The sequence below is a fragment of the Shewanella sp. GutDb-MelDb genome (assembly GCF_002836075.1).
Classification (GTDB): Bacteria; Pseudomonadota; Gammaproteobacteria; order Enterobacterales; family Shewanellaceae; genus Shewanella.
The window spans coordinates 1-57,671 of the sequence record NZ_PJBM01000231.1 but is presented as its reverse complement, the minus strand read 5'-3'; the positions used below and the strand labels follow the sequence as shown (position 1 = coordinate 57,671).

Below are 57,671 nucleotides of genomic sequence, written 5' to 3'. Positions count from 1 at the left end.
GAGCATCATTAGTTTTAAACAAAAAATCTATGTCTCTTGGGACATCAAAGTTATCGCCTTTATTATCGTTACTAATTAATAAGTTTGTATCCTGCTCTGATGATTCCAATAATGCTTCAACTACACTCATAACTTTCCCTGAATACCTAACATTTTAATATACGGCTTGCGCGTTTTGCCAAGCCATGTTGAGAAAGCGGGCACAGTAAAAAAGCTAGAAAGTTAATTAATAACAGATAATTAAACATTTACGCTTAAAATTATATCCAATACATCTAGGGATAAAAGTGAGTCGCACACTTTGCTTTCTGGTTATCTGAACTTTTCATGAACGCATACTTACATCTTACTGAATTTATACAAGTTACTAACACTGCACAATAGTAAAGCGTGAATTGAATCTAAGAAAGTGCTCTGTTTCCACAAATAAACCAATAATACTGTATATCCAACCACCCTTTCTTACTTAATCCAATGCGGCTTGCGTCTATGCCATTTGAGCTCTTTTCTAACTAGTTTCGGGGCAGAAGTGAGTTACCTTCAGACAAAGGCGGTTCCAATGACCTGCGGTGGTGCTGCACAAGGATGTGCCAATGTCGTGATCACATGGATGTGAATGAACGACCGCATGTGCAGACGCTACTGAGGCACGCTTTTCGCCATCCATCGCCGCTCTGCGGTTTCATCCCTGAAACCGAAGGCCTCAGCCGCATCTACACTGGGTTATAAAAGCGTAAACTCTCAGCATTTGAGTTCTTAATTTAAAAACGTAAAAACCAACGTGGCACAAAACTAACAGAAAACACTCATTCCCCATCGAAGTTGCCGAAGTACGTTGAAGAAAGAGCCGTAATGCCCACACGGATGTGGGCATAGCTTTCGCGGGACAGGATGTCCCATCGGAAGCGTTAGGCTATTTCGAATAAGTATGAGGTCTGTACTCAACGCATGTAACTTCGTCGGGGCGCTGCGGGTTTGTTAAGGGGGACAAGCGCTTTCCCCCTTGACTCCGGTGTGGGCGAAGCGCCACGACTTTGGTCAAGCGTAGCTTGATAAAACTAATAGATAACAAAAACGTTTTGGGGCACAAAAGATTTAACTTCTGGCGATAGTGGTTCCAATGACCTGCGGTCGGCGCATGTGCAGACTATCCAAAGGGGTATTCAGGGTCCTCCCTAAAAAAACAAACCAATTGGTGCGTTTACCATGCTAAGCTTTTATCTTAATCACAACCTCAACAATACTCTGCGCGTATATTCGACCCTATGAACAAACTAAGCCGAAATGAAAGACTGACTGTTATCTTAAAACTGCTCAGTGAACATAAAACCTTATCAAATGCACAACTCGCCAAGTTACTTCAGGTGACGCCAAAGACCATTCGTTGTGATCTGGTGCAGCTCGAAAATGAACAGCAAGTGATAAGGACGCATGGTGGTGTTCAAATTTCTGCTAATTTCGATGCCGATAAATATTGTCTGGATAGATTACTGTCTCAGTTAACTGCCAGCAAAACGTTATCAGGTCTTATGACTCAGAACCTCATGGAAAATAGGGTCAACAACATGAAAAATAATATTTTTATACTCGGTTCCTTTAATGTCGACATCGTCGCCACGTTGGAGCGTTTTCCACAACCGGGTGAAACCCTGCATGCGCTAAGCAACAATATTGGCGCTGGCGGCAAGGGAGCCAATCAAGCCTATGCTGCGGCTAAAGCTGGAGCCAATGTCACCTTCATGACCAAAATAGGCAAAGATCAATTCAGCCACTTTGCCAAAGAGCATCTCGCCGCAACAGGAATAGATAAGACAATCATTGTCGAATCTGAAAAATCCCCAACAGGCAATGCGCTTATTTATGTCTGTGAAACAAGCGGCGAAAATATGATTGCGGTGCATTCAGGTGCTAACACCGAAATAACACCAGCAGAGATCTTACAGGCTGAACAACATATCGTTAGCGCTAATCTGTTTTTGACTCAACTCGAAAATAATATCGACGCCATCAGACAATCGATGCAGATAGCGCATACCCATGGCGTTAGAGTGGTACTCAACCCGGCGCCTTACCATGAGGACACGCCTTCATTATTAAAGTATGTCGATGTGATTACCCCCAATGAGACCGAAGCCTCTTTAATGACGGGGATCGAGGTTACCGATCTCAGCAGTGCGAAACTGGCGGCAGAAAAAATTAATCAGATGGGGGTTAATACTGTGGTGATCACCCGTGGCTCTCAAGGTGTTCTTGTGTATGAAAACGAGCGGTTCAAAGAGGTGGCAGCCATTAAATGTGTTGTAACTGATACCACAGGTGCTGGAGATGCCTTTAACGGCGCTCTCGTTGCTCAAATTGTAAAAGGCGAAACTCTGTTCAATGCCGCAAAATACGCCAACGCGTACGCATCCTTGGCTGTTGAGCGTGAAGGTGCTGCCAATATGCCAGATGCTAGCTTAGTGGCTGCGCGGCTATAGCGACCGTTAGCAAACAGTAAACGGCTTGCAAGAAAAAAGCGTAGTATTTAGCACTACGCTTTTTTGTTCTTTGGCTTTATTAGAGGCTTAAATAAAAGTCCTCTTAATAAAAGCCATTTCAATTCAACCGCCTATATTCAGGCGCCTTAGATTGAACCCATTACGCCTTTTTTGTGGCCGTAATCGATAATACTCTGGCGATAAATTTCAAGCAGTTCGACATCGTTAACCGCAACACCCACACGCTGAGACGGTTGCTTTTCCCATTCGTCATGCAGGTATATTCGACCATCAAATTTTTGTACCGTCATGCCTTCGGCTGGGCCATCGGTTATTACTCGCACTGGCCCTTCTCTAAGCGTAAACAACTCAGGTTTAATCACATAGGCAATCGCTGAAGGGTCGTGGACATGACAAGCATCCAAACCGACCTTCTCTTTATAAAATTTAAGGTAGAAGCGACTGACATCCCAGATAAACTGTCCCACTTCGCCAGCATCATCACGCAGTTTATCGAGATAATCTGCGGTGAAGAAGCTTTGCTCGGTAACATCCAGCCCAATAATAACCACCGGCCATGAAGCACCGAACACGATATCGGCCGCATGAGGATCGTCATGAATATTGGCCTCCGCAAAGGGAGTCACATTGCCACGGTGATCGTTAACGCCGAATGCGCCGCCCATGATGACCACTTCTTTGACCAAATTAACAATATTAGGCTCAGCTTGCAGCGCTAAGGCCAAATTCGTTAACGGGCCAATTGCTACAATAGTGATCTCATTGGGCTCTGCCGTTACCGCATCGATAATGTATTGATAGGCTGGTCGAGCGTCAGCCTCACCTTCAACCTCGGCTGGCACTTGAACATCACCGAAACCGCTTTCGCCATGTACGGCAACAGTAGGGCCAACAGGAGGCCTAACCAACGGCTTACCAGTACCTTCGGCCACATCAGCTGCAAAGCCATATTTCTGCTTTAGATAAAGCGCATTATGCGTCGCGCCTTTGATGGTCACATTGCCATATATTGTGGTGATGGCTTTGAGCTCAATCTCCGGATGCGCCTCAGCGAACAGGATCGCCATAACATCATCAATACCCGGATCTGTGTCTAGAATTATTTTTTTTACCATTGAATCTATCATCCTGTTAGTCGCTACGTTTCATTCTTTAGCTCCCTGTTTAGGGTTAAAAGAAGATAAAGAATGCATTAATGAAAAGTTTAGCAGCTTAAGCGTGCTACTTAAGCATCGACCTAACCACTATCGGTTAGTGTTGACTCATCCTGCTACCAATATGCAGAGTTTACTCAATATAACTAATATACGAATAGAACTAAAAAATTATACGAGTAGAACCCCACCTTGAGTGTGATAGAGCCGCTAACTTCCGCAAAAAAGAGAACAACTCAGTTCGTTTACGGCGGATATCGCCTGCAAAGTCCCAATCTAGGACAAAGCAAGCGTGAACTCCGTCACGTAACTCGGGCTAAATATGCCAATGCAGATGCCCGAAATCACAATGGTGTTATCGCGGGCTAATAACGGCGGTCGAATAGTAAGTTTGCGCCCGTTAATGACCACTTAGCTACAATAGCGATAAATGACTAACAAGCATTTAAAGCGAAAGATTACGGTTGAAACTAATTTTTGCTCAAACTTTATTTTCTGCTGATTTATCTGTTTTGGATAATTATCAGACTCTCATTTTGTTTGTTATTAAACAATCACTTGCAACAATCAGCCTCCAAGCATAAATCATCAAATTAAATCTGTGATGCAAGTCCCAAACTTTAATAAAGGTTGATAGTTACAGCTCTAACCATTAGAGTTGTTATTAATTGAACGTTCAATTAACAATTGAACTACCAAAATGACTCACAATAATCGTCTTCAGGATCTTGTTTTTTATGCCGCGCCCACCAATGAAAACTGTTCGACAGCAACAGCTCATAGACGCCACATTGGTCTCTGTTGAGCATCATGGTTTGCACCATACCACCATCAATACCATCAGTGGTTTGGCAGGATTATCATCAGGGCTTATTAGTCACTACTTCGGCGGTAAACAAGGTTTAATAGAAGCGACGCAAAAATATCTACTCGATCAGCTTAAACAAGCTTTATTGAGTCGAACAGCAGGTAATCAACTGTCGCCTCTTGAAAGACTGCAGGCGATTGTAGAAACCAACTTTACCGAACTACAACGCTCACGACCGGTAACAAAAACCTGGTTGAGCTTTTGGTCACAAGCCATGCACGAGCAAGGGCTTGCTAGATTGCAACATATCAACAGCCAACGTTTATACAGCAACCTTTTGTTCTCTTTCAAAAAACTACTCCCCAAGGATAAGGCAATCACTGCAGCCAAACAAACCGCAGCAATGATTGATGGTTTTTGGTTACGTAGTGCAATGAGTCACTCACCAGAGAAAGAGTTCGAACAGGCCCAAATTTTATGTAAAGCCTTTATCGAGGCCGTTATCATGCAGTACGGAGCAAATCGATGTCATTAGTTGTTTACCCAAATTACGTCCACGGGCAGGCGCTCTCCAATGAAACGGGCGAAACCTTTGAAGTCATTAATCCAGCCAATGGAGAAGTGAGCTACTTAGTTGAAGTCGCCGATGAGAAGATCCAACAAGCCGTCATTAAAAGCGCACAAGCCGGTTTTAACACTTGGTCAAAGATGACCGCGATAGAGCGCAGTCGCATTTTGTTAAAAGCAGTTGCCCTGCTTCGAGAACGAAATGACGAGCTTGCTGCTATTGAAGTACAAGATACAGGTAAGCCATGGCAAGAAGCCTCTGTGGTTGATGTTGTGACTGGTGCAGACTCTATTGAGTTCTTTGCCGGACTAGCCCCTAGTATCGAAGGCAATCAACAGACCGTTGGCGATGATTTTTATTACACTCGCCGCGAGCCTCTCGGCATTTGCGCCGGTATTGGCGCATGGAACTACCCACTACAGATAGCTTGCTGGAAAGCGGCGCCAGCGTTAGCTTGCGGTAATGTGATGATCTTTAAACCATCAGAAGAAACCCCACGTGGCGCACTAAAACTTGCCGAAATATTGACTGAAGCGGGCTTACCCGATGGCGTATTTAACGTCGTTCAAGGCGATGGCCGTGTCGGTGCTTGGCTAACGAATAATGACCAGATTGCTAAAGTCTCATTCACTGGTGAAGTCGGTACCGGTAAAAAAGTAATGGCTGCCGCGGCAAGCTCACTTAAACAAGTCACCATGGAGCTCGGTGGTAAATCACCGCTGATTATCTTCAATGACGCAGACATCGACAATGCGGTTTCTGCTGCCATGCTAGGTAACTTTTACACTCAAGGTGAAATCTGTACGAATGGCACTCGAGTATTTGTGCAGCAAGAGATCTACCCTCGCTTTATCGAAAAACTGTTGCAACGTACCAAAGACAACATCATTTGTGGCGACCCAATGGATTCTGAGACCAACTTTGGCGCGCTGATCTCAAAAGCCCATCAAGAAAAGGTGCTTGGCTATATTGAGATAGGTAAGAGTGAAGGTGCTGAGCTACTCATCGGCGGCCACGCACTTACCCCAGAAAACAGCCCTAACGGTTACTTTGTTGCTCCGACTATTTTTGGTCAGTGCACCGATGAAATGACATTAAGTAAAGAAGAGATCTTTGGCCCAGTGATGTCAGTGCTGCCTTTTACCGATGAAGATGAAGTGATTCGTCGCGCAAATGGCACTCGCTTAGGCTTAGCCGCTGGCGTATTTACCCAAGACATTACCCGCGCTCATCGTGTCATTCATCAAATGCAGGCCGGTATTTGCTGGATCAATGCTTATGGTGCATCCCCAGCAGAAATGCCTGTGGGCGGTTATAAAATGTCAGGTGTTGGCCGTGAAAATGGCAGTGAAACACTGAAAGCTTATACCCAAATCAAAGCCGTATACGTTGGTATGCAGCCTCTTGAAAGTCCATTTTAAGGCGCTGATATGACTCAATCTATGAACGAAACATACGACTATATTATCGTTGGTGCTGGCAGTGCAGGCTGCGTGCTGGCCAACCGTTTATCGGCCGACGCCAGTAACAAGGTGTTGTTGCTTGAAACCGGCGGCAGCGATAAGAGCATCTTTATCCAGATGCCAACGGCGCTGTCTATCCCGATGAATACCGCTAAATATGCGTGGCAGTTTGAAACGGAAGCTGAGCCACATCTTGATAATCGCCGTATGCATTGCCCACGCGGTAAAGTGTTGGGCGGTTCATCATCAATCAACGGCATGGTTTATGTGCGCGGTCATGCACGAGATTTCGATGAATGGCAGCAAACAGGTGCCAAAGATTGGGATTACGCCCATTGCCTGCCTTACTTCAAAAAAGCTGAAAGCTGGTCTTTTGGTGAGGATGATTACCGTGGCGTTGATGGCCCATTAGCCGTTAATAACGGCAACAATATGAAAAACCCACTTTATCAAGCTTTTGTGGATGCAGGGGTCGATGCAGGATATTTAGCCACCGCAGACTACAACGGCGCGCAGCAAGAGGGCTTTGGCCCGATGCATATGACCATTAAAAATGGTGTGCGTTGGTCAACATCTAATGCTTACCTAAGACCCGCAATGAAGCGTAACAACCTCACCGTTATCACTCATGCGCTAGTACACAAAGTGTTGTTTGAAACCAAAGCGGGTGAAGCTAAAAAAGCGGTCGGTGTGCATTTTGAGCGCAAAGGCAAGCATCTTGAAGTTAAAGCCAATAAAGAAGTAGTGTTATCAGCCGGTTCGATTGGCTCACCACATATTCTGCAACTGTCTGGTGTTGGCGCCGCGAGTACGCTTGCTAAAGCGGGTATCGAGCAAGTACACGAACTGCCGGGTGTAGGTGAGAACTTGCAAGATCATCTTGAGTTTTACTTCCAATTTAAGTGCCTAAAGCCAATATCACTTAACGGCAAGATTGATCCACTGAACAAGTTGTTTATTGGTACTCGCTGGATATTGAATAAGTCAGGCCTTGGCGCAACCAATCACTTTGAGTCTTGCGGCTTTATTCGCTCTAAAGCGGGACTTGAATGGCCAGATCTTCAGTATCACTTCTTACCAGCAGCAATGCGTTATGACGGTAAAGAAGCCTTTGCTGGTCATGGTTTCCAAGTGCATATTGGCCATAACAAACCTAAGAGTCGCGGCAGCGTTAAAGTGGTATCAAGCGATGCTCATGTCGCGCCGAGCATTCAGTTTAACTATCTATCGCATCAAGATGATATTGAAGGATTCCGTGCTTGTGTACGCCTCACTCGCGAGATCATCAATCAACCTGCGTTAGATGAATATCGCGGCGAAGAGATCCAGCCTGGCACTGCAGTAGAAACAGATGAACAGATAGACAGCTTTGTAAGAAGTTCAGTTGAGAGCGCCTACCATCCATCATGTTCATGCAAAATGGGCGAAGACCCGATGGCAGTCGTAGACTCGCAAACGAGAGTGCACGGACTACAAAGCCTTAGAGTGGTTGATTCTTCAATATTTCCTACCATTCCAAACGGCAACTTAAACTCACCCACCATTATGTTAGCGGAACGCGCAGCCGATCTAATTTTGGGTAAAGCACCACTTGCACCAAGTCGTGCTGCTGTTATTACCGCTAATGACTGGCAACAGCAACAGCGGAATAAGGCACCAACAAGATAGCGCGTTTGATTTGCCTGTTTGTGCAATGGGCAAATCAAATGATGTCACCAGCGACCTGAAGGTGCTCGGCAATCGATATGCTGCATCTTCAAATAGTTGGGTATAGGCAACTGACCAGCCTAAGCCAAGTAGGGCTAAATGGTCTTAATCGCCACGTTTAATTTATCAAACCTTAACTTTCGTTAAAGCGACAGTTAAGGCTTGAGGGATTTTTGCAGCCTAAATTTGCTGCAAGTTGGTAAATATAAAATAAGAAAAGGATTTAAACCTATGTTTTATCTTAACAATAAGTTGGGAGCCCAATAATGACTACTTGGCTTACTATCGGGATATTATTTACTTTTACCGCCATCGCCTTTGTCATTTATCGCTGGGGGAATGTGAAATGTGTTGGTGTTACACCAGTGCGTACCTTTACCTTCATCGCGATTTTGTTTACCTCTGGCTTAGATGTGGGACTGATCATGTTCCCACTGACCGAATTTGCCGGCTACGCTGATTTAGGCGCCAGTCCAGAATATGGCTTTACCAATCCATTGGCCATTGAATTTGGCTTCTGGGCATTTCTCATCTGGGCATTTTACTTTTTAACTTGTTTCTATTTTTGCGTGATAGAACCAAGAGTGAAGTACTTTGAGATCCCTGTGATCAAGTTTATTAACAACATTGTGATTATTGGTACCTGTGCTTTTACCGCATACCTGTTATTAACCAACTTACCTTGGTATCTGCCGGAGATGGGCGATGGCGAAACCATTGTCAGTAGCTTCTATCTCATCGTATTTGTGATTATTGCAGTCGCCGTTTACTCAAGCACCAGTATTCGTTATGTACGCATTCTTAGCTTAGCCAGTACTTGGTTATTTCTAGGTTTGATCGCACTAATGTGGGCCGGTGCTTTCATGTCGGACGGCAGCGGAATTGGTGAGTTTGTTACAACCTTCGCATTAATTGGCGACTACTTTGGCAATATTCATCACTTTGTATTGCCACTGAATGATTACCATGAATTTTATCTTTTCTGGTGGTTTGCTTGGAGCATCATGATTGGCCAGTTCACCTCACGCTTTGTTGGCGGTATGCGAACTTACCAAGTCCTGATCGCGATGATGGTGTTCCCATCACTGCCAATCGCAGTGTGGTTTACCGTGTTGTATTACTACAGCGCCAATGAGATAGCCACCACAGGGTTCTATAACCTCGCCATGGTCTTTGTGGGCATCACTTTTGTAGTGAACTCACTCGACTCCTTGATCCGCCTTTACACCGACAACCTTAACCTAACCGTTGAGCGCTTTGGCAAGACCAAATACATCATAGGTAATGTTGCTCTAATGAGTAGCCTCACCTTGTTATTCCAACTGAATTTCTTAGAAATCCAGTGGGTTGGCGCCTTAGCGATTGGTCTGATATTGACGTGCTTCGGCTATATCATGACAACTAAATATAAGAAAGTTGCCGCGATTGAACATTCACCAATAGAAAACAAAATTGATTTTAGCAAAATTGAATTAGCTAACTAAAAATAAAAAAGGGAAATGATGAAAACTACAATTAAAAATCTTGCACTAGTAGGGCTATTAGCCTTGCCAACAACCGCATTTGCAGGCGTTAGTTCAACAATTAATGCAACATCTGATTACACCTTTAACGGTGTAAGCCAAACAGATAATGGCCCTGCTTTACAAGCAAGTCTTGATTACGCTGCTGATGCGGGTTGGTATGTAGGAACTTGGGCATCAAACGTTGATTACGGCTCAGGCGATGACACATGGTTAGAGCTAGATTTTTACGGCGGCATGTTCTATCAGCTAAGTGAAAGCGTGTCTCTTGATGCTGGTATTGCTTACTATACTTACCATGGCGACTCTTTCTCAGACGAGTACCAGTATCCAGAGGTTTATACTAAGTTCGGTTACGGCTCTTCATTGGGTCAGTCAGAATTAAACTTCTGGTATACATGGGATTACTTTGGTGTTGATGTCGGTAGCTATGTAATGATGGCTGCGCACACATTTACTGTAGCGGAAGGTCATGACATTCGTGTTAGCTTCGATCGCACGACTTCTACGGATGAAAACAAGTGGGCATGGGATGGTGATGAGGCTTATAACCACTACCGTGCTGAATACATGACGAGCTGGAAAGGTTTCGACTTTAACCTAGCCGTAGAAGACACCAGCATGAACATCGATACCGCCGATACACGTGCTGTGCTATCTGTCGCAAGAACGTTCGCATTTTAGTCTCTGACTCGATATAACCTTGCACCATAGAATAAAAATGCGGTATAACGCTCCGTCGTTATTCCGCATTTTTATAAATTTTAGCTATATTGGCTATGCAGTTGGATATCAGTAGGGAAGATTATGGAAAAATATGAACAGTTATTGATTTCACTGCGCCAAGTGATCCGTGCGATTGATATACATTCACGCCAATTAAATAAGCAGTCAGGTCTTACCGGGCCGCAGTTAATGGTGATGCAAAATATTGAACAACTTGAGGCACCACTAGCAAAAGAGATAGCAAAAGAAGTGTCTCTAAGCCCTGCCACGGTGACCACTATAGTCGATAGATTAGAAAGCCGTGAGTTGGTCATTAGAACCCGCAGTGAAACCGATAAGCGTAAAGTTCACTTATCATTAAGTGAGTCCGGAAAAACACTATTAAGTCGCTCGCCAAAGCCACTGCAAGAACACTTTATTACTCGCTATCAAAACCTTGAACAGTGGGAACAAAGCCAACTGCTATCGTCAGTAGAACGTATTGCCTCGATGATGAATGCTGATGAACTCGATGCAGCGCCGGTACTATTGGTAGGGCAAATTCAAGCGGATGAAGTGTCAAAGAGTTAATTGCTACAACGGGTTATTCTTGGGATCTCGAGATTAACCCAACACTAAAACCACCTTACTCTTAAGCTGTGACGCTTTAACAGGGCCGATATCATCGATACCGACACTGTTGTTATTCTCACCTTTAAACCAAAAATCAGATAACGCGTCGTTAGACGACATCTGCCGTACTTTTTCGTGGGCATTCTTTAAGAAGTGCAATGCCATCTCACTTTGTTGTTGACGCTCGTGTAGATGGGCTAAGTTATGCATACCCGCAATCCAGGCGAATAGCAGTTGGCGATCCCCCTCCTCTGTCGAGCATTGCGTCTCAATCATCGAGACCGCGAGTTGATAGCAATATTGAGCATCTATCCAAGCAGACTCTTTTTAGTGTTGATTTCCCGACGGCATAACATCTTGCCAATTTTCCATCTCACCACAAACCCCATACTAATGATATTAATTATCATTTAAATTCAGCATGGTTAAACAGGGATCTCAAATGCCGCTTACATAATTTACTTGTTTAGCATGTGCGCAATTTAATTCTCTGGAGGAAATGGTAATAAACAGTTTATTGGGCAGAACTGCTTATTCCTGAACCTAAAACCAGAAATTTAAACCAGGGCAAGTCGAGACCGACTGGGAGTTGTTTAGGAATGAGGTTAGAGTGCGTTAAGAATGAGTTCAGAGAAAAATGAAGAGTGAGCAGATAAGAATGATGTGGTATTGAGCATATTGAAAGCTTCAGAGTGAGTGACTTATTCCCTTACTCTGATGCTCTATAACATGAACATTATAGTTCAAGTGGCTTCATCATTGATTTAGACATGAAGTCGCTATAAGGATCCTCTTGGTAATCACTAAACGGCTTACATTGCTCAAAGCCAAACTGTTGATATAACCTTTTAGCAGGCTCAAAGGCGGCCATTGAGCCGGTTTCAAGGCTTAAGCGTTGATAACCACGTAGCCTAGCCTCGGTAATAATATGTGCCAAAATTTTATGCGCCACGCCTTGTCTTAAGAAGTCAGCTGAGGTGCGCATCGATTTGATCTCGCCATGTTGCATATCAAGCTCTTTTAGTGCCCCAATACCAGCTAGCAACTCACCCTGCCACAGTCCAAAAAAAGTGACGTTATCAGCTTCTAGGCCGCTAATATCCAGCGCATGCACACTCTCCGCAGGAGAGTGCGACAACATATCTTGATGATGCTGTTGTAACAGCACCAGCACTTGTTCGCTCTCTAACTGGCCAACTCGGATCTGCATATTAGTCATCAGTAACCTGCTCTTATTATTGGCTATTTTCTACCAAGTATTCTAAGGATGCGTAAAAATAGATTAATAATATCCATATACAAGGCTGCAGCACTATCCACCGCATTGTCATATGTTTTAGGAATCGCATTGGCTCTTGCCCAGTCATAACCAATATAACCACAAAAAATAATCGCAACGATCCAATCTAAAATCCCGTGATGCGTATTGAATATGAATATTTCAATGAGCTCAACGACGATCACACACAGCAAGGCTATTGTAAGGCCACCCGCTATCTTATTAAAAAACGCAGGATACATTGAACCTAAAAGCATCATCACAAAAGTGACCATGCCAGTAACCCTAATCGCTTCTAGTACAATATCTGGATCATACTGGCTGACCACTAGATTAATAATGAGTCCGAAAGGAACAACGACAAAGTTATAGCCAATGAAACTCACGATCGGACTGTCAGATTTACTAAAAAGATAAATACCCAGAAAACATGAAGCAAAATATCCGACAAAGAAGACAATGGGATTGATACTGCTAATTGATTCAACGGGAATATTTAGAACCATTAACCAGTTTATGGCAAAGCCCCAGATTAGCGTTAAGCCGATAACCAAATTGTAAACAGAAGCACTTATTATCTTGTCATTGGTTTCTGTCCGGCTAAATACATTTACTTCCATTTTATTTCCCTATAATTTGAAATTTTCGCCACATGCATATGGCACATACTGCCTATCTACAAAAGCCTGTTATTATTTTTGGCTCCATTCCATTATTAATACCGCGAAAATATCACCATTAAGCCTTTGTTGTAAATTGAATAATCTATAATACGCTGACGAGTATCGCCGAAGTGGCACTTAATATCTCGGCCGCAAGGCCGCAGCTTTAATCCTAATGAGAACTCATAGGTACTTATATCTCGAGTTGTTCCATTGACCTGAGTTCAGCACATATGCAAAGCGATACTTTGCACAACCTCCCACCTTACCCATAAGGCTTTTTCACTAAAGCCTATCACCATGGTATATTAGCGCCCATATTCATTCAGGTAGTTAAAAGGTCATTTCATGAAAATCGGTATTATTGGCGCTATGGAGCCAGAAGTTGCGCATCTCATTGAATCGATGCAAAACTCGACTTCGACCACTATTGCGGGTATCGAGTTTATCGCGGGTCAGTTAGCAGGCAAAGAGGTGATTGTTACTCGTTCTGGTATTGGTAAAGTGACAGCAAGTATTGCCACGACATTGCTTATCGAAAAGTATGCACCTGACGCGATAATTAACACTGGTTCAGCGGGCGGTTTCGCTAACGACTTAGCCATTGGTGATATCGTAATTTCATCAGAAGTACGTCATCACGATGTTGATGTTACCGCTTTTGGTTATGAAATTGGCCAAATGGCGCAGCAACCAGCAGCGTTTATTCCTGATGCCGCGCTAGTCGCTGCAGCCCAAAAAGCAGTTGCAAGCCTTGGCGAAGTAAAAGCCATTGAAGGCCTTATCTGTACAGGTGATAGCTTTATTTGCGATCCCGTCCGCACAAAAACCATGTTGGAAAACTTCCCAACAATGGCAGCATGTGAAATGGAAGGTGCCGCAATTGCACAAGTGTGTCACCAATTTGACGTGCCATTTGTGGTTATCCGTTCGCTATCAGATAACGCTAATAATGATTCACCCGTTGATTTTGACGAGTATATTGTTAAAGCGGGCCATCATTCAGCATTAATGGTCATCGCACTGCTCAAGCAATTAAATTGCTAACGAGTGAGCCAATCTTTTTAAGGATATAACAGACACTATGGTTCCGGAGTTTACAAAATTCTTCTCGCAAGATGGTCAACTTTATATCGGTGCTATAGTGCTGTTAATGTCGATTCTTATCGCAAGAATGGCACCCTTACCGCGACAGCTACAGCCACTAGAATGGTTAACCAATCTCGCCAAAAGCTTAAGCCTTAAAGTAAACCATACTCACCGAGCCGCATCACAGCAGTTTATTGCTGGCATGCTAGCAACACTGCTGTTGATCCTACCTTTTTGGTTCATCATTAGCTTTTTTGCTGAACTGGCCGAATTCCCATGGTTTGTTGAAGCACTGATTATTTATGTTTGCTTGCAAGATGATCACTTCAGATACATTGCCAATGAAGTTTCCATGTCGATTCGGCGTGACAATAAAGCCCGAGCGCGCACATTACTATTGCCTTGGCTCAATCGCAGCACCCAATCTCTATCAAGCGTGGGGCTAAGTAAAGTCACCATAGAACGTCTTGCAACCACCCCCACTTATGGGGTTGCAGCCACAGTGCTGTTTTACTGTGTTGGCGGTGTACCACTGTTGCTCATGGCGAGAATGGTAAAGCAGTTAGATAATGCATGGCCGGTTTATAATCCGCAATATCGCTACTTTGGCACGCCAGTGTATGCGCTCAGTGCTGTCATTCACTTTATCCCCGCCAAGCTGTGGAGCTTTACCCTTGCTATTCAAGGGGGGCCAAGAAGCTTAGCGACGCTGTTCAACCCTAGCATTAATGCAACTCCAATTATTGAGTATCAAACTCATGCTGTTATCGCCAGTGCGTTAAATATTGAGTTAGGAGGCCCGGCTAAATTCCCTGCGGGGAAAAATGCAGAAACTAAGGTCAGCATGCCAAAATTGAAATATGGGCCATTGCCAACAGACGGAGATATTCAACGCGCCCTCAAACTGAATTCTATTGCATTTGGTTTATGGACGGTGTCGATTATTTTGCTACCCGTTATCTGGGGGACACTGAGAATATGGCAAGGTTAAGCACTGCTGTTATCTTGGTGAGTTATAATGACTTAAATAGACGCTAATTCATCCAGAATAATATCATCATCTTGTATAAATTATTGACCTAGGTATTATTATTGTTCTGGTCAATATCTTCATTAAAGGCTTATCAGTTTGTTAGATAACATTCATGTTTCACTCACCACGCCAGCATTGCTATTCCCAGCAATTTCGTTGCTGTTACTCGCCTATACCAACCGTTTTTTTGCATTAGCTGCACTTATTCGTAACTTGAGTTCCAATGGCCAACCGATTCACGATAGCCAGCTAAAAAACTTACGTCGGCGAATAACCCTCATTAAGAGAATGCAGGAATCCGGAGTGTTGAGTTTTGCACTGTGTGTATTGTGCATGATTTTTATCTATATTGGTTTTAACAAAATTGGTTCTCTCATTTTTGGCTGCAGCTTGTTATTGCTGCTTTATTCACTACTGCTTTCCGTCATCGAGATCCGTATCTCTGTTGATGCATTAAACATCCATCTAAAAGAGCTGGACAGATGATTGATTGGATCTATTTCTTTGATTTATGTGGTACCTCGGTTTTTGCGCTATCCGGCGCATTAGCTGCAGGCCGGCATAAGATGGATCCGTTTGGCGTTATTGTGCTCGCATCCGTTACCGCGATTGGTGGCGGGAGTATCCGCGATGCCATATTAGGCACTACGCCTGCTTTTTGGATCCAAGATCCCAACTACATTATTGTCATATTAGCGACTGTGCTTCTCACCTTTATTTTTGTCCGTAAACCTAAAAGAGTCCCACGGTATATTTTCCCGGTAGCGGATGCGTTCGGGCTGGTACTCTTTACCATTATTGGTGCAGAGAAAGCCTTAAGCCTAGAACTCGGTGGCATGATAGCGGTGGTCATGGGGCTAATAACTGGTGTCGGTGGCGGGATTATTCGCGACCTTCTTTGCCAACAAGTCCCTATGGTATTGCGTACCGAGATTTATGCGACCGCATCAATCATCGGTGGTATCTGTTATACCGTTAGTCTACATTGGGGAGCGCACGATATGTTTGCGCTGCTATTTGCGATGACGACCGCCTTGATCATTAGATTAGCCGCAATACGATGGCATCTGTCCTTACCTGCATTTGACTTAAAGACGCAACCATAATGAAATTACGCTTATTCAGTTTGATACTGGTTTTTTTCAGCCTACCTTGCTTGGCTAACAACGGCGACATGCCTAAAGAGCAACAGTTAGCAGTCAAGTATATCCAAGCCTTTACCAGACAAGACTATGCCAAACTGACCTCGTTTTATAGTCGTGATAGCGTCTTTAATGACAGAACCGCGAAACTTAAATATACTGGTAAACGCCATATATTACAGTTCTTAAAACGCGCCCATCTCGGCGTACTTGAATACAGTTTCAATGTTGAGCATATGTTTAATTCTGGCTCTCTGGTGGTGATGATAGGGAACTATCATTACAAAGGGCCTGGTGAGCAGTTTGGTAAGCCAGGACGCATTATTGATATCGCCATTCCAGGCGTAACCACCTTAAGTCTCGACATGACCAACAACCGAATTAAAGAGCATCAAGATCTAATGGATTATCAAACCATGTCAGATCAATTATCAACACAATAAACATTAACGAACCTGAGTTCGAGCTCGCCGCACACAGGGCTTAACGGCATATCCGCTAAAACTGATTGGGCGTTAGATCGCATTTTAGTGTTTTTTAAGGAAACTTTTTCGATTTAGCCTGTCAAAACAATAGAGACATTTTTGCTGTTAGGTCGTTATGAATATCCGTCGTACTATTTTTGCTTTATCAGTCCTCTTTTGTGGCGCAGCTTCTGCCTATGAGCAACCCATCGTCGTATCTTATGCTGTGCAGCCTGTTAAGCACTTTAACCAACAGCTTAACCAAGCCCAAATAGATTCTGAGCATTGGGCTCAGGCGCCTGAGTCTATTTCAGCACAATACTCCGGAGATAACTTTTCGTTAGCCAGAGTTAAGAATTTTCAGGGAAAGGTGGTCACCTATAACGTCAGTCAACAAAATGATAAGCATCCAAAAATGCTGTTGATTTTGTCAATGGAAAAACAGAAAGGCTTGTGGGTATTAGATGATGCCAAGCTCACTTGGCAGTGTAAAAACGGCCTGCACTTTGGCACAGACCGCTGTTAAAATACTAAGCAGTTAGTTTAGTATCGGTATAGCAACAGGTATAACGCGCTCAGCAAATGAATTCGCCAAGCACAATAAAGCTCCGCTTTTTAAAACAAAGTGCTTTATACCAAGGTGATTTTAGCGAACTTACGCTTACCCACTTGGAATACCCCTGTCGTGCCAGCCGTTAGCTGCATACGAGTATCTTCAATCTTGTCGCCGTCTATTTTTGCTGCGCCTTGCTTTATCATGCGCATCGCATCAGACGTTGAATTAACAAGACCCGCTTCTTTGAGTAAGTTAGCAATCGCTATCCCTTCACCAGCAGCAATCTCTAACTCTTCAATATCTTCAGGAATCGCGCCTTTTTGGAAGCGATTGATAAACTCTTGGTGCGCAGCATCAGCAGCGGCTTCGTCATGGAAGCGGGCAATGATCTCTTTCGCCAAAGCAATCTTAATATCACGCGGGTTAGCGCCGGCTTCAACGTCAGTCTTAAACTGCTCAACTTCTGTTAACGGACGGAACGACAGCAGTTCAAAATAACGCCACATCAACTCATCAGAGATAGACATGATTTTACCGAACATCTCTCCAGCAGGCTCACTAACACCAATGTAGTTATGCGCCGACTTAGACATCTTCTTAACGCCATCTAACCCTTCAAGCAGTGGCATCATGATAACGGTCTGTGGTTTTTGTCCCGCTGACTTTTGCAGCTCACGTCCCATCAATAAGTTGAACTTTTGATCTGTTCCGCCCAATTCAACATCAGCCTCAAGTGCAACTGAATCGTAACCCTGCAGTAGTGGGTACATGAACTCATGGATAGCGATTGACTGACCAGAACCGTAACGCTTTTTAAAGTCATCACGTTCCATCATACGGGCAACAGTTTGTTGCGACGCTAGACGGATCATACCTGCAGCGCCTAATGGCTCTAACCAGCTAGAGTTAAACTCAATACGGGTTTTGGCTGGGTCTAAAATCTTATAAACCTGTTGCTTATAAGTTTCCGCATTAGCCATTACTTGCTCACGTGTTAACGGAGGACGAGTACTGTTTTTGCCACTGGGGTCGCCAACCATACCGGTGAAGTCACCAATCAAGAAAATCACTTCATGACCGAGTTCTTGGAAGGTACGCATTTTGTTCAAAATCACCGTATGACCTAGGTGAATATCGGGTGCGGTTGGATCGGCGCCTAATTTGATTCTCAGCGGACGACCTTCCTTTAACTTCTCCAGCAGATCCGCTTCAAGTAAAATTTCGTCGGTACCACGTTTAATTTCTGCTAATGCTTGCTCTAAATCAGCCATGTCGGCGGTTACTCCTGGGAGCCTAATCATAAAATCTGGGGACTAATGTTACTTGTTAGCCAGCACAAATGAAAGTGTGTACACTAAGGGGATCACTAAGAAAGCGCGAATTTGGTACCAGGGTCAATGGGAAAGGTCATAACTTTATTTAAATTACTGCCAAAATTACATCAAGTACTCTTATGTATCTTAGTTTTTGTCACAGTAATTATTGTCTTAATGCCATCTGAAGATGTTCAAGCATCTAAGCAAACAGTCTCATCAAACGGTGAATACGGCGTAAATACTCGCTATGAAGTGCCGCTGGCTTTTCGTGCCCCCACGCCGCCTGCTGGATCTGAAGCACATAACTTAGAAAATAGTTTAAAACATGCCGAGACTCGAAAACAGCCATTAGTGCAGCCATCGATACACAGACAAGCTGAAACCGCTAAATCCATCGCAGAGCAGGTCGACGTTGCGCCATTACTCAACGAGAAATACTTCCAAGTTAAAAGTGGTGACACACTAGCAGCGCTATTTAGCCGCGCTGGCCTGACGGCAAAAGATGTTTATGATGTCACCCAACTGCCAAAAGCAAAGAAGAACCTGCTTAAGATCATGCCAGGCGACGAGCTAGTCATCGCTAAGAATGATGACGGCAAGCTGGTACAACTTCGCTATCATATCGATAAAATATCAACGTTAGTCGTTAACCGTGTCGGTAACGATTATAAAGAAAGCATCACCACAAAGACGGTTGAAACCCGCAATAAATTTGCCAACGCCACTATCGAGAGTAATTTCTGGAATGCGGGTGTTGTGGCAGGCTTAACCCCCAACCAAATCATGCAGCTGGCAACCATCTTTGGTTGGGATATCGATTTTGCATTAGATCTAAGAAAAAATGATCACTTCGCGATTCTTTTTGAAGAGGAGTACGCCGATGGGGAGTTCTTACGCAACGGCAATATTCTCGCCGCTGAATTTACCAATCAAGGTGACCGCTATACCGCAGTTAGGTATAAAGACGGTAGCTACTATTCTGCAGAAGGCCGCAGTATGCGTAAAGCGTTCTTGCGATCCCCTGTTGACTTTAAATATGTCAGTTCAAGCTTTAATCCGCGCCGTTTACACCCCGTCACTGGTCGAGTGAAAGCGCACCGAGGTGTCGATTATGTTGCTGCGGTGGGAACACCGATTAAGGCCGCAGGTAAAGGCCGAGTGATAAAGTCGAGCTATAATCAATATAATGGTAATTACGTTTTTATTAAGCACAACGATACGTACACCACTAAGTACTTGCACCTTAAGAAGCGTAAAGTAAAAACTGGCGCTTCGGTTAAGCAAGGGCAAATTATCGGTACACTGGGCTCAACAGGCCGTGTCACTGGCGCTCATTTACATTATGAATTTATTGTAAATGGGGTACATCGCAACCCGCGCACGGTGAAGCTACCTAAGTCAGAAGCTATCGCCAAGAAAGAAAGAAATCAATTTGCCATCGTCAGTAAAACGTTGATGACCGAGCTTGAACATAATAAGCAGGTACAGATAGCATCGCATTAGTGTTTCTTATGCTTAATCAACGCCAACAGAAGAGTTCAATACTATGAACAAAAGCTATTACATTGGCCTCATGTCAGGCACCAGTATGGATGGTGTCGATGCCGTGCTGGTTAAATTTACCGCTGACACACCTACTTTGGTTGAATATCATTCTGAAGCTATTCCTGCGCCGCTGTTAAACAACTTACAGAAGTTATGTTTGCCTGGAAATGACGAGATAAACCGTTTAGGTCACCTAGACCGCGCAGTGGGTAAGCTATTTGCTAAAGCCGTCAATAACCTACTTGAGAAAGCAGGGGTTGATAAGCTTGCCGTTATTGCCATAGGCAGCCATGGTCAAACCGTCCGCCATATGCCTAATTTGGAGATGGGCTTCACCTTACAAATTGGCGATCCAAATACCATTGCCGCCGAAACGGACATTGATGTTATCGCCGACTTTAGGCGTAAAGATATTGCGCTCGGTGGCCAAGGCGCTCCATTGGTACCCGCCTTTCATCAGCATGTATTCGCAATGCCAAACCACAAGCGCATCATTCTCAATATTGGTGGCATCGCCAACATTACTTACCTGCCGGGTAACACCGACGCGGTGACGGGTTTTGATACGGGTCCAGGCAATACATTAATAGATGCATGGATCCAACATCAGCAAGATCTACCCTATGACAAAGAGGGAGCATGGGCTAAAGCAGGAACGACCGATGAGAAAATGCTTCAGCATTTGCTATCGCACCCTTATTTTTCTTTAGCGGCACCTAAAAGCACCGGCCGAGAACTGTTTAACCAAGCGTGGCTAGAGCAACAACTGGCCGAGTTTAATTATTTATCCGCAGCGGATATTCAGTCAACCCTACTGGACTTAACCTGTTACAGCATTGCCAATGACGCATTAGCATTGGCAACTGAAGCTGAGATGTACGTTTGTGGCGGCGGAGCTTACAACACAGAACTGATGTGTCGTCTGCAAAAGTTACTGCCTAATTACAAAATAGTCACCACCGCAGAGCTTGGTATTAACCCCCAATGGGTTGAAGGTATTGCCTTTGCGTGGCTCGCTATGCGCTTTCATTTGGGGCTACCCGGCAATTTACCCGCGGTCACAGGAGCCAGTCGAGCAGCAATACTGGGCGGCAAGTTTTACGCCCTTTAGTTCTCTAAATATAAATGTTCTATTAGTTGAGTAGCTTGTGCTTCAGCATCATGACATCGCGATCAGAATATTTGAGCGTCATCAACAATTGTTGCTGATGCTCATTAAAGCTCATTGAGCCAAATGAGCTTAAACTTGATGAGGGCAGGCGCAGTATTGGCTCAATCACCTTTAGGGTAAAGTCCCAGTAATTTATCTGTTGATAACCCACGCTATTCGCTTTAAAAAAGATGCCGTTATCAGTCACGGTCCAATTATGATTTTCTTTAAATACCTGTGACGGTACCAGCATAGTAAGCTTATCAGGGGCGGCTAATGATAGCGCCCACAAACCATTACTGTCCTCTCTGGTAAATAACAATCGATTATCACTGGTTGCGTGAGCCAAACGTACTGCAACGCTAGAGATAAGTCTCACTTGGGGCTTACCGAGATAAAACTGGCTTAAACCATCTTTGGTCGAAGTGAAAATTGAGGCGTCATCATAGCTCCAGTTTAAGCGGCCATGATCGATATAGGGCGAGGCTAGAATACTTAAGCTTTGGCTCGCCAAATTGAGCACATGGATCACATTGCCCTCGCCTTTAGCATCTGGCGCTAAAAAAGCAATATCCTTACCATCGTGAGACCAACGAGGGTAAGCCACTCGCTGATTGAGCGTTGTTAACTGGCGGCGGTTATCGCCATTATGGTCTGCGGTCCAAAGCTCATTTGCGCCAGTAATATTCGATACATAAACAATGCGTTTAGTTTGGGCTGAATAATCAGGATTACGAAAGCTAAAGCCGGACTGCAACAAAGGAAATGGCGCACTTGGCACGGTTGAATGAGTGGGTAAATAAACAATTTTATATTCTTTGTTATGACGTTCAAAGACTAACGCATCGCTGTCGTCTAAAAACTTAGGATAACTTAAGCCTTTGATATCTAATGCGTGTGTCTGTTTACTATTAATATCAATAATAAAACCATTGCGTACACCGGATGTCTCAGTACTAAACACCACACGCTGGTTATCATGATGCCAAGTAATTCCTCGAATATCTTCCAAGCCTTCCGTTAACCGCATCTCTTCACCGGTATGACGGTTGCGAATAAAGATATCTTCTGAAATATTGCCAAAACGCCGTGCAATGGCTAACCATTTTCCATCATGGCTATAAGCCAGATCACGGTCTCTGTAGTTACAATCCACTAAGCAAGAAAGCCTGACGGGCTTTGCTCCCGCTTCAACTAGCTTAAATATATACAGCCCGCCAATGTCATACTCAGAGTCGAAGCCGATATAAGCAAGTTCGCCTCCGTTAGGTGATATATCAAGTGCTGACATATAGCTATTGCAGCGGGCCAATGGAACCGTCTTTGCCGTCGCGACAGTAAAGTGATTAATAATACATTGGCCACTTTGTTTGTCTTCACTTGGAAAATACAGCACGGTGCCATCTTGACTCCAAACTGCACGCGCTTCTCGGCTGGCATTGGAAGTGAGTCGTTTCGGGCTACTGTTAAAATCGCTGAGGTCTTTCAGGTATAAGCTATAGCTCTGACCATGACTACGACTGCCAAACACTAACCATTTACCGTCTGGCGATACCGCCGGAAATCGTTCAGCTTCTCCGCCCCAAGATAAGCGGGTTATCTGCGTCTGCATCATTTCAATACGATCACGATAAAGGTGATAGGCGAGCGTCATCAGGCTAATTACACAGAGAACAAAAATACTTATCCAACTGCGTTTAAGAGCAATAGTTAGCTTATCGACTTGCCTTTGCACTTGCTGCAATACATTGACATCATCAACCAAATCCGCTGGATTATATTTGGGTTCAACCAATAAACGATAACCACTTTTACGCACCGTCTCGATAACAGGCTCGTCAGAGATCGGGTTGAGTTGCTGGCGTAAATGCCATATCGCATTGGTTAGTGCTTTACTGCCGACATACGCATTGCCGTCCCAAACGTGTTCAATAATCTCTTCACGAGATACCACTTCAGGGTAACGGCTAGCAAGGTACGCGAGCACTTCAATAAATTTGGGTTGCAGTGTAACGCTGTTATCAGGCGAAGCATGCTCGTCAGCTGCCGTAAAACGTAAGCTATGATCGCTTGGATCAATAATGCAGCTTGCAAGCTCAAACCTAATCACTAATTTCTTCATTGCCACTACACCTCTGTGCATATTTAGCCAAACATGAACTGACTCTGTACGTTATCCATTATTTCTGCCGTGGCAATTATAGTGATTACGATCATTTACTCCACACTTTTAACATTGCAAACCATGCGTTAAAAGTCATACTAACTTATTAATTAAAAACAGAATAGACATTAAATAGATATATAAACAACGAATAAACGACACACAAGCCATTGCTAGAGGTTAACAAAGTATTTACAAGTTAAGTCCGGGCAAACTGAAGGGACCGCACCACACCTAAAGAAATAGCTCCTATAAAAAAATAGCCAGAGGGTCTCCCCACTGTTATTGGCTAAATAAAACAAAAAAGGACGACAACTGATGAAACGAACAATACTAAGTATGGCGATTGCGCTCGCCACAGTAGCACCGACTACCGCACTTGCTGCAGACATCACTCCAGAGCAAAATGCAAAGCAGCCAATAGAGAAAATTCAGGTAACAGGTTCGCGGATCAAACGTACCGACTTTGAAGGTGTCGCCCCGGTAACCGTCATTACTGCCGAAGAGATAGCCAATAGCGGACTCAGCTCTATCGCTGAAGTACTGCAATCATCAATAGCCAGCAGTGGTGGTTCTTTAAATGGTGAAAGCGATGGCTTCACCGACAGCGCTAGCTCAGTCAACTTACGCGGTATGGGTGCCAACAGAACCTTAGTTCTCATCAATGGCCGTCGTCAGGCATCTTTTCCAAGTGCAGCAGGTGGAACATCAAACTTTGTTGACGTTTCAGACATCCCTACCGCAGCCGTTGAACGTATAGAAATACTAACGGGTGGCGCCTCGGCCATTTATGGTTCTGATGCCGTGGGTGGTGTGGTGAACATCATATTAAAAACCGAATATGAAGGCAGTAAAATCGCGGTTAAATATAACGACCCTACACAGGGGGGTGGCGAACAGCTCGACCTATCTTACCTGCAGGGCTTTAATACCGAAAAAAGCCAAACACTGCTGATGATCGAATATAAAAATGTACAGCAGATCCAAACGGACCAGAGAGATCTATTCTACAGTCCTGCTTATTACGAAGATGAAGACGGCGATAAACGCTGGGGAGCAGGCCCATACGGCGATGCATCAGCCTCTAGCTGGGCATCATGGGTTCGCGATTACGATAGCGTCTACACTGATGATAAATACAGCCCAGTCGATGAAGCGCAATGTGAAAACCTATTTGGTGATAAAGGTGTTTATACGCCAGTAGGTAAATATGACTGTTACTATGACAAATATGCAGACCGTGGTTTGCAATCAGCATATGACCGCATCAACTTAGTCCTCAGCAGCACCTATGATCTCAATGATGACTGGCAGATCTACGGCATGGTCAACGCCTCTTACAAAGAATCGACTAAGTACAAAGACGAGAAAGGCTTTGGCGCTTATATCTACGAAGATGATGCTACCGGCGCACTCAGTTACGAAAAAACTGACTTTGACGACTACAATAAATTCCAAATGCGTCGCCGTATGGAAGAGTTCTCAGGACCGCGTACTTACGATACTCAAAACACTAAAGCAGCGCTCTCGTTTGGCGTCGACGGTAATATCGGTGAGTACGAGCTAGATGTCTCTTGGTCAAGCAGTTACAACAAGTACGAGAAGCAAAATCATCACATGGTGAAAGCGGATGCACTTTTGGACATGCTGACATTCGACCCTAACGATACCGATGCCGCTAAGTGGTATCCAAATAACAAGCTCAGTACGGAACAAGTGAATGCATTGATTGGTGATTCAACCAAAGAATCAGACTCAAGCATGCATCAATTTCAAGCGGTATTCACTGGCGACTTGATGGAGCTATCAGCGGGTACTGTTGGCTTTGCAACAACCGCTGAGTGGGCACGAGAAAGTTACGAAGATACGCTAGATGCCGTCACTACAAGCGGCGGTTATATCGGTATGGGTGGCACGGGCGGTAAAGGTGACCGCGATCGTGTTGCCGTTGCTGGTGAATTACAGATCCCACTGCTCTCCAATATCACTGCGGTTAAATCACTCGAGCTTTCAGCTGCACTGCGTTATGACCAATATTTAGATGATTCCGACGTTGGCGGCGCCACCACACCACAGATAGGTCTGATGTATCGCCCAATTGATGAAGTGCTTGTTCGTGCCAACTGGGGCAAAAGTTTTAGAGCACCAGATATGCATCGTCTATACGCCGGGATCACACGTAGCTTTGGCAGCACCGAGTACCCTCACCCAACCATACCTGATGAAGTTTACGACGATCAATACAATAGCATTAGCTCGGGCAATATAAACCTGACCGAAGAAAAAGGTGATTTCTGGAACCTAGGTTTGGTCGCCAATATCACCGACAACGCTGACTTAACCTTAGACTGGTGGAACATAAAACTAGAAGGTGCTGTAAAAACCATCTCAACCGATGAAATGTTAGATGATGCCGCTCAGTATGATCAAACAGGCAATTACACCAGCTGCGATCAAATGAATGTTGTTGGCTACTTAAATGAGCTTGATGACGACGGTATTGAAAATCTAGACTGTATGCGTAAAGGTCCAATTAATAGTGCTTATGAAGCCTCTGAAGGTATTGACGCAAGTTTTAATTATCAATTCCCAGAAACTGCAGCAGGTGAGTTTAAATTGAAACTGGCTGCCTCTTACTTAATCAAAAAAGAGTATCAGGAAACCGTTGAAAGCGAGATTGAGGAACAGACTGAAACCGATTATTTTCCTAAATGGAAAGGTCAGGCAAGCGTAAATTGGAAGATGGAAGATTTCTCAGCGACCTTAGCCTATTACTACACAGGTGAAGCCAAAGGCCAAGATACCTTTACCTTAATCGATGCCGATGGTGACGAGTATGAAGAAGAAGACTACACAGATGTGCTTGGTGCCTATCAAACCCTTAACCTGACGCTAAGTTACAGTGCGCCTTGGGACGGAAAGTTCACCGCAGGAGTTAAAAACCTGACTGACGAAATGCCGCCTCTATATGATGAGCGTAACGACGAGCATGACAGCTGGCCTTTCTATGAAGAGGATAACAGCAGCTACTCGGCTGTAGGCCGTAGCGTATTCTTCGGTTACTCACAAAAGTTCTAACATCGCCCTTTATGGCGCCTAACTCTCTTTCTAGGCGCCCTTTTTAAATGCACACAAAGACACTCGGATTAGCCTCCCTTTTTTAGGGGGATGTTTACTATCGAAGCGATGCCGATACTGCTCTTTACTGCCATTATTGTGTTTCAATTTAGGGATATTCCTATGCAGTACTTATTGAAATTCTGCGGGTTACTGTTTCCACTGTTGACCGTTTTTACAGTTCAATCGGTAACAGAGTCAGTACCAATTTCCGCTCAAAGCACAGCCCAAAAGAGTGTTGAACAATCAAGCACTCAAACACCTAAAAACATCATCTACGTCATTGGCGACGGCATGGGTCCAGCCTACACCAGTGCTTATCGCTATTTTAATGACGACCCAGCAACTCAAGCTGTCGAGCAAACCATATTTGATCAGCTCTTGGTTGGCATGTCGAGTACCTATCCCGACGATGACACCTATGTCACCGATTCAGCAGCCGCTGCCACGGCACTGGCCACCAGCCATAAAACCTATAACGGGGCAATCTCTGTTACCAAAGATCAGCAACCTTTAACCACCCTGCTTGAGCAAGCGAAAGCGGCAAACAAAACCACCGCTGTAGTGGTAACCTCTCAAATTAATCACGCGACCCCAGCAAGCTTTTTGGCGCATAACGAATATCGTCGCAACTATGACGCCATCGCCGACAGCTATCTGACCAACCTTATCAATGGTCAGCCAGTTGCAGACCTTATGCTCGGCGGCGGGAAAAAGTACTTTGTCCGGAATGATAAAGACCTCACTAAAAGCTTTATCGACCGCGGCTACCACTACATAGATAACATGGACAACCTCAATCAGCTTACAAGGCTGCCCGCTCTCGGCCTGTTTGCGAACAAAGGATTAGCGCCAGCATTGGGCAGTAAATATCCAGCGCGTCTAATGCAGATGACGGAGAAAGCGTTGCAACTTGTTAGCGCACGTGAGCAGCCTTTCGTCATGATGGTAGAAGCGAGTCAAATCGACTGGTGTGGCCATAGTAATGATATTAGCTGCGCGATGGCTGAAATGGAGGATTTAGCCAAAACGGTGATCTTAATCAAAGCCTATATTGATCACCATCCGGATACCTTGCTGGTGATGACCGCTGACCATTCAACCGGGGGGTTAAGCTTAGGCCGCGCGGGCACTTATCAATGGAAAGGCCAGGCATTGAAACATGTCACTATGATGCCCAATGCAATTGCAGCCAAGATGCTTGAATCTACACAGCCGCTAAAACTATGGCAGCAAGCGACTCAACTCCCCTTAACTGAAGTACAACAAGTATTGTTAACCGCCAATATTGCAACGGCAAAGACAGCAAATAAACCGCTTAAAAAACTCACCCATTCAGTAAAGCAATTAATTGATGAAGTGACCTATACCGGATGGACCACCAGCGGCCACGATGGCGTAGATGTCCCCGTTTTTGCCTATGGCATGGGTTATCAAGCCTTTATCGGTCATCAGGACAATACTGATATTGCCAAGACCTTAATGCAGATGATCGCCCTTTAGCCCCCCTTCGTCGCGCTTGTGCGTCTACTCAAAACAAGCGTGATGAATGTCATCAAAATAACATTTCTTCGAATTATGCTTTATATTCAATAGCGAGTGCGCAAGTTTTATACATAAACCACATAATGAATGGTGAGTGCAGTCTGTTCATTGAGGTATGTCGGTCAAATCAAAAGGATCAGGATTTATGAATATATCTCAAAAAATGATGGCTGAATTTATTGGCACATTGTGGTTAGTGTTAGGCGGCTGTGGTAGCGCAGTAATGGCAGCCGCTTTCCCCGAGGTTGGTATTGGTTTACTGGGGGTTGCATTTGCCTTTGGTCTTACCGTTCTCACCATGGCATTTGCGATTGGTCACATATCGGGCTGCCATTTAAACCCAGCAGTCTCTTTCGGTCTATGGGCAGGTGGCCGTTTCCCTGCATCGGATCTGGCACCTTACATTATTGCTCAAGTTGCTGGCGGCATTGCAGGCGCAGGCATTTTGTACCTGATTGCGTCAGGCCAAGATGGCTTTAGCTTATCAGCAGGCTTTGCCTCAAATGGATATGGTGAGCACTCTCCAGGAGGTTATAGCTTAACGGCCGCGTTGATTTGCGAAATCGTGATGACCCTTTTCTTCCTCATTATTATTCTCGGTGCCACTGATGAGCGCGCACCAAAAGGCTTTGCGCCTATTGCTATTGGCTTAGGCCTAACGCTTATCCATCTGATCAGTATTCCAGTAACCAACACCTCGGTAAACCCAGCCCGTAGCACAGGTCCGGCACTCTTTGTCGGTGATTGGGCATTGTCACAGCTTTGGCTATTTTGGGTCGCACCGATTTTTGGCGCTATATTAGCGGGGACTATTTACAAGTTCTTTAATGCAAAAACATAGCAATAACTAAAAGCAGAGCCTATTCGGCTCTGTTTTCTTTTTCATTCTCCTGCTAAATGTTACTATCCGTTCCAATTCGGCGCATTGCGTGCATAGCTTACGCCCGCCCCATTTAAAATTAAGAGATGTAGACCATGAGCAACAAAAGCAAAAGCATGAAGCAGATTACTGAAATGACGCCAGAATCTCGTTACGACTACCTTGTAGAGCAAGTAACAGAGCACAAGACATTGTGGTCTCTACAGGATGCAGATGGTTGCGTAATGCTAACCACCGATGATGAAGACTGTATCCCAATGTGGCCAACTGAAGAAGCTGCAGCGCTTTGGGCTGTTGATGACTGGCAAGATTGCCAAACATTGGCTATCCCACTTGATGAATGGTTAGAGCGCTGGGTTCCAGGCATGCAAGATGACGACCTTTTCGTTGCTGTATTCCCTGTACAAGAAGATCTCGGTGTAGTGATTCAACCGTTTGAGTTAGAAGAGCGCCTTGCACCAAAAAAGAGCCACTAATTTAGTAAAGCTTCACGGCTAGCAACTTCGTGCTAGCCGTAGCCGCACTAGGGGCTGTTGATCTTTCGAGCTTAGTTTTTGTTCGAATTCAATGATTTTAGTACAAGGCTTGAGCGATGATGCTTAGCTGGCTAAGCGAAAAGCTCGTAACGCATTCTAGTCATAAAAGACTAAAAGCATTGAAACAAACCCTAAGGGCCGCGCTTCTTGGCTATTTTTACGGTGTTGTAGGCTATTTGTGGAGAATGACTAAACGACATAGCCTCTGCCTTGTCAAAATAGCCAATAAACGGCGGCAAAAACAACCGTGAAAGATCTACAACCCCTAATTGTCTGCCTAAAAGAGAATGAAAAGTGGATACCAATAACCCTGTCACCGCTTCCAATACGCTTAGCAAAGTTAACCCGCCGAAACGCCTTATCGCCCTATTAGTCTTTTTGGTACTGATATCCGTCACTGGCCTGATAATGAAGCAAGGGGTGTTGTTTTGTATTCTCACCCTGTTCATGGTGCTAGCCATTATAGGTAAGCAAAAAGCAGGATTAATCATGCTGCGTGTATACACCTCTTTGCAACTGGCCATTGTGAGCATGTTACCTTTAGTACTTTACGATCCTGAAAACTTGGCATCAAGTTTTGCTATCGGCAGCTTTAACGCACAAGTACCTGATTGGATAATATTTAGCATTTTGATTTTGTTAGCGATCGTACAGGTATGGATAGCCTTCACGCGTAAGGTTGGGCAATACTTTAATCGGGAAGTTAACCTTAACATTATGCGTTGACCGATATTAATAGAACAGACACAAAAAAGCCGTCAATTGACGGCTTTTTTATTGAACGACACTTCAGTGCCTAACGCTATAATCAGTTTACACTGAGAAGCTAGCACCACAACCACAGGTTGTCGTTGCATTCGGGTTTTTCACGAAAAAGCGTGAACCTTCTAGGCCTGTAGTGTAATCCACTTCACCACCAACAAGGTATTGTAGGCTCATAGGGTCAACAACTAACTGAACACCCTGCTTCTCTACAGTAAAGTCACCCTCGTTTACTTTTTCATCAAAAGTAAAGCCGTATTGGAAACCAGAGCAACCGCCACCTGTTACGTATACACGTAGTTTAAGTGCGTCATTTTCTTCTTCATCAAGCAAGGTTTTTACTTTTGACGCTGCCGCATCAGTAAAGCGGATTGGCAGAGCATCTTCAGCTTGTTCAGTCATTATTACCTCTTACATCTAATTGCTGTGCAGAATTATCTAATACCTGACCGTTTTGTTCAAGTACTATGCTCTGCTCATTTTCAGTGACTCGTAATTCTTGTGAACTGTATTCTTGTTCAGTTTGTGAACCTTTAGCCCAGCGACTCGCTGGCACGGTAACTTTGGCCTTCACTCTAGACAAGATAAAACCATCTGGCAAAGTGAATTCTGTCTCTAACACCTGAAAATACCTAAACTTAAATTTAAAAGATGCATCACTTAGCTCAGATAACTTAATCGACTTAGGTTTACCGTCTTCAAATCCGATGAATGTCACTTCACTTCGCCCTGACACTGAACGTTTGCGCTTTTCGAGTTGAGTGAGCACTAACTTAAGCCTATATTGACCGGGTATAAGCTCTGCAGATACCTCTAAGCCATTAATCGCAACGCCATCGGCGCTGTTTTCCGGTGCCATGACACTGCGATAAAAAGCCAGTTCTCGCGCTAACGACTGCTGCTTACCCTCTTGCTCAACAAACATAGTGTGCATATTGGCATTAGTCTCTCGCGCTAATGCTAATTCAATATTGCGTGCGGCGAGGATCTTTGCTTGCGCATGTAGCTGCGCTGAAAGCGCCTCAGTTCGATCAGCTGGTTGCTCTACTTTCACTGCAAAATAGCTCGAGCCAACATCAAAGCACAGTGCCCCTAATACTAATGAAGACACTACCAACAAAGATAAATATACGCTTGAGGTACGAAATTGTCGTTCAATCACTTGCAAGCGATCGATCCAACGATGATAATTTGCCATTAAGTAACAGCCCCTTAATAAAAATCTCACATTTCAATGCGAATGTGACAATCAAAAATTTTGGAAATGTCTGTGTATCAAACAATCGTTAAAATGCGACAGCAAACAAAAAAGTATCTCAGCACTGATCTCAAAGATACGCTTTCTCAAGCGAAAGTCAGTGTTCAGCTGTGTTTACTCGCATTGCTTTTTGCGTTGTTTGCGTCAGCTGTCATCCTACTTTTTAGATTGCTCTTAGTGTGGTTTGACACCTATACCCAGACTCAAGCTCTGAATTTTACGGATATCATCGACGACTGGCGAGTGTTATTGCCACTTTTCGGCGCTTTTTTAATTTGGGGTGTGGCAAAGATGGGATCTCAGCGTTATAAACGCATGGGAATAGCCTATGTAATTCATCGTGTTAAGCTGCATTACGGCAAAGTTCCACTGCAATCAGCTCCGGGGCAATTCTTCCAAGCCTTGTTTGCACTTGCCACTAACTTTTCGGTCGGACGTGAAGGTCCCGCCGTTCATCTTGGTGCTGTCAGCGCCAGCGTACTGGCCGAAAAATTTAAACTGCCCGATAACAGTGTTCGCATTATGTGTGCCAGTGGCATCGCTGCTGGTATCGCTGCCATCTTTAACGCTCCTCTCGCCGCAGTGATCTTTGTTTTTGAAGTCGTGTTACGTGAGTACAAAATTCACTACTTTTTCCCGATTATGCTATCTGCCATTTGCGGTGCATTAAGTAGCCAAGTGGTTTTTGGCAACGTCCATGAATTTGAACAGATTGGCGCTGCCGTCATTCCTCTAAGCCAGTATCCCTTGCTCGCACTATTTGGCATTGTGTTGGGTTGCATTGCCGCAGTGTTCAATCACACCTTGCTTAGCGTCACAGCTATGGGGCAACAGTGGCCACTACTGCAACGCTTGTTATTGGCAGGTGCCATTACCACTCTCGTCGGCCTTATATTGCCCGAAGCGATTGGTAGCGGCGAGTTAGCCATTGCAGAAACCATTAGTGAGCATCCCAGCATTCTGTTTTTAAGCGCCATATTGATTGGTAAAATGGTGGCAACGATTGCCGCTATTGGACTCGGGATCCCTGGCGGTTTGATTGGTCCGCTTTATGGCATAGGGGCGTTGCTCGGCACTATCTTAGCCTTGGTTTGCGCTATGTTTTTTCCGTCTATCGCGCCTTATATTGGCTTATACACCATCATTGGTATGACAGGCATGATGGGCGTCTGTTTAAGCGCGCCACTTGCCGCGTTAGTCGCTCTAATAGAGCTGACTGATAATGCCTCTATTATTTTGCCATCGATGTTTGTGGTTATCCCGGCATTTTTGATTTCACATCAAGGATTTAAAACCAAATCGATTTTCTTCAAACAACTTGAGATTATGGGCCTTGGATATAAAGTGGCTCCGGTTAATTTAGGGTTGCAAAAAGTCGGTGTTCGTCACCTTATGGACAAACGCTTCGTGATTATTAGTAATAATGACGAGCTGCTGCTTGAGGTGTTAAAACGCGCAGAAGGTCGCTCGGTGTTAGTGCGCAATGCCATAAATGAAGTCGAGATGATACAACTTGAGCTGCAAGCCAGTGATGATGCGACGACGTTGACTCGCCACCCCATTCAAGGAGTACCTGATACCGCAACGCTCAATGAGGTGTATTTAATTTTGTCGAAAGCACGACGAGGCGAGGTTTATATTTATCAAGAAAATAAAGACCATATAGTCGGTGTCATCAACTGGGCCTCGTTGCAAAAAGAGATCAGTTTAGGCCAAGTTTAATGAATGAGTTTAATGGCTGCTTTACTGAATGAGTTTAATCGTCATTAAACGCTCTTCCCTACAGAAAAACAACAACTATCTCGCGTTGATTATTAGCCAGTTTTAAACAATGGTTAGCGCCATGTTAGGCCATAAATAATCAATATTTTTGCGACCTAACACCCTCTGAAAACACCATCTAAATGACTCCGCAAACACTTTTCCCGTCGCTCCTAACTGCTAAAGCCCCTCTAGTCAACATTCACTCACCAATAACTAAACCTGCAACCAGGTTCGTATTAATAGGTTAATTCTAGTTATAAGAAGCAATTTACATTCTACTAAATGGGTTCTTTTATAATTTTTCACAACTTTTTACAGGCTAAAGATCACATTTATCTGTAGTTTTACGATCTCAATCGCCGCACCGGTTAGCGATGTACATTTTCATGTGCAGTTCCAAAAGGCGTTGGCAACTATTGCGTACATGAAACATGTCGCAACGGGTTAGTGAGCAAAAACATCGTCAGATAATCACGTTAAAGGCATCGAGCCTTCGGCGTAAAAATAGCAATAATATCATCCCGAAAAGGGCTACCTATGAGTGTAATGAAGATTAAGTTAGCTGCGTTTATGTTAGTACTTGCTCCGCTTACTGGGCAGGTGCAACAAGCACAGGCACAAGAGAATCAAAAACTGCTCAATATGTGTATCGCCTGCCATGGTATTGATGGCAGCAACAACTACGGCTCTATCCCTAATTTAAAGGGCCAAAATGCGCAATATATGATTGAACAGCTTAAACAATTCAAGTCAGATCAACGTCAAGATAAGACAATGAGCAAAGTCGCCAAACTGCTGACAGAAGAGCAGATGCAGTTTATGGCACATTATTTTAGCACTGGGAAGGAACAATACTGATGGCAATCGATAGACGTAATTTTTTAAAAGGGGCTGTCGCCACTTCGGTAACTGCAATGCTCCCAGCAAGTTGGGCATTTGCCCAAAACCGCCCAGCTGGAATGGCACCACTTGATGTGTCAGCGGTCACTTGGTCAAAAGTAGATGACCTACCTAGCCACTTTAAAGTATTAAACTCCAACCCATTGAATGCCTTTCCCCCAGAGCATTTGCTTGCACCGGTAAAGACCCCTGCCGACGTTGCATTTATTCGTTGGAATGGACAGATGCCAGACTTTGCTAGCATTAATCCCGACACTTGGGAGTTCACCGTTGACGGTGAGTCGATTGAAACCCCAAAAACCTACACCATTGCTGAGTTAAAGGAAAAATTCAAAACCGTGACCCAGCAGTTGGTACTAGAGTGTGGCGGTAATAGCCGTGAGAACTTCTATCCCAATGCCAAAGGTAACCAGTGGAGTAATACCGCTGTGTTCTGCGCCGAGTGGACCGGCGTATTAGTCAAAGACGTACTCGCTGACTGCGGCGTAAAAAGTGATGCCGTGTATACCGCTCACTATGGCCTCGATAAACACCTTAGTGGTAAGGGCGCAGCTATTTCACGTGGCGTTCCTATTGAAGCTGCCATGAATGAAAACGCGATGATTGCTTGGGGCATGAATGGCGAGGATATCCCTTATATGCATGGATATCCTCTACGTATTGTTTTCGGCGGCCGCCCAGGATCCGTATCTCAAAAATGTGCCATCGGCATGGGTGTTCGTGATCGTGTTCACGACGGTAAGAAGATGGGTGCCCCCGCTTATCAAGTACCAAAGAATCCTGTTGCGCCAGGCGAGAAGGTCGACAATAAAGACTTTAAAATTATCGAAGAGATGATTGTTAAGTCTCTTATCACTGCACCGCAAACTGGCGGTGAGTTATCGCTAGGCGATAAATTACAGGTTAGCGGACACGCCTGGGCGGGTACTCGTGATGTAGCTAAAGTCGAAGTCAGCTACGACTATGGCACCACATGGCAAACGGCATCATTAACCAAAGCCGTTAACCCGATGGCATGGCAGCAGTGGAGCATTAATATAACACTGCCTCAAACGGGTTATTACGAGGTGTGGGCCCGTGCAACTGATATTAAAGGTGATAGCCAACCTATGGTACAACCACAGTGGAACCCTAAAGGATACCTCTTCAACGGTTGCCATCGAGTAGCAGTAAGGGTCGTATGATGAAAAAAGCACTCTTATTAGTAGCAGTGCTGAGCGCGATGTCATTACCTGCCGCTATGGCGGCAGATACCGCCCCAGTCAAAAGCTATCCGATTGACCCCACTACGGGTCTTATCATGGCACCTGGCTGGGAAGTGGTTAAGCATCAATGTAACGCATGCCACACCAGTCTTATCATTCCACAGAATGTCGGCAGTCGTGAAGTATGGCGCGAGACGATCCAATGGATGATCGATACCCAAGGTCTTTGGGATCTTTCTGATACTTGGGACCCTGTACTCGATTATCTATCGACCTATTACAACGAAACTGAGATTGATATGAAGATCTTCAGACGTAAGCCATTAGATGCAGACAAAATGCCACCAATGCCAGTGGTGTTGTCATCATCGAACAAGGATCATTAATATGGCTAACCGTATATCAAAGGCCATATGGGCCAGTACGCTAATATCAGGGTTACTGTGCAGTAATGTTCAAGCTACAGATAGCTCATTTAAAGACACGCTTGCCGTTGCCGAACTAAAACTGGATAGCAGTGTGCTTAACTATCAAGCCGATGCAAGCCAAGGGGAGATTCTGGTTAACCAGCGTTGTATTGCTTGTCATGGAGACGCCATGCTTAAAATAATGGCAACTTACCCTAACCTAAAAGGCCAAAAGGGCGCTTACTTGTTTAAACAGTTAGTCCAGTTTAAGCGCGGTGAACGTACTAACCCCATTATGCAAGGCCAAGCGGGCATGCTTTCTGAAACTGAAATGAAAGATGTGGCTTACTATTACTCCCAGCAAGTCGCTGCTGATTTGAGCAAGTAATCCCATATTCTCGCTATTAAAATGAAAGCCCAGATTAACCCTCTGGGCTTTTTAGTGCTTGCCAATGAGCCTTGCACAACCTGTTGTGATAACTTGCAAAACAGCTTAACTACTTCAGATATCGTTATAACATGTAAAAATATAGGTGTTCTTACGCCATAACCCGCTCGAAAACAGACCAATACCATCGTCATGTTTCGCCACAATAAAGCGCCAACTTTACAAATGAGTAACAATAAAGGAATATTGAATAAGGATCGACTAGATTTAGACTGTAGCAATAACCTTGATACAGCCTCATCGCTATCACCTAAAGGACGCTTCGATGCTTAGAAAACCTCAGACCCAACTTGCTCTGCTTGCCGCCTCAGTCCTGCTGTTACTTTATGCTGCTAACTCTCAGTTCAATCCCGACAACAGTGACGCAGTCATTAATACTCCAGCACCCGTCACTAGCGCTAAAGTGGCACTCAAAACCCAAGTTAATCAAAGTAAATCAGAGCCCGATAAAACAGGTTCAGTACAGCAACGCATAGTCGCAGCTGATCTTGCTACCGCTTCAAATTCAACTGAAACCCAAATGAGCTTTATTAATGTCTCAGATGCTCGCCCCACTAAAGCACCTAAAGAGATCAAAATAAACTCACTTGATGAATTGTCGTCACTGTTTGATTCGCTAAATTATAATACTCAAAGCTGGATCGATGGCAATCGAGAGGTCCCTAGGCTAACGTTTGAGTCGGTCAGCGAACGCTGGCAGGAAACCTCTAACAATATCCCCGTGCAGCAAAAGAAGATGGTATTTTTCAGGCTAATCGCACCGCTTATTTTAGTTGCGAATGAAAATATCCTCTTAGAAAGGCGCTTAATTGAATCAGCACCATTAGATGATATTGTATTGCTCAATATCGCCGCTAAGTATCGGATAATTACCCGCCTTGACCAGACGATTACCGAGCAGCAGAGACAGATGTTATTAGAGGAGATAGACATACTGCCGCCGTCATTAGTATTAGCCCAAGCGGCTGAAGAAAGTGGCTGGGCAACCTCTAGATTTACGGTCGAAGGCAATGCATTTTTCGGTCAATGGGATTTCAGCGGTAATGGCATGATCCCGAAACAGCAACGTAAGGAGCTTGGCAATTATGGCTTAGCCCGTTTCGACACGCCTTTAGCATCCGTTGAGGGCTACATGCTCAACCTGAACACCAATAATGCTTATAAAAAGTTACGTAGCCTAAGGGCCAACCTTCGTGCCAGTAACGCCGCTATTACCGGCATTGAACTGGCGGGTACTTTAGACAAATATTCAGAAAGAGGCCAAGCCTACATTGATGGGATAAGGCAGATGATCCGTTATAACAAGTTAGACCAAGTTGACGAAGCCTACTTAAGTGACGCTGCGCCGCTACACCTGCTTTCAAGTGCCGACCAATAGCGGGGGTTTCAAGAGAGTATCAACACTGCTAAAACACTGCATATTTAACCAACGCAAAAGTAAAAAGGGTTAGCTTATTCAGCTAACCCTTTCGAAAGATGAAACTTTACCTTTAAGCTTTTACACCTTAAATTTACTCACGGCGTGCAGTAAAAACTCTGCCCGTTCTTTAACATTCTCAGTCGCTGATGAGTTCGCAACCGCTCTATCAGCGGTCTCTTGCGCAATATCTCTAATAACAACCACATTTTTATTCACTTCAGTCGCCACCATGCTCTGCTCTTCAATCGCAGCCGCTATCTGAGTGCTCATGTCCATTATATTAGTAACATCGCTGTTTATCAGCTGTAGAAGTGCCCCTGCAGAAGCAGCTTGCACCGCGCTTTCATCACCTTGAATTCGACTAGCTTCCATCACTTTCACAATAGAGCGAGTTCGGCTCTGTAAAGTCTGAACAATGGCAGAGATCTCTTCGGTAGACTCTTGGGTTCGCATGGCTAAACTACGCACTTCATCGGCCACAACAGCAAAGCCACGACCCTGCTCGCCTGCTCTTGCAGCCTCAATAGCCGCATTCAATGCGAGTAAGTTAGTCTGATCTGCTATCGACTTAATCACACCAAGCACTCGGCCGATAGTCTCACTGTCCTTTTCGAGCTCATTGACAACAACTGCAGATTGATTGATTTGCTGTGCCAAAGACTCGATTTTTTCAATGGTTTGCTCGACACCTCTTTGACCTAGCAGTGCATTATCATGGGTGCTACTAGCCTTGTTAGCTGCCAGTTCAGTATTTTTAGCGATCTCTTCAATGGTGGCACCCATCTCGGTGATTGCGGTGGCGACCATATCAGTTTCATTTAATTGGCTTATCACACCTTCAGATGCCTGAGTGACATTACCGGCGAGATCTTGGCAAGACTGATTCATGGTGCCGACGGATGTTGTCACCTGTTCAATCAACTCTTGAAAACTTTCTACCATGCTATTGAAGTGTTTAGCGATTTGTCCAAGTTCATCATCACTACTCTCATCACATCGCATCGACAGATCTTTATTCACTTCAATCTGAGTGATAATTGCGGTGATCTGTTTAACAGGGTCAATAATACTGCGAATAATCAAAAAAGTTGCGCCAGATAACGCCAGTGCTATCAATACTGCTATCGACAAACCTAAGTAAAATGCAGACTCTTCCTCGTCTTGAATCGCAGTGTTGGCTAACGATTCAAGCTGCGCCAATGCACGATCAGTATTAGCAACCGCTTGCCTTAACTCGCCCATTTGACCTTGGGTGACAGATAAGCCGAGTTGCTGCTCTTTAGTGACCAGCTGTTTAAAATCTGCATTATACTGCTGAATGAGTGTGCTGATCTGCTGTTTAGCGGCAGGAGTAACGGTCGATTGAGCTAACACGGTCTCGAAATTAATTAAGCCATCATCAAACTTTGCCACGTAACTTTGGCTGCGCCTGAGCATAAAGTCTTTTTCTGCTCGACGTAATTGCAGCATCTGCACCATTAATGCGGGTTGATCGTATTGTTTAACCAGAGACTCGACTTGATGAACCGCATCACGCAGTGCGCCGTATAAACCCGCCTTTGGTGTTAATCCCATCTGCTGGTGTAACCCTACCACCTTGGTGAATGTGCTTACATAGATAGTAAGATCGCTATTGAAGTTAGCAAGCGCTTGAGTCGGAATGCTGTACTCAGTAAATACGCGGTCCAATTCTCGGGTGAGTAACTTAATGTCATTATGATTCGATTGATGCTTATCGACGTATTTAAGATCCAACCTCGCCAAAAAATCTTTCTCGTCACGGCGAAGGCTCAACACTTCACTTTTGAGACTCGAGACCCCCTGAGATGCTTTAGACAGTTCAGACTGAACTTGACCAAAATAAAGCTGTAAACCAAACATAGCCCCTAGTGCAGCAATAGATACCGCAGCGCTTAAAAGCAACTTGTGGCGAATTAACATATAAACCCCAACAGCAAGATGAAAACATCTAATGAGTAACATTTACGAAGGGCGCGATTCTACAACATTAAACCAGTTAACACCGTATATTTAATCGTTAACACTAGCCGTTAATAAAATAGCAGTACGAAACTATCTTGAGCACTAAAACCACAGTCAATTCAATACCAATAATGAATTGATTTAATTACAGTTTACGGTCCATTTTAACGGTTAAAAAATACTTAGTTTACGTTATCTCAGCCTCACGCCCATTAATCACATGACTGATAAATCAAAGATGAACTCTTTTGGAGTTGCACGCTGTTCGTACTGTTGCTGGTCACGCAAAATTAACCATATAGCAATATAAAGTTGATTGATTCATACTGCGACAACTAATGATATAAAATATACCGTTTTCAGGAGCCCTTATGCTAGTCATCAATGCCGAGTCTGTGCACCAGTCTTTAAATTTTAATGAGCTTGTCGACGCGCTCGACGAAACATTCTCTCGTCCCGCAGGTATGCCCCAAAGGCAGGTTTTTAGTCTGGATGAGTCAGCAAGCCACAGTGATGCATTTGCGGTATTACCCTCTTGGAACGACAAAACCATTGCCGTTAAAGCCTTTACTTACTTTCCGGGTAATCCACAAAAAGATCCTAAGCTCGCCAGTCTCTATTCTAAAATATTAATTTTTAATCGGGTCACCGGTGAGCCACAAGCATTAGTCGATGGTACCAGTGTGACATATTGGCGCACGGCGGCCGTTTCTGCACTGGGTAGCCGTTATTTGTCGCGTGAAGATTCAAGCAAATTACTGGTATGTGGTACCGGTAACTTGGCGTCATTTATGGCATTGGCTCATGCTAGTGTGCGGCCGATTACCCAGATTAGCGTTTGGGGACGTAATCAAGATAAAGCGCATGCGACAATGGCGCTTATCCGCAATCAACGTCCTGACATTGAGGTTATCTATTGTGACAATCTCGAAGCCAGCGTACGTAATGCAGACATCATTAGCTGTGCAACAGGCTCTCCTACACCGCTGTTTCCTGGCGAATGGGTTCAAGCAGGCACCCATACTGACTTTGTCGGCAACCACAACCACGATCGCCGTGAATGTGATACAACACTCATCCAAAAATCGGCAGTATTTGTTGATTCAAAGATCAATGTCTTTGCCGAGGCGGGAGAACTACTCATTCCAATTGCAGAAGGGCAATTTTGCTTCGATGAGGTCAAGGGCGAACTGGCACAATTGAGCCAGTCTACAATCTCCGCGCGCGAAAGCGCTGAGCAGATAACCCTATTTAAAACCGTAGGCACTGCGTTATCAGATCTTGTCGGTGCTCAACTGGTCTACGCCAAATTAACTTCAGCTGAGTCTTAATTTTTATCCGGTGAGGCCACTGATACTGGCCTTATTGCTAGCATCATTTCTTATCTCCTCCTCCTAAAATAGCATCCCATCTGGGCATATTCCCCCTCATTAATTAAAGCGGCGATGACGCTAAAAATAATTTATTTTATTTTCGTTTAAACCTTTTTATAGGTTAGCTTTGTCTTATCTATATCGGTAAGCACATAAGGAACATGTAGTGACAGCACAAATAAAGGTCTTGCAGCAGAGTTCATTCAACGAGCCGGATCTTATCGATAGTGCAAAAAAAGGCGACAAAGCTGCATTTAAACAGCTTTACCAACAACACCATCAACGGGTGTACGCGCTATGTTTTCGCATCACCGGTCAAGTTGCCTTAGCTGAAGATGCCACTCAAGACTGTTTTGTCACCTTGTGGCAGAAATTGCCGCAATTTAAAGGCCAAAGCCAATTTACCACTTGGTTGCACAGTTTATCGGTTAACCAAGCGCTCAATAGCCTCAAGAAACATCGTTCGTTTTGGTCTCGATTTGTAGCATCAGAAACTGATGCTGAAGCGGTACAAGATGAATATGAAGATCTCGACAAAATCTTAGTTAAATTGCCAGAAAGAGCTCGAATTGTTTTTGTACTATTTGCACTTGAAGGCTACAAGCATGAAGAGATTGGTCAGCTAATGGGAATTGCGTCTGGCACCAGTAAAGCGCAATACCATCGAGCGCAAAAGTTACTAGCGCAGATGTTGACATAAATATAGCGCTAGGTCTAAAAATCTCCATTTTTAAACTACTTACCTTGATTTTATCAACTTAAGAGTGAGCAGTTATCCAAGTATTACATTGTGTAAGAGGTCAGTAAAATGAGTCATTCAGAAGATAAATTAGAGCAGCTCATTGCCAAAGCATCTAAGACTATGAGCCCCGAGCGTGCGCTGTGGCCGGATATTGAAAAGCAGCTGGATAAACCTCTGTTCACCCAGCCCAATCATTGGCGTCGCGTCGCAGTCGCAAGCATGGTGTTATTGGTTGCAGTGCTAAGCACCGTGATGTGGGATCGTCAGCAACTGCTTTCTATTGAAACTGCTCAAGTAGAGGTGTCGCCGTTGCTGAGCACTTTGGATGACATCAGAGTGCAACATCAGCAACAAGTCGCCCTATTACAGCAGAGCCAGAAGGTGAATTGGCAAGCAACAGAGAAAGGTTTGCCATTTGAGAAAGGCATCGAGCAGCTAAGAAAAGCCGCACTACAGATATTTGAAACACTACAGAAAAGCCCCAATGACAAACAGCTATGGCAGCTATGGCTTTGGACGCAACAAAGAGAATTAGAGTTACTGCAACAGGGACAACAACTTCCAGCAGTCACACAACATCAGGGAGCATTAATATGAATACAGCAAAGCTTACCAGCCTAACCGTAGCAGCACTTTTACTCAGTCAATCTGTTATCGCAGCTGAAGCCGTTGAACAATCAAAACAAGTTAAGCCGAATTCAAAAGTCGACGTCAGCATACAGCGGGGCAATGTTATATTTAAGTCATGGGACAAGAGTGAGATTAGCGTTAAAGGCGAGCTTGATGAGTTGAGCGAGGGGCTAACTTTTACTGTTAAAGGCAACCATGTAGTCATCGAGGATGAAATGCCAAGGCAATACAGCGGCAGCAATAAAGATGGCTCAGAGCTGACGATTACGCTGCCTAGCCAAATCAAGCTTCAAGCCGAAGGAATATCAGCCAATTACACTTTAAACACCCTCAATGGCAAAATTAGCATCAGCTCTGTGAGCGGGGATATTCGCGCCACTCAGTTGAGTGAGAAAGTGATGATCCGCACGGTTTCAGGTGATATTTTAAGCCGCGATTTGAGTGGTAAAGTGATGTTAGAAACGGTATCTGGCGGAATTAAAGATACCGACAGTGATGGACAGATTGCCTATAGCCTCGTCAGTGGTGAGCTCACTGCGACAACCAAAGCTGCGCAAGTGTCGGTTGAACTGGTGTCTGGAGATGCAACTGTCACCTTGGCAAACGTAGATAATTTAAATATCAAGAGCGTCAGTGGCGATCTCGATGTGTCATTAAACTCACTCAATGACAGGGCTAAATTAGCCAGTGTCAGTGGCGATATGAGTATTCAGTTTATCAGTAAAGCCAATGTGTCCTTCGACATCAACGGCGGCCCAAGTGGCAAGATCAGCAATAAATTAACTGATGATAAAGTCACCAAAGAAAAGTATTCGCCACAAACCTACCTTAAGTTTCAATCGGGTGATGGCAGCGCAAAACTCAGCGCATCCACCATCAGTGGCGACATAGCCTTGTCTCATTAGCAATACCAAGCAAAGAGCAATCAATTTCGCGATTGCTCTTTGCCAGCCTAAGCATGGTTACCCACTACAATGATTCAGGTGGCAGCTTAGGTTTCTTAGCGTAGCACTATTGGGCTTATTAGGAGGCGCGCGTAAAAAGTTACATTAACCTGTAAGAGCACAAAAGTTAAGCATTTGCGATTTGCTTAACCTTGTCTTTGGGCCCTCAATTGAGGGCCCTTTTTTGTGCATTCTTCATTATTTAGAGGGCAATATTACAACCAATGCAGATGATTAATGACTCCCAGATACAACAAAGCACCGAACGCATCCACGTTCAGTGCTCTATCTAACCAGCGACTATCCGCTATCCAATTCCACTCAGGTAAGCTGATATCACTTATCGAGGAACCGTCAGCGTGTTTTGCAGGCTTATTTTACGGAGCAAGTTTACTGACTTACTTTACTGATTTGGCTTCAGCGTCAGTTAAAAAACGCCATTCACCCAGTTCAAGCGTACTATCGAGTTCAATTTCGCCCACTTTTTCACGGTGTAATTTAGTCACGTGATTACCAACAGATGCCAGCATACGTTTAACTTGATGGTATTTGCCTTCGGTAATCGTTAAGCGCGCTTGATGCGTGCCTAACAATTCAAGTATGGCAGGCTTAGTTAAACCGTCTTCATTATGAAGTTGTAACCCTGTCGCAAACTGCTCAACTAACTCAGTAGCAAGCGGTTCTGCAGTTTCTAGCAAATAGCGTTTACCACACTCTTTTTTAGGAGAGGTGACTTTGTGCGACCATTTGCCGTCAGTCGTAATCAAGGTTAGGCCTGTGGTGTCTGCATCTAAACGCCCTGCGATATGCAAGTCTTCAGGTCGAATAACATCGAGTAAGCCAATAACAGACGGATACTCTTCGTCAATCGTTGAGCAGATAGTATCAACTGGCTTGTTGAGCATGATGTAACGTGGGCCAATGACTTTGAGTATCACACCCTCTAAACGAATTTCATGGTCATCAGTGACTTTAAAACCTGAAGTTTTAACCACTTCACCGTTGCAAGTGACATCGCCACGATGCAGTGCTTTTTTGGCTGAAACACGAGAATGGGAAGTTGACTCACAAATATATTTATCTAAACGCACTGTAACACTCAGCTATATGACCATAATGGCCGACATTATGAGGGCTGAGAGACTAAAGGGCAAAGTTTTGCTTGTAACCTCTGCGACAGAAAGACTATGGTGCAATGCGCTAAACAAGGATTGATCGATGACGCCATTACTGACTTCTGCCCAAAACAAACAATTTGATAAGATGGTGAAGGGTGAACAATACAATTGTTTTGATCCTGAACTATCAAACTATTGGCAACAGCAACAAGCACTTAACCATCGAGTTAATCTCTCTTGCGAAATTGACCGAGATTTACTGCCTAACATTGCGACAGATACAGTGATCCGAACACCTTTCTTTATCAGTTACGGCATTAACCTTTTTATTGCCGAACAAGTATTTATTAATGCCAACGTCACGCTACAAGACAACGCTCCGATCCACATTGGTCGTCAAACAATGCTCGGGCCTAACGTACAACTTTACACCGCCAATCATCCATTAGATCCGACAAAGCGTTGCCAAGGGTTTGAAATAGCTCAATCGATTCATATTGGTGAACGGGTATGGATTGGTGGCGGCGCGATAATTTTACCGGGGGTGAGCATTGGCGATGATGCCGTCGTTGCAGCGGGCTCTGTTGTCACAAAAGATGTCCCAACGGCGACTGTAGTAGCAGGAAATCCTGCAAAATGGCTAAAGTCGATATAAAACTGTTCATCCGGGCTTTAGCGAGATAAATGACCTCAAGGAAACCTTTTCTTACAGATCATCAAGTAATTATCGCCCTTCGTTACAAACATATGCTTGTTCACGCAAACAAAAAAGCCTTAACATGTGTTGCTTAATGTAACTTGCAGCTTATTAACATGCATTTTAGTTGTCATTAATTGCAAAATATAATAACAAATTGACGGTATATAAAAGGAAGAAAAATGAAAAAAGTACTCGTTGGGGGCTTATGCGCTTCCCTTATCGTTGGCCTAAGTGCGTGTAATAGCGACACAGCAGCACCGAAGATACCAGAAACAACTAAAACGGAAACGGCTGTAGCCGTACAAAAAGCCCTTTCATCAGGCATCGATTTTGCTAATTTTGATAAGTCAGTTCGTCCGCAAGATGACTTTTACTCCTACGTAAACGGCACTTGGATAAAGAACACGACTATTCCTAGCGACCGCACTAGCTCTGGTGCATTTTACGATCTCCGTGAAAAGTCACGTGATGATGTAAAAGCCATTATCGAAGAAGTTGCTGCAACGCCAGATCTTAAAGCCGGTAGCGACGAGCAAAAAGTTGCCGATTTATATCGTTCATTCATGGATACTGAAACCCTCAACAAATTGGGCATTAAGCCAATCCAAAGCGAACTGGATAACGTCAGCGCGATTAAGTCAAAAGATGAACTCGTGACTTACTTTGCTCATAGCCAAATTGTCGGTGGCGGCACCCCAATGGCATTTTACATCGACGTAGATGCTAAAGATTCTAGCCGTTATGCTACGCATATCTGGCAATACGGCCTAAGCTTGCCCGAAAAAGATTACTACTTTAACCAAGATGAGCGCTTCGTCAATATCCGTAAGGCGTTTATTGAGCACATCGAAAAGATGTACACCTTGGCTGGACTGGCTAATCCTAAAGCCAGTGCTGAAGCGGTACTCGCACTTGAAACATCAATTGCTGAAAAGCATTGGGATGTCGTTGAAACACGTGACAGCACTAAAAGTTACAACCTATATCAAGTTAAAGATTTAGCCACTCTAGCACCCGATATTAACTGGAAAGGTTACCTGTCAACATTAGGCGTAGATAAGCAGGCTGATATTATAATCAACCAGCCGACCTTTATCTCAGGTCTAAATGACGTTATCAAGAATACTGATCTTGATACTTGGAAGACCTACATGCAGTGGCAGGTACTGACACATGCAGCAGGCAGTCTAAGTGAAGCGCTTGATACTGAAAACTTCGAGTTTTTCTCTAAAACGCTTAACGGCCAAGAAGAGCAAGAACCTCGCTGGAAGCGTGGCGTTGCCTCGGTCAACAGCCTGCTCGGTGAGGTTGTTGGTAAAGTCTATGTTAAGCGTCACTTTTCTCCTGAAGCAAAGACACGCATGCAAACGTTGGTTGAAAACCTACGTGGCTCTTACGGTGATAGCATTGAGTCTTTAGAGTGGATGAGCGCTGACACTAAAGTCGCCGCTAAAGATAAGTTAGCTAAATTTAATCCTAAGATTGGTTATCCAGACCGTTGGGAAAGCTACGACAAGCTAGCGATTAAAGCTGACGACCTATTTGGTAACAACCTGCGCGCAAGCCAGTTGAGCCATGAAAAAGATCTTGAGAAGCTAGGTGGCCCAATCCGCACATGGGAATGGGGTATGACTCCACAAACGGTTAACGCTTACTACAATCCAACGATGAACGAAATCGTATTTCCAGCCGCTATCTTACAACCTCCGTTCTTTAATATGGAAGCTGACGATGCAGTAAACTACGGTGGTATTGGTGCGGTTATCGGTCATGAAATGGGCCATGGTTTTGACGACCAAGGTGCTAAGTTTGACGGCGAAGGCAACATGCGCGATTGGTGGACAGAGCAAGACTTAAAAGAGTTCTCTATTCGCGGTAAAGCGCTAATCAATCAGTATAATGATTATGCTGTATTTGATGACCTCAACGTTAACGGTGAATTGACACTCGGCGAAAACATTGGCGACCTATCGGGTGTAACCATTGCTTATCGTGCATACAAGAAATCACTTAACGGTCAAGAAGCACCTGTGATTGACGGTCTAACCGGTGATCAGCGTTTCTTTATTGGTTTCACGCAAATTTGGCGTGCAAAAATTAAAGAAGAGTCAATGCGTAACCGTGTAGCAACTGACCCACATTCACCAGCACAGTTCCGCTCACTTGGCGCGCTATCTAACATGCCTGAATTTTACAGCACCTATGATGTTAAGCCTGGCGATGCGATGTATATTGCGCCAGAAAAACGCGTAAAAATCTGGTAATTCAGTCTAAGTATACTTAGAACCAAAAAAGCCGTTGATGACATAACTCATCAACGGCTTTTTTAATTTTCCAGTTCCATATCACTGCATGAATAAAGCTTAATGTGTCATTCAGCATAGCTTAAGTATTGAAGGGTTAGATTAAGTCCACAGCAACAAAAAAGGACTGCTATGAACCGGTTATTGCGAACATTCTTCATCTTCTTATTATTGCTCTCGACTCGCTCGGCGATTGGCCAAATTGCCCCTATTGAGCAAGAGACAAATGAGGCAAACAGCGGTTACAGTGCCAAGCTAGCTTTTGCTAATAACCTCGACGGTTTGGCCGCTATAGAGTCAATGCAGTATCAGCAACCAAGGCAAACCAGCGCCGACCTTGATACTCTTTACGCCATCGCGCCAGATGCACAACAAGAACTCGCAGACTTGTTAAGCAGCATCACCAACCAAACTCAAACTCACGCTGTCTTAGCGGATATAAAAAGCCGAGACAGAGCCCAGGTAAAACTAAAGAATAAACTCAATAATGATGCCAGCCAACTCACTGACCTTGTACGAGCCAGTATCGTTAGCAAAGATATCTATAACCTAATGCAAGCTTATGCATTGGTAAAATCTGACAGTCAGATTATTCAAGTGAAAAACCGCTTCTCTGAGCCAAAAGATTCAGGATACCGAGATTTAAACCTGCTTGTTAAGCTGCCAAAGTCACAAATGATTGCTGAAATTCAACTGCACTTAGCAGATATTGCCGACATAAAAAGTGGCGATGAGCACCTCGTTTATGAACAGGTGCAACAGATGCAGAACCATGCCCTGCAACAGCAACGTGATTTAAGTGATATTGAAAAAACAAAAATAGTGCAACTACGTCAAGAGTCACACAAGCAATACCATAAAGCGTGGCTCAAATATAAGCGCTTAGACCAAGCCGATTTTCTGGTGGCAGCATAACGACATGAATGGGAGTTCAGCAAATGCTGATGCTCCCTATTATTCTCAACACAGCTTTTTTGTGCCTTCCCCGATAAAAGTCTATACTCCCGCCCAATAGCCTTAACACACGAAAAAATTATGAACGATATCATTGAGCAGCTACAAGAGATGAGCGAGACAGTTCCGGTACCATTAGAGCTGGCAACCTTTGAACAAATTGTTGAAGTAGAAGAGGAAATTTTAATGCCACTTCCTTTGGCGTTGAAAGAGTACTTGTTGGATGCCAGTGACCTTATCGTTGGCAGCTTAGAGCCAGTGACCGCCAGCGACCCTCACTCGCACACCTTTTTATCAGAGGTTACAGCATACGCTTGGTCTATCGGTTTACCGCGTGAATATATCCCTATTTGCCAGCAGGGTGATAGTTTCTTTTTCATCACCCAAGAAGGTGAAATACAATTATGGCAAGACGGTGAAATCCATGAAGACAGCTGGGAATCATTTTGGGAATGGGCCGAGAATGTTTGGATGCGTAGCTAACCATAAAACTAATTAAGGAAACACCATGTCTAAAAATCTCGGCCTCAATGCCATTGAAATGCAGTATCTTCGCCACTCTCTGGCACTAACAACTGCGCAAGTAGCTGAAATAGGCAAAGTATCAGAAGCCGATGTTATTGCTTGGGAAGCAGGCGAAAAGCCAGCACATATGCCCGTACAAAAGAAGCTGATAGAGATTGATGAAGTTATCGAAATGCAGGTACTTAATACGTGTGACGGTATCGAAGCACTCTTTTCTAAAGAGCCTAAACGCACTTTAAGTTTTGTGGTTTACCCAACACAAGCGCTATACGCACAATACAATCCTGAGTTTTTAGGCAGCTTACCATTAGCTGAGCTATACAACACTTCAGCATGGCGCATTAAAAAAGAGTGTAAACTAGTACTTGAAGTTGAAGTGGTACTCGTCGCACTCGAGTTCGAATCGTATAAAGCTTACCGCGACAAAGACGGCCTTAAAGAGAGCAGAGAAAACCGTGCTAAGTGGGCTGCAGCTCAGTTATAAAAGCTAGGTTATAGAGTCTAGGAACAAGCTAAGACGAAACAGCCGGATAATCTGAGACGGATAGATTAAAGAAGATACTAGGTTCTAGGAATAAGCAAAGACGGTACAAACTAAGACGGAACTGCCAGAAAACCTGAGACCGATAGATTAAAGATGGTTCTAGTCGCTTAATTGAACTCAAAATAAAAAAGCATCCATTTGGATGCTTTTTTAATGACTGTTTATGACTCTTAAACAGCGCATGCTTCCTCTTTTTTCAGAGCACTGGCCATCGCCTTACGCGCGGTTATACGATCTCGATATGCCGCAAGCTTAGGCGGAATATCTTGCTCAAATCGCGTCGCCCACATCAAAGTCTGTGCTAATAATATATCGGCTACGCTAATCTCTGCTCCTAGCAAGAACGGGGTATCGGGCAACCACTGCTCAGCAATTGCCGCCGCTTTATCAAACTCCCACTTAGCCACGGTAAACATCGCCTCAAGCCTAAGTTCTTCTGGTATCGCAAACTTATGTTTGCCGATGCTCCACAAAGGTTGTTCAAGCTCATTAGTAATAAAGCTTATCCATTGATGGTGCAACGCTGAGGCATCAGAGCCCGCTTTTGGCAGTAAGCGTCCTTCGCCATACTTTTCAGCTAAGAACACAGCAATAGCGGCAGATTCGGTAATAACGTTACCATTGTCGATAAGCGCTGGCACTTTTCCACACGGGTTAACGGCTAGAAAATCGGGATGTCGGCTGTCGCCTTTTGAGAAATTAATAAACTGATATTCCCACTCAAGCCCTAACTCTTCTAACGTCCATGACACTCTCAGTGAACGGCTACGTGGAACCCCGTATAAAGTAATCATCCTGCCCTTCCCCTGCTGCTTGAACATAAATAACATTTTAAACTACTCTTATAATCCTAAAATAGGAACCAGCAAGTTATTCTAAAAACATAAAATACTTCAAATTAGATTCAATTTTGCTTAAGTTAGCCTAAGGGCAATAACAATAGCAGCCACAAGTCATAACTACGCTCCGCGTCGCACCATCATCAGTTGCAAAAATAAGGGTTAACCATGCAAAAGGGTTTGGAAAAAAGTATCAAGCAAGCAGAGTTTGCCACTAACTTAGCTCAATACTGGTTAACGCCAGTTGCCATCGTGCTGACGTTATCCATCATCGGCATTCCACTGTTACTGCTTTGGCTACCCATTGGCGGTATTTTTACTCGCCGCTATATCGCCAATATGAGCACCGAGCTCACAGATCGAAAACTCATCGTCCGCAAAGGTATTTTTACCCGCACCGAAAACACGGTCCCATTAGATAAAATCACCGACATGGCGTTAATCCAAGGGCCACTGATGCGATTCTTTAAGCTGCACAAATTAACGATTGAAACTGCGGGGCAATCGGGTTCTGGCGCGCTATTAAATCTAACAGGGATCATCGATGCAGCCCACTTTAGAAGCTTGGTGTTAGCTCAAAAAGAAACCCTGAACCAACTTGAAAGTGACAGTACAGCAGATGAAAATAATGACACTTATGTGATTACTCTTTTACAAGAGATCTCTGATACCCTTAAACGCCTTGAAAACAAAGCGAGTCTTTAGATTTCAATTTAAAGATTCACCTACCTCCTTTAAATTTTTACAGATGAAGTAGCCAAATAATGAGCAACAGCAGTACTCCTACACTATCAAAGTCCCCTCTTCAGCTAGGTTCTGTGATCGGAGCCATGGGGCCTGGCATTTTAATGGCCGCCGCTGCCATTGGCGCCTCTCATCTGGTTGCTTCTACCCGAGCGGGCGCCGAATTTGGTTGGCAATTAGCTTGGGTTATTTTGGCCGTCAACTTACTCAAGTATCCCTTCTTTGCCGCTGGTGCTCGCTATACAGCCGCCACAGGCGAGAGCTTACTCGCGGGATATTTAAAACAGGGTCGCAACTATTTATTACTGTTTACCGGCCTCAATGTGATAGCTGCGATAGCCAGTACAGCGGGGGTAGCGATGTTAACCGCGGCAATGTTGACCCAGTTTGTCCCGCTCTCTATCGACCTATTAGCGCTACTGGTGCTGATCTCGAGTTTAGTCATACTCATTTTTGGCCATTATGCGCTACTCGACAAGATGACGAAAATCATCATGTTGGCGCTAACATTAACCACCTTAATTGCGGTTGCTCTCGCATTTAATGCACCTTCTATCGTGCAACCAGGCTTTGTGTCTACCTCACCTTGGCAATGGGCTTATATCGGCTTTTTAGTCGCAATGATGGGCTGGATGCCCGCACCGATTGAGGTCAGCGCTTGGAACTCTCTCTGGTTGCTGGAGAAACAAAAAAGCCAACAGGTGACAAAGCAACAAGCCCTATTCGACTTCAACTTTGGCTATATCGTTACCGCCCTGCTCGCCATTGTATTTTTGGCGCTTGGCACTCTGGTGATGCATGGCAGCGGCGAAACCTTTTCAGCCTCTGGCGTGCAGTTCTCTAAGCAGCTAATCGACCTTTATAGCAAGGTGATGGGCAATGAAAGCCGATATTTAATTGGTTTTGTGGCCTTTTTATGTATTTTCAGCACCACTGTTACCGTTATTGATGGCTATAGCAGAACCTTGAATATGGGTTGGCAACTGCTAAAAGGCCGCCAATACAGCCAAAAGAGGCTTAACACTGTGATGTGTTTAATGAGCTTATGTGGACTGGCTATTATTTTATTTTTTAAAGGGGCGTTACTGCCATTGCTTGAGTTTGTTATGATCCTTGCGTTTATGACCACAGTTATTTTCGCTTGGCTTAACTATAAATTGATGATCAGCACAGCACTTCCTGTTGAAGACAGGTATGGTAGCGCGATGAGGATACTCTCTTTGTTTGGCTTAACTTACCTTATTAGTTTTGCGGTTTTATTCATCTACTGGATGCTTACTAAATAACGGACTACACCTGCGATGCATTTTTTAACGAAAACAATTCTGAGTGTTATATTGCTCACTCTTTGCTTATGGGCTGCGAATAAAGCCAGTGCCAACCGCATAGCCAACAGTGATATAGCCAAACAGCTACCCACTATCATCACTCAAAATGAACGGCCTTTTACTGGCATTATTATGGTAAAACGCAATAACCAACCGCTGTTTACCTATATTTCCGGCGATAATGTCAGTCTGAAATCTGAATTTATTATCGCCTCGTTATCTAAACAGGTCACTGCCACGCTAGTGCTTAAAGCCGTTGATGATGGCAAGCTAGCGTTAGATCAGTCGGTTAATCATTATCTGGGATCACAGCCATCACAAAAGGGTCCCGACAATATCCCTGACAGCGTAACCATCTCGCACCTACTCAGTAATACCTCAGGGCTCGTCGAAGCGGGTAAGCCGCCGTTGTTTGAACCCGGTAGCCAATTTAAATACTCAAACTATGGTTATGCCCTGCTTGGACAACTACTTGAGACCGTCAATCAACAACCCATTACAGAACAAATCAACGCATTCAACCTGCAGGCAGGATTGGGCGGACTGAGTGCGCACTTAGGCAAAACATCAACCATCAAAAAGACATCCCCGCTACTGTTACTTGGCCAAGAAGAAACAAGGCATCAGCAGCAAGACGGCAATGACACCTCAAGTTATGCCGCCTCTGATGTCGAGATTAATCAGCAGCTGCTCACCGCTGGTGGCATGATGGCGTCAGCCGATGCCTATAGTCATTTTCAATATGCGCTATTCACAGGCCAGCTTATTAGTGAACAAAGCCTACTAGAGATGACGACTTCCCATAGCACCCGAGAACATCGTTGGGGAGCATTGGGCTATGGCTATGGCACGCAAATCAGTAATATCAACGGCATAACTGAATATAGTCATAGTGGTTACCTTCCTGGCTATGTCAGCCTTGCACTCTATTACCCACAGTCGAACGTCAACGTGGTCATTTTAGAAAATACCTCTTGGGATCTGCAAGATATCAATCGCACTTTTGGGCTGCACGATAAGATCCGCAATAGTATTAACAGTAAACTGGTGGCGTTAGAAGACAGACCCGTAGCCAAATTATACCAAGCAGGAAAAGAAGCAATCACAGCAACTTTACTAGCAGCAAAGTAAATACCAAACGATTCTGCTATAATACGCACCGATGATTACGCAGCCGCGCAGTCAAATAGCATAAAGAAAATACAAATATGATTAACAACGATATTATACGTAAAGTCCGCTACATCCTTGATTTAAGCAATGCCAAAATGCTACGCATTTTTGCTAAAGCTAATCACGAAATCAATCAAGAAGAAATCATCAACATGTTGAAAAAAGAGTCTGAAGAGGGCTATCAGCCTTGTAACGACAAAACCATGTGTATGTTCCTTGATGGATTTGTGATCTATAAGCGCGGACTAAAGCCTGGTGCTGAAATACCAGAGCCATTATCACAGCTAACAAACAACCTTATCTTTAAGAAGTTAAGAGTTGCTTTTGAATTGCGTGAAGACGATATTATTGAAGCTCTGACGCTAGCCGAATTTAATATGTCTAAATCGGAACTTGGCGCACTGTTTAGAAAACCTGGCCACAAGCACTATAAAGCGTGCGGCGATCAGGTTTTACGAAACTTCCTAATGGGTTTATCCCTGAAGCATCGTCCAAAACCCGCTGAAACTGAAGCTTAGGCTTTAGTTTGAGTTAAGGAATAAAGCACAGCATTTGCTGTGCTTTTTTGTACCTGAAAAAGTCCACTACTGAACAATATTCTCTGATTAAAAAATTCATCTTATCGGCAGACAAAACGCAACAAAGATCACGGTTTGTGTTAATCTTCCGTGATTAACATCACCTCCTTAAACTAACAAAAACAGAGAAAAGGTTTCTAATGGACGATAACAAACGCCCGCTCTATCTTCCTTTTGCCGGTCCTGCCATTCTTGAAGCACCTTTGATTAACAAAGGCAGCGCATTTTCCGACGAAGAACGTATTTTTTTCAATCTTGAAGGCCTATTGCCGCATGTGATTGAGACAATCGAAGAGCAAGCATCACGCGCCTATGATCAGTATAAGAATTTTTCTAATGATTTAGACAAACACATCTATCTTAGGAACATTCAAGATACTAACGAAACGCTCTATCATCGTTTAGTGCAAAACCACATTTCTGAGATGATGCCTATTATCTATACCCCTACTGTGGGTATGGCATGTGAGCGTTTCTCAAAAGATTATCGTCGTAACCGCGGGCTGTTTATCTCTTACCCGAACAAAGATCGTATCGACGACATCTTAAATAACTCGACTCGCCAAAAAGTAAAAATCATCGTAGTCACCGACGGTGAACGTATTCTAGGTCTTGGCGACCAAGGTATTGGTGGCATGGGGATCCCGATTGGTAAGCTTTCGCTCTACACCAGCTGTGGTGGTATTAGCCCCGCTTATACTTTGCCAATCACGCTTGATGTCGGTACCGATAATCCACATCTACTTGAAGACCCTATGTACATGGGTTGGCGTAACCAACGCATTGGCGGCGAAGAATACAAAGAGTTTGTCGAAGCCTTTATGCAAGCGGTTAGCCGCCGCTGGCCAGATGCACTGATTCAATTTGAAGATTTTGCGCAAAAGAACGCCATGCCATTGCTTGAGCGTTACAAAGATCAATACTGCTGCTTCAATGATGATATTCAAGGCACTGCTGCTGTTACTGTAGGTTCACTACTCGCAGCCTGTAAAGCGGCTGGCACTCAGCTTTGTAGGCAACGAATCACCTTCTTAGGTGCGGGCTCTGCAGGTTGTGGTATTGCCGAAGCTATTGTGGCGCAAATGGTATCTGAAGGCATTAGCGAGACCCAAGCACGCCAACGAGTATTCATGGTTGACCGTTGGGGTTTGTTACAGTCAAACATGCCGAACTTACTGCCTTTTCAACACAAACTAGCGCAACAATGTAGTGATGTAGAGAGCTGGAATAATTTCAGCGACAACATATCCCTACTCGATGTCGTCAGTAACGCTAGGCCAACCGTGTTGATTGGTGTCTCTGGCTCACCAGGATTATTCAGTGAAGAGATCATCAAGGCGATGCATAGCCATTGTAAACGCCCAATTGTGTTCCCGCTGTCGAACCCTACAAGCCGCGTAGAGGCCACACCAAAAGATATTTTGCATTGGACAAACGGCCAAGCATTAGTGGCAACAGGTAGCCCCTTTGAGCCTGTTGTGATTGATGACATTACCTATGAAATAGCCCAGTGCAATAACAGTTATATCTTTCCTGGCATCGGCCTTGGTGTGTTAGCTGCTGGTGCAGCCCGCGTCAGTGACGCAATGCTAATGGCGTCTAGCCGTGCATTAGCCGAGTGCTCACCTCTTGCAATTAATGGTGAAGGCTCTTTATTACCGAAGCTTGAAGATATCCATAGCGTCAGTAAACATATCGCTTTTGCTGTCGCTAAAGTGGCAGTTGAAGAGGGTCATGCACTGCCGAGCAGCGATGAGTTATTGACTCAAGCAATCGAAGATAACTTTTGGACAGCTGAGTATCGCCGTTATAAGCGAACTTCGTTCTAATTTCAGTTGTGAGCGATTGATCTCAGCGGTTAGAGGCTAAGTTCACAACTAGCACTAAGAATTTACGCTAAAAAAGCTGTCAGTATTTACTGGCAGCTTTTTTTTGTTTTTAAATTAGAGGATACACTTGCAGATTTAATTGCGAATAAAGGTACGGCCTACGGCCAAGGTTAGTCGTAAGCCTCTGCAATATCCGTACATACGGCCGCTCATTCACATCTAAGCGAGATAGAAACCACAATAAAGTACTAATACAATTGAGTTATTAGTATTTTGTTATATATAATCAGCGCCGTTACAACAAATTAATTACAAATGAAAAAAGGACTTACAATGTACAAAATTTTATTAGTGGCATTTGCCATATTAACGTTATCAGGCTGCGTTTCTCCCATTGCTTTGCAAGAACAAACACCTACCCCTGAATATAATAACGCTGCCCCCATTCTTATCAGTGTTATTGATAACCGTAAAAAGGTTAAAGAAGGTAAACCCGAAACTTTCGTTGGTCGCGTACATGCAACCTTTGGTATTCCAGTTGATTGGGATGTAGATACCATCTTGGCAACGGAAAAAGACGATAAGTCGTTAACCTTAAGTCAGTGGCTACAAAAAAGAATCGTAAAAGGGTTAACGGAAAAGGGATGGCAAGTAAAACCTGCTGATTTCAAAACAGTACCGACAGAAACCATAGCGAGCTATACGTTAACAGAGCAAGGGTCACAACATCTTTTAGTTCTCGACTTGCAAGAGTGGTTCTTCAGCATCAATTTAAACTGGGTTTCATCATTTAATTTTGATACCAATGTTGATACATACCTATTTGATAAAGATAGCGGTTTAACTTATCAACATAACACCCAAGAAAGGGACGTCATTGATGAAAAAGCCGATGAATCACCTCAAAATAATGTCCTTCGTGCTTATCACGACCAATTATTACAGATTCTTTCAGACCCCGCGCTAAAAGCACAAATTCAAGAAAAGGCGCAAACACAAATGGCTGAGTCTACAACGACACTCTAACGGCCATATTAATAAAAACGTCTATTCCGCCTCGTTATTGCAAATGATATTTTCTATAACGAGGTGATTTTAGTATCCATTTATTCTGTTGCAATGCCTAATAACTAGCTAAGTAATTACCAAAACTTCACCTTCGCGCAACTAAGCACAACAACAAAGCGATGGTTTCCCATAGCCTTAGTTACTTATCTTGGGGTGTAAAGGCTATGATACTGTTAAGCCGTGACTGATTATAATGGATGCTAAATTTACTTTAAAACACCCTGCTCGCATAAGCCTACAATTTCTTCAACACTATAAGGCTTTTGCAATATTCCCGAAAAATTATAGTCACGAATATCTGAAGATGAAATCAAGCTTGCACTCATAGCGTAAAAAAGCGGTTGTTGTTTCTTATAGCATGCTCTTAATTTGACTGACAGTTCAAAACCATTTGTAACATCCAAATTAATATCAGTCAAAATTTTGCTAGGTAAAAATGCTAACACTTGCTCTAACGCTTCGCTTTCGGTTGTTGCATAAATAAAGTTTAACGAATTTTCTTCAGCAATTATTTTTAGCACTTGAATATTTAATTTATGATCATCAATAACCAATACATATTGACCAAACATGATATCGTTATTTATTATTAATG

At 44.0% G+C, this 57,671-nt stretch carries 54 protein-coding genes (1 of these 54 running past the window's edge); 41 read left to right on the top strand and 13 right to left on the bottom strand.

Going from position 1 to position 57,671, the window contains the following annotated elements:
• Positions 1-130: part of a hypothetical protein coding region (locus CXF82_RS13820; RefSeq protein ID WP_102044360.1), annotated on the bottom strand (this coding region is incomplete at its 3' end). 149 nt of the annotated region lie to the left of the window's left edge; the window shows 130 of its 279 annotated nt.
• 1,135 nt (positions 131-1,265) lie between these two features.
• Here CXF82_RS13820 and rbsK point away from each other — a divergent pair.
• The gene (rbsK, locus tag CXF82_RS13815; protein ID WP_102044359.1) at positions 1,266-2,477 is read left to right on the top strand and encodes a ribokinase; all 1,212 of its coding nucleotides are present in this window, start codon (positions 1,266-1,268) and stop codon (positions 2,475-2,477) included.
• Between the two features lie 146 nt (positions 2,478-2,623).
• On the opposite strand, the gene CXF82_RS13810 is transcribed toward rbsK, so the two are convergent.
• A complete protein-coding gene (locus tag CXF82_RS13810; RefSeq protein ID WP_102044364.1) occupies positions 2,624-3,613 on the bottom strand; it encodes a nucleoside hydrolase in 990 nt (329 codons plus the stop codon).
• Positions 3,614-4,389: 776 nt separating this feature from the next.
• Here CXF82_RS13810 and betI point away from each other — a divergent pair.
• The 6 genes from betI to CXF82_RS13780 all read left to right on the top strand — a co-directional run bounded on the left by betI (position 4,390) and on the right by CXF82_RS13780 (position 11,017).
• Entirely contained in the window at positions 4,390-4,995 is a 606-nt protein-coding gene (gene betI / locus CXF82_RS13805; RefSeq protein WP_101090509.1) for a transcriptional regulator BetI, read from the top strand.
• Positions 4,986-6,449 carry a betaine-aldehyde dehydrogenase gene (gene betB, locus CXF82_RS13800; RefSeq protein WP_102044358.1) on the top strand — a complete coding sequence of 488 codons (1,464 nt, stop codon included), beginning with the start codon at positions 4,986-4,988 and terminating at the stop codon, positions 6,447-6,449. The genes betI and betB overlap by 10 nt, the downstream gene beginning before the upstream one ends.
• 9 nt (positions 6,450-6,458) lie before the next feature.
• Positions 6,459-8,159, top strand: a complete 1,701-nt coding sequence (gene betA, locus CXF82_RS13795; RefSeq protein ID WP_101090511.1) for a choline dehydrogenase — start codon at positions 6,459-6,461, stop codon at positions 8,157-8,159.
• 305 nt (positions 8,160-8,464) lie between these two features.
• Positions 8,465-9,682 carry a choline transporter gene (locus tag CXF82_RS13790; RefSeq protein WP_101090512.1) on the top strand — a complete coding sequence of 406 codons (1,218 nt, stop codon included), beginning with the start codon at positions 8,465-8,467 and terminating at the stop codon, positions 9,680-9,682.
• A gap of 18 nt (positions 9,683-9,700) precedes the next feature.
• Entirely contained in the window at positions 9,701-10,405 is a 705-nt protein-coding gene (locus CXF82_RS13785) for a TorF family putative porin (protein WP_101090513.1), read from the top strand.
• Between the two features lie 123 nt (positions 10,406-10,528).
• Positions 10,529-11,017 carry a MarR family winged helix-turn-helix transcriptional regulator gene (locus tag CXF82_RS13780; RefSeq protein WP_102038187.1) on the top strand — a complete coding sequence of 163 codons (489 nt, stop codon included), beginning with the start codon at positions 10,529-10,531 and terminating at the stop codon, positions 11,015-11,017.
• Positions 11,018-11,050: 33 nt separating this feature from the next.
• Here CXF82_RS13780 and CXF82_RS13775 read toward each other — a convergent pair whose 3' ends face one another.
• From CXF82_RS13775 to CXF82_RS13765, 3 genes are all read right to left on the bottom strand, one after another.
• Positions 11,051-11,335 carry a hypothetical protein gene (locus CXF82_RS13775; RefSeq protein ID WP_102044357.1) on the bottom strand — a complete coding sequence of 95 codons (285 nt, stop codon included), beginning with the start codon at positions 11,333-11,335 and terminating at the stop codon, positions 11,051-11,053.
• Positions 11,336-11,795: 460 nt separating this feature from the next.
• Positions 11,796-12,269: a GNAT family N-acetyltransferase gene (locus CXF82_RS13770; protein ID WP_101090547.1), complete on the bottom strand. Its 474-nt coding sequence runs from the start codon at positions 12,267-12,269 to the stop codon at positions 11,796-11,798.
• A 32-nt stretch (positions 12,270-12,301) separates the two neighbouring features.
• Entirely contained in the window at positions 12,302-12,958 is a 657-nt protein-coding gene (locus CXF82_RS13765; protein WP_101090516.1) for a Bax inhibitor-1 family protein, read from the bottom strand.
• A 390-nt stretch (positions 12,959-13,348) separates the two neighbouring features.
• Here CXF82_RS13765 and CXF82_RS13760 point away from each other — a divergent pair, with 390 nt between their 5' ends.
• The 6 genes from CXF82_RS13760 to CXF82_RS13735 all read left to right on the top strand — a co-directional run bounded on the left by CXF82_RS13760 (position 13,349) and on the right by CXF82_RS13735 (position 17,254).
• Positions 13,349-14,047, top strand: coding sequence for a 5'-methylthioadenosine/adenosylhomocysteine nucleosidase (locus CXF82_RS13760; protein ID WP_102044356.1), 699 nt, complete (start codon positions 13,349-13,351; stop codon positions 14,045-14,047).
• Positions 14,048-14,084: 37 nt separating this feature from the next.
• Positions 14,085-15,080, top strand: a complete 996-nt coding sequence (locus tag CXF82_RS13755; protein ID WP_102038184.1) for a cobalamin biosynthesis protein CobD/CbiB — start codon at positions 14,085-14,087, stop codon at positions 15,078-15,080.
• Between the two features lie 150 nt (positions 15,081-15,230).
• Positions 15,231-15,608: a DUF2721 domain-containing protein gene (locus CXF82_RS13750; protein ID WP_101090548.1), complete on the top strand. Its 378-nt coding sequence runs from the start codon at positions 15,231-15,233 to the stop codon at positions 15,606-15,608.
• Positions 15,605-16,228 (top strand): trimeric intracellular cation channel family protein, encoded by a 624-nt coding sequence (locus CXF82_RS13745; RefSeq protein WP_101090519.1) that lies wholly within the window; start codon positions 15,605-15,607, stop codon positions 16,226-16,228. The genes CXF82_RS13750 and CXF82_RS13745 overlap by 4 nt, the downstream gene beginning before the upstream one ends.
• Positions 16,228-16,707 carry a nuclear transport factor 2 family protein gene (locus tag CXF82_RS13740; RefSeq protein WP_101090520.1) on the top strand — a complete coding sequence of 160 codons (480 nt, stop codon included), beginning with the start codon at positions 16,228-16,230 and terminating at the stop codon, positions 16,705-16,707. The genes CXF82_RS13745 and CXF82_RS13740 overlap by 1 nt, the downstream gene beginning before the upstream one ends.
• 157 nt (positions 16,708-16,864) lie before the next feature.
• Positions 16,865-17,254 carry a hypothetical protein gene (locus CXF82_RS13735; RefSeq protein ID WP_101090521.1) on the top strand — a complete coding sequence of 130 codons (390 nt, stop codon included), beginning with the start codon at positions 16,865-16,867 and terminating at the stop codon, positions 17,252-17,254.
• A gap of 104 nt (positions 17,255-17,358) precedes the next feature.
• On the opposite strand, the gene tyrS is transcribed toward CXF82_RS13735, so the two are convergent.
• Complete coding sequence (gene tyrS / locus CXF82_RS13730) at positions 17,359-18,555, bottom strand: tyrosine--tRNA ligase (RefSeq protein ID WP_101090522.1); 1,197 nt, start codon at positions 18,553-18,555, stop codon at positions 17,359-17,361.
• 126 nt (positions 18,556-18,681) lie between these two features.
• On the opposite strand from tyrS, the gene CXF82_RS13725 reads away from it, so the two are divergent.
• Both CXF82_RS13725 and CXF82_RS13720 read left to right on the top strand, forming a co-directional pair.
• Positions 18,682-20,103: a peptidoglycan DD-metalloendopeptidase family protein gene (locus CXF82_RS13725; RefSeq protein ID WP_101090523.1), complete on the top strand. Its 1,422-nt coding sequence runs from the start codon at positions 18,682-18,684 to the stop codon at positions 20,101-20,103.
• 43 nt (positions 20,104-20,146) lie between these two features.
• Positions 20,147-21,256 carry an anhydro-N-acetylmuramic acid kinase gene (locus CXF82_RS13720; RefSeq protein ID WP_101090524.1) on the top strand — a complete coding sequence of 370 codons (1,110 nt, stop codon included), beginning with the start codon at positions 20,147-20,149 and terminating at the stop codon, positions 21,254-21,256.
• A 22-nt stretch (positions 21,257-21,278) separates the two neighbouring features.
• On the opposite strand, the gene CXF82_RS13715 is transcribed toward CXF82_RS13720, so the two are convergent.
• The gene (locus CXF82_RS13715; protein ID WP_180961211.1) at positions 21,279-23,417 is read right to left on the bottom strand and encodes a winged helix-turn-helix domain-containing protein; all 2,139 of its coding nucleotides are present in this window, start codon (positions 23,415-23,417) and stop codon (positions 21,279-21,281) included.
• Between the two features lie 360 nt (positions 23,418-23,777).
• Between CXF82_RS13715 and CXF82_RS13710 the strand changes: the two genes are divergently transcribed.
• The 5 genes from CXF82_RS13710 to CXF82_RS13685 all read left to right on the top strand — a co-directional run bounded on the left by CXF82_RS13710 (position 23,778) and on the right by CXF82_RS13685 (position 30,263).
• Positions 23,778-26,537 carry a TonB-dependent receptor plug domain-containing protein gene (locus tag CXF82_RS13710; RefSeq protein WP_102044354.1) on the top strand — a complete coding sequence of 920 codons (2,760 nt, stop codon included), beginning with the start codon at positions 23,778-23,780 and terminating at the stop codon, positions 26,535-26,537.
• Between the two features lie 90 nt (positions 26,538-26,627).
• Positions 26,628-28,079 carry an alkaline phosphatase gene (locus tag CXF82_RS13705; protein WP_257982789.1) on the top strand — a complete coding sequence of 484 codons (1,452 nt, stop codon included), beginning with the start codon at positions 26,628-26,630 and terminating at the stop codon, positions 28,077-28,079.
• Between the two features lie 187 nt (positions 28,080-28,266).
• Entirely contained in the window at positions 28,267-28,962 is a 696-nt protein-coding gene (gene aqpZ, locus CXF82_RS13700; RefSeq protein ID WP_101090527.1) for an aquaporin Z, read from the top strand.
• A gap of 134 nt (positions 28,963-29,096) precedes the next feature.
• Positions 29,097-29,477 carry a DUF2750 domain-containing protein gene (locus CXF82_RS13695; RefSeq protein WP_101090528.1) on the top strand — a complete coding sequence of 127 codons (381 nt, stop codon included), beginning with the start codon at positions 29,097-29,099 and terminating at the stop codon, positions 29,475-29,477.
• Positions 29,478-29,831: 354 nt separating this feature from the next.
• On the top strand, positions 29,832-30,263 hold the full coding sequence (locus tag CXF82_RS13685; protein WP_102044352.1) for a hypothetical protein: 432 nt from the start codon (positions 29,832-29,834) through the stop codon (positions 30,261-30,263).
• 87 nt (positions 30,264-30,350) lie between these two features.
• Here the strand turns inward: CXF82_RS13685 and erpA are convergent, their stop codons facing one another.
• Both erpA and CXF82_RS13675 read right to left on the bottom strand, forming a co-directional pair.
• Positions 30,351-30,701: an iron-sulfur cluster insertion protein ErpA gene (erpA, locus tag CXF82_RS13680; RefSeq protein ID WP_101090530.1), complete on the bottom strand. Its 351-nt coding sequence runs from the start codon at positions 30,699-30,701 to the stop codon at positions 30,351-30,353.
• A complete protein-coding gene (locus CXF82_RS13675; protein WP_102044351.1) occupies positions 30,694-31,497 on the bottom strand; it encodes a DUF6776 family protein in 804 nt (267 codons plus the stop codon). Before CXF82_RS13675 ends, erpA begins: the two co-directional genes overlap by 8 nt.
• Before the next feature lie 66 nt (positions 31,498-31,563).
• Here CXF82_RS13675 and CXF82_RS13670 point away from each other — a divergent pair, with 66 nt between their 5' ends.
• The 6 genes from CXF82_RS13670 (at position 31,564) to CXF82_RS13645 (ending at position 37,659) form a co-directional block, all read left to right on the top strand.
• Complete coding sequence (locus CXF82_RS13670; RefSeq protein WP_180961210.1) at positions 31,564-33,279, top strand: chloride channel protein; 1,716 nt, start codon at positions 31,564-31,566, stop codon at positions 33,277-33,279.
• 579 nt (positions 33,280-33,858) lie between these two features.
• Positions 33,859-34,179 (top strand): c-type cytochrome, encoded by a 321-nt coding sequence (locus CXF82_RS13665; RefSeq protein ID WP_102038179.1) that lies wholly within the window; start codon positions 33,859-33,861, stop codon positions 34,177-34,179.
• Entirely contained in the window at positions 34,179-35,405 is a 1,227-nt protein-coding gene (locus CXF82_RS13660) for a sulfite oxidase (RefSeq protein WP_101090534.1), read from the top strand. The genes CXF82_RS13665 and CXF82_RS13660 overlap by 1 nt, the downstream gene beginning before the upstream one ends.
• A complete protein-coding gene (locus tag CXF82_RS13655; protein WP_374702312.1) occupies positions 35,402-35,812 on the top strand; it encodes a cytochrome C in 411 nt (136 codons plus the stop codon). The genes CXF82_RS13660 and CXF82_RS13655 overlap by 4 nt, the downstream gene beginning before the upstream one ends.
• Position 35,813: 1 nt before the next feature.
• Positions 35,814-36,221 carry a c-type cytochrome gene (locus CXF82_RS13650; RefSeq protein WP_102044350.1) on the top strand — a complete coding sequence of 136 codons (408 nt, stop codon included), beginning with the start codon at positions 35,814-35,816 and terminating at the stop codon, positions 36,219-36,221.
• A 325-nt stretch (positions 36,222-36,546) separates the two neighbouring features.
• Positions 36,547-37,659, top strand: a complete 1,113-nt coding sequence (locus CXF82_RS13645) for a glucosaminidase domain-containing protein (protein ID WP_101090537.1) — start codon at positions 36,547-36,549, stop codon at positions 37,657-37,659.
• 120 nt (positions 37,660-37,779) lie between these two features.
• Here the strand turns inward: CXF82_RS13645 and CXF82_RS13640 are convergent, their stop codons facing one another.
• Positions 37,780-39,642 carry a methyl-accepting chemotaxis protein gene (locus tag CXF82_RS13640; RefSeq protein WP_102038178.1) on the bottom strand — a complete coding sequence of 621 codons (1,863 nt, stop codon included), beginning with the start codon at positions 39,640-39,642 and terminating at the stop codon, positions 37,780-37,782.
• Positions 39,643-40,055: 413 nt separating this feature from the next.
• Here CXF82_RS13640 and CXF82_RS13635 point away from each other — a divergent pair, with 413 nt between their 5' ends.
• From CXF82_RS13635 to CXF82_RS13620, 4 genes are all read left to right on the top strand, one after another.
• Positions 40,056-41,015 (top strand): bifunctional Delta(1)-pyrroline-2-carboxylate/Delta(1)-piperideine-2-carboxylate reductase, encoded by a 960-nt coding sequence (locus CXF82_RS13635; protein ID WP_101090539.1) that lies wholly within the window; start codon positions 40,056-40,058, stop codon positions 41,013-41,015.
• Positions 41,016-41,223: 208 nt separating this feature from the next.
• On the top strand, positions 41,224-41,757 hold the full coding sequence (locus tag CXF82_RS13630) for an RNA polymerase sigma factor (RefSeq protein WP_180961209.1): 534 nt from the start codon (positions 41,224-41,226) through the stop codon (positions 41,755-41,757).
• Positions 41,758-41,865: 108 nt separating this feature from the next.
• The gene (locus CXF82_RS13625) at positions 41,866-42,396 is read left to right on the top strand and encodes a hypothetical protein (protein ID WP_102044349.1); all 531 of its coding nucleotides are present in this window, start codon (positions 41,866-41,868) and stop codon (positions 42,394-42,396) included.
• The gene (locus CXF82_RS13620) at positions 42,393-43,334 is read left to right on the top strand and encodes a DUF4097 family beta strand repeat-containing protein (protein ID WP_102044348.1); all 942 of its coding nucleotides are present in this window, start codon (positions 42,393-42,395) and stop codon (positions 43,332-43,334) included. Before CXF82_RS13625 ends, CXF82_RS13620 begins: the two co-directional genes overlap by 4 nt.
• A 437-nt stretch (positions 43,335-43,771) precedes the next feature.
• Here the strand turns inward: CXF82_RS13620 and rsuA are convergent, their stop codons facing one another.
• Complete coding sequence (gene rsuA / locus CXF82_RS13615; RefSeq protein WP_101092897.1) at positions 43,772-44,464, bottom strand: 16S rRNA pseudouridine(516) synthase RsuA; 693 nt, start codon at positions 44,462-44,464, stop codon at positions 43,772-43,774.
• Between the two features lie 127 nt (positions 44,465-44,591).
• On the opposite strand from rsuA, the gene CXF82_RS13610 reads away from it, so the two are divergent.
• The 5 genes from CXF82_RS13610 to CXF82_RS13590 all read left to right on the top strand — a co-directional run bounded on the left by CXF82_RS13610 (position 44,592) and on the right by CXF82_RS13590 (position 49,457).
• The gene (locus CXF82_RS13610; protein ID WP_101092899.1) at positions 44,592-45,146 is read left to right on the top strand and encodes a sugar O-acetyltransferase; all 555 of its coding nucleotides are present in this window, start codon (positions 44,592-44,594) and stop codon (positions 45,144-45,146) included.
• A gap of 224 nt (positions 45,147-45,370) precedes the next feature.
• Entirely contained in the window at positions 45,371-47,455 is a 2,085-nt protein-coding gene (locus CXF82_RS13605) for a M13 family metallopeptidase (RefSeq protein ID WP_101092901.1), read from the top strand.
• Between the two features lie 171 nt (positions 47,456-47,626).
• Positions 47,627-48,409: a RelA/SpoT domain-containing protein gene (locus tag CXF82_RS13600; RefSeq protein WP_101092903.1), complete on the top strand. Its 783-nt coding sequence runs from the start codon at positions 47,627-47,629 to the stop codon at positions 48,407-48,409.
• Between the two features lie 120 nt (positions 48,410-48,529).
• Positions 48,530-48,931: an SMI1/KNR4 family protein gene (locus tag CXF82_RS13595; RefSeq protein WP_101092905.1), complete on the top strand. Its 402-nt coding sequence runs from the start codon at positions 48,530-48,532 to the stop codon at positions 48,929-48,931.
• Between the two features lie 25 nt (positions 48,932-48,956).
• A complete protein-coding gene (locus CXF82_RS13590) occupies positions 48,957-49,457 on the top strand; it encodes a DUF4447 family protein (RefSeq protein ID WP_101092907.1) in 501 nt (166 codons plus the stop codon).
• 230 nt (positions 49,458-49,687) lie between these two features.
• On the opposite strand, the gene CXF82_RS13585 is transcribed toward CXF82_RS13590, so the two are convergent.
• Complete coding sequence (locus tag CXF82_RS13585; protein ID WP_102044361.1) at positions 49,688-50,311, bottom strand: glutathione S-transferase family protein; 624 nt, start codon at positions 50,309-50,311, stop codon at positions 49,688-49,690.
• A gap of 213 nt (positions 50,312-50,524) precedes the next feature.
• Here CXF82_RS13585 and CXF82_RS13580 point away from each other — a divergent pair, with 213 nt between their 5' ends.
• From CXF82_RS13580 to CXF82_RS13555, 6 genes are all read left to right on the top strand, one after another.
• On the top strand, positions 50,525-51,061 hold the full coding sequence (locus tag CXF82_RS13580; protein WP_102044347.1) for a PH domain-containing protein: 537 nt from the start codon (positions 50,525-50,527) through the stop codon (positions 51,059-51,061).
• A gap of 59 nt (positions 51,062-51,120) precedes the next feature.
• Positions 51,121-52,386 carry an Nramp family divalent metal transporter gene (locus CXF82_RS13575; RefSeq protein WP_102038173.1) on the top strand — a complete coding sequence of 422 codons (1,266 nt, stop codon included), beginning with the start codon at positions 51,121-51,123 and terminating at the stop codon, positions 52,384-52,386.
• A 15-nt stretch (positions 52,387-52,401) separates the two neighbouring features.
• A complete protein-coding gene (locus CXF82_RS13570) occupies positions 52,402-53,559 on the top strand; it encodes a serine hydrolase domain-containing protein (RefSeq protein ID WP_102044346.1) in 1,158 nt (385 codons plus the stop codon).
• A 77-nt stretch (positions 53,560-53,636) separates the two neighbouring features.
• Complete coding sequence (locus CXF82_RS13565) at positions 53,637-54,119, top strand: YehS family protein (protein ID WP_101092916.1); 483 nt, start codon at positions 53,637-53,639, stop codon at positions 54,117-54,119.
• Between the two features lie 200 nt (positions 54,120-54,319).
• Positions 54,320-56,008 carry an NAD-dependent malic enzyme gene (locus CXF82_RS13560; RefSeq protein WP_102044345.1) on the top strand — a complete coding sequence of 563 codons (1,689 nt, stop codon included), beginning with the start codon at positions 54,320-54,322 and terminating at the stop codon, positions 56,006-56,008.
• A gap of 333 nt (positions 56,009-56,341) precedes the next feature.
• Positions 56,342-57,034, top strand: a complete 693-nt coding sequence (locus CXF82_RS13555) for a YajG family lipoprotein (protein WP_101092920.1) — start codon at positions 56,342-56,344, stop codon at positions 57,032-57,034.
• Positions 57,035-57,282: 248 nt separating this feature from the next.
• Here the strand turns inward: CXF82_RS13555 and CXF82_RS13550 are convergent.
• A partial coding sequence (locus CXF82_RS13550; RefSeq protein WP_145991692.1) for a response regulator occupies positions 57,283-57,671 on the bottom strand: 389 nt, incomplete at its 5' end.

Coding starts and splice junctions, on each gene's coding strand:
- rbsK (WP_102044359.1), top strand. CDS start 1,266: ATGAACAAACTAAGCCGAAATGAAAGACTGACTGTTATCTTAAAACTG.
- CXF82_RS13810 (WP_102044364.1), bottom strand. CDS start 3,613: ATGGTAAAAAAAATAATTCTAGACACAGATCCGGGTATTGATGATGTT.
- betI (WP_101090509.1), top strand. CDS start 4,390: ATGCCGCGCCCACCAATGAAAACTGTTCGACAGCAACAGCTCATAGAC.
- betB (WP_102044358.1), top strand. CDS start 4,986: ATGTCATTAGTTGTTTACCCAAATTACGTCCACGGGCAGGCGCTCTCC.
- betA (WP_101090511.1), top strand. CDS start 6,459: ATGACTCAATCTATGAACGAAACATACGACTATATTATCGTTGGTGCT.
- CXF82_RS13790 (WP_101090512.1), top strand. CDS start 8,465: ATGACTACTTGGCTTACTATCGGGATATTATTTACTTTTACCGCCATC.
- CXF82_RS13785 (WP_101090513.1), top strand. CDS start 9,701: ATGAAAACTACAATTAAAAATCTTGCACTAGTAGGGCTATTAGCCTTG.
- CXF82_RS13780 (WP_102038187.1), top strand. CDS start 10,529: ATGGAAAAATATGAACAGTTATTGATTTCACTGCGCCAAGTGATCCGT.
- CXF82_RS13775 (WP_102044357.1), bottom strand. CDS start 11,335: ATGATTGAGACGCAATGCTCGACAGAGGAGGGGGATCGCCAACTGCTA.
- CXF82_RS13770 (WP_101090547.1), bottom strand. CDS start 12,269: ATGCAGATCCGAGTTGGCCAGTTAGAGAGCGAACAAGTGCTGGTGCTG.
- CXF82_RS13765 (WP_101090516.1), bottom strand. CDS start 12,958: ATGGAAGTAAATGTATTTAGCCGGACAGAAACCAATGACAAGATAATA.
- CXF82_RS13760 (WP_102044356.1), top strand. CDS start 13,349: ATGAAAATCGGTATTATTGGCGCTATGGAGCCAGAAGTTGCGCATCTC.
- CXF82_RS13755 (WP_102038184.1), top strand. CDS start 14,085: ATGGTTCCGGAGTTTACAAAATTCTTCTCGCAAGATGGTCAACTTTAT.
- CXF82_RS13745 (WP_101090519.1), top strand. CDS start 15,605: ATGATTGATTGGATCTATTTCTTTGATTTATGTGGTACCTCGGTTTTT.
- CXF82_RS13740 (WP_101090520.1), top strand. CDS start 16,228: ATGAAATTACGCTTATTCAGTTTGATACTGGTTTTTTTCAGCCTACCT.
- CXF82_RS13735 (WP_101090521.1), top strand. CDS start 16,865: ATGAATATCCGTCGTACTATTTTTGCTTTATCAGTCCTCTTTTGTGGC.
- tyrS (WP_101090522.1), bottom strand. CDS start 18,555: ATGGCTGATTTAGAGCAAGCATTAGCAGAAATTAAACGTGGTACCGAC.
- CXF82_RS13725 (WP_101090523.1), top strand. CDS start 18,682: ATGGGAAAGGTCATAACTTTATTTAAATTACTGCCAAAATTACATCAA.
- CXF82_RS13720 (WP_101090524.1), top strand. CDS start 20,147: ATGAACAAAAGCTATTACATTGGCCTCATGTCAGGCACCAGTATGGAT.
- CXF82_RS13715 (WP_180961211.1), bottom strand. CDS start 23,417: ATGAAGAAATTAGTGATTAGGTTTGAGCTTGCAAGCTGCATTATTGAT.
- CXF82_RS13710 (WP_102044354.1), top strand. CDS start 23,778: ATGAAACGAACAATACTAAGTATGGCGATTGCGCTCGCCACAGTAGCA.
- CXF82_RS13705 (WP_257982789.1), top strand. CDS start 26,628: ATGTTTACTATCGAAGCGATGCCGATACTGCTCTTTACTGCCATTATT.
- aqpZ (WP_101090527.1), top strand. CDS start 28,267: ATGAATATATCTCAAAAAATGATGGCTGAATTTATTGGCACATTGTGG.
- CXF82_RS13695 (WP_101090528.1), top strand. CDS start 29,097: ATGAGCAACAAAAGCAAAAGCATGAAGCAGATTACTGAAATGACGCCA.
- erpA (WP_101090530.1), bottom strand. CDS start 30,701: ATGACTGAACAAGCTGAAGATGCTCTGCCAATCCGCTTTACTGATGCG.
- CXF82_RS13675 (WP_102044351.1), bottom strand. CDS start 31,497: ATGGCAAATTATCATCGTTGGATCGATCGCTTGCAAGTGATTGAACGA.
- CXF82_RS13670 (WP_180961210.1), top strand. CDS start 31,564: ATGTCTGTGTATCAAACAATCGTTAAAATGCGACAGCAAACAAAAAAG.
- CXF82_RS13665 (WP_102038179.1), top strand. CDS start 33,859: ATGAGTGTAATGAAGATTAAGTTAGCTGCGTTTATGTTAGTACTTGCT.
- CXF82_RS13660 (WP_101090534.1), top strand. CDS start 34,179: ATGGCAATCGATAGACGTAATTTTTTAAAAGGGGCTGTCGCCACTTCG.
- CXF82_RS13655 (WP_374702312.1), top strand. CDS start 35,402: ATGATGAAAAAAGCACTCTTATTAGTAGCAGTGCTGAGCGCGATGTCA.
- CXF82_RS13650 (WP_102044350.1), top strand. CDS start 35,814: ATGGCTAACCGTATATCAAAGGCCATATGGGCCAGTACGCTAATATCA.
- CXF82_RS13645 (WP_101090537.1), top strand. CDS start 36,547: ATGCTTAGAAAACCTCAGACCCAACTTGCTCTGCTTGCCGCCTCAGTC.
- CXF82_RS13640 (WP_102038178.1), bottom strand. CDS start 39,642: ATGTTAATTCGCCACAAGTTGCTTTTAAGCGCTGCGGTATCTATTGCT.
- CXF82_RS13635 (WP_101090539.1), top strand. CDS start 40,056: ATGCTAGTCATCAATGCCGAGTCTGTGCACCAGTCTTTAAATTTTAAT.
- CXF82_RS13625 (WP_102044349.1), top strand. CDS start 41,866: ATGAGTCATTCAGAAGATAAATTAGAGCAGCTCATTGCCAAAGCATCT.
- CXF82_RS13620 (WP_102044348.1), top strand. CDS start 42,393: ATGAATACAGCAAAGCTTACCAGCCTAACCGTAGCAGCACTTTTACTC.
- CXF82_RS13610 (WP_101092899.1), top strand. CDS start 44,592: ATGACGCCATTACTGACTTCTGCCCAAAACAAACAATTTGATAAGATG.
- CXF82_RS13605 (WP_101092901.1), top strand. CDS start 45,371: ATGAAAAAAGTACTCGTTGGGGGCTTATGCGCTTCCCTTATCGTTGGC.
- CXF82_RS13600 (WP_101092903.1), top strand. CDS start 47,627: ATGAACCGGTTATTGCGAACATTCTTCATCTTCTTATTATTGCTCTCG.
- CXF82_RS13595 (WP_101092905.1), top strand. CDS start 48,530: ATGAACGATATCATTGAGCAGCTACAAGAGATGAGCGAGACAGTTCCG.
- CXF82_RS13590 (WP_101092907.1), top strand. CDS start 48,957: ATGTCTAAAAATCTCGGCCTCAATGCCATTGAAATGCAGTATCTTCGC.
- CXF82_RS13585 (WP_102044361.1), bottom strand. CDS start 50,311: ATGATTACTTTATACGGGGTTCCACGTAGCCGTTCACTGAGAGTGTCA.
- CXF82_RS13580 (WP_102044347.1), top strand. CDS start 50,525: ATGCAAAAGGGTTTGGAAAAAAGTATCAAGCAAGCAGAGTTTGCCACT.
- CXF82_RS13575 (WP_102038173.1), top strand. CDS start 51,121: ATGAGCAACAGCAGTACTCCTACACTATCAAAGTCCCCTCTTCAGCTA.
- CXF82_RS13570 (WP_102044346.1), top strand. CDS start 52,402: ATGCATTTTTTAACGAAAACAATTCTGAGTGTTATATTGCTCACTCTT.
- CXF82_RS13565 (WP_101092916.1), top strand. CDS start 53,637: ATGATTAACAACGATATTATACGTAAAGTCCGCTACATCCTTGATTTA.
- CXF82_RS13560 (WP_102044345.1), top strand. CDS start 54,320: ATGGACGATAACAAACGCCCGCTCTATCTTCCTTTTGCCGGTCCTGCC.
- CXF82_RS13555 (WP_101092920.1), top strand. CDS start 56,342: ATGTACAAAATTTTATTAGTGGCATTTGCCATATTAACGTTATCAGGC.